This window comes from Methylobacterium carpenticola, from assembly GCF_042748905.1.
Lineage (GTDB): Bacteria > Pseudomonadota > Alphaproteobacteria > Rhizobiales > Beijerinckiaceae > Methylobacterium > Methylobacterium carpenticola.
On the sequence record NZ_JBHZEO010000001.1, the window covers coordinates 5,231,128 to 5,288,798 of the forward strand.

The window sequence follows — 57,671 nt, forward strand, 5'->3', positions numbered from 1 at the left end:
GCGCCACGCCTTGGTGCGGCCGGAGCCGAAATCCATCCGGGTCTTGTCGGCATGCGGCAGGGCGTCGGGATCGAGCCCCGCCGCGGCGACGCTCGGCTTCAGGTAGTTGCCGGGCACGCCCGTGAAGAAGGGCGTGTAGATCACGTCCGCCGCGCTCGTCCCGACGATCATCGCCTTGTAGGCCGGGGCCGCGTTCGCCTCCGCGGTGGCGATGAAGCGGGTGCCCATATAGGCGAGGTCGGCGCCCATCGCCTGCGCGGCCAGGATCGCCGCGCCCGTGGTGATGGCGCCCGAGAGGATCAGCGGCCCGTCGTAGAAGCGGCGCACCTCGCCGACGAGGGCGAAGGGGCTCAGCGTCCCCGCATGGCCCCCGGCCCCGGCGCAGACCAGGATCAGCCCGTCGACCCCGGCCTCGAGCGCCTTCTCGGCGTGGCGCACGGTGGTGACGTCGTGAAAGACCAGCCCGCCCCAGCCGTGCACCGCCGCCACCACCGCGTCCGGCGCCCGGAGCGAGGTGATGATGATCGGCACCCGGTGCGCGGCGCAGACCGCGAGGTCGTGCTCCAGCCGGTCGTTCGAGGCGTGGACGATCTGGTTGACCGCGTAGGGCGCCACGATCCGGCCGGGATCGGCGGCGCGGGCCGCCGCGAGGGCCCCGTCGATCTGGGTGAGCCAGCCGTCCAGGGCCTCCTTCGGGCGGGCGTTGAGGGCCGGGAAGGAGCCGACGATGCCGCCGAGACACTGCGCGATGACGAGTTCCGGCCCCGAGACGATGAACATCGGCGAGGCGACCACGGGCAGCGACAGGGCGCCGGCGAGGCTGTCGGGCAGGGGCATCGGCGGCGTGTCTCCCGGGTCTCGTGACGCACCGGCATCGCATCGGCCTCGCATCCGGTCAATCGGCCGGTGACGGCCCCGCCCGCGGCGGGCTAGAACCCGCCGGGCGGGCGCGAAGCCCGCCAAGCATCATCCAGAGGAGCCGCCCTTGCCCGAGACCTCCACTCCCCCCGAGGCGGTCGGCCTCTCCGCGGAGCGCCTGGAGCGCATCGACGGCTGGATGCGCCGCTACGTCGACGAGGGGCGGCTCGCCGGCCTGTCGGTGATGGTGGCCCGCCACGGGCAGGTGGCATTCTCGCGCGCCCACGGCCTCTGCGACCTCGCCCGCGGCCTGCCGATGGCCGACGACACCATCGTGCGCATCTACTCGATGACGAAGCCGCTGACCTCGGTGGCGGTGATGATGCTCTACGAGGAGGGCCGCTTCCAGCTCGACGATCCCGTCACCCGCTTCCTGCCGGAGTTCCGCGACATGCGGGTGCTCACCGGGGGCAGCCGCCGCAAGTGGGAGAGCGTGCCGGCCGAGCGCGACATCACCATCCGCGACCTCCTCACCCACACCGCGGGCCTCACCTACGGCTTCATGGAATCGACGCTGATCGACGCCATGTACCGGGACGAGGGCGTCGACTTCCAGACCGCCGAGACCTCGCTGGCCGAGGTGGTGGCCAGGGCCGCCGCCCTGCCCCTGCTCTCGCAGCCGGGGGCGGAGTGGAACTACAGCATCGCCACCGACGTGCTCGGGCACCTCGTGGCGGTGGTCTCGGGGCTGCCCTTCGACGTCTTCCTGCGCGAGCGCATCATCCGCCCGCTCGGCATGGTCGATACCGACTTCCACGTGCCGGCGGACAAGCTCTCCCGCTTCGCCGCGAACTACGCCTACGGCGAGGGCGGCCGCCTCACGCTGATCGACGATGCGGTCGAGGGCCGCTACGCGCGCCCGCGCCGCGTCGCCTCGGGCGGGGGCGGGCTCGTCTCGACGGCGGCGGATTACGCGCGCTTCTGCCGCTTCATCCTCAACCGCGGCGAACTCGACGGCGTGCGCCTCCTCGGCCGCAAGACCGTGGCGCTGATGACCGCGAACCACCTGCGCGGCGACCTCGCCGACATGGGCCAGCCGCGCTTCTCGGAATCGAGCTACAGCGGCATCGGGTTCGGGCTCGGCTTCTCGGTGATGCTCGATCCGGCCAAGGCCCAGATCGTGGGCACGCCGGGCGAGGTCGCCTGGGGCGGCGCCGCCTCGACGGCCTTCTGGATCGATCCGGCCGAGGATCTGTTCGTGATCCTGCTCACGCAGCTCATGCCGTCCTCGGCCCTGCCGCTGCGGCGCGAGCTGCGCGTGCTGACCTACGCGGCGCTGGTGGATTAGCGCGCCTGCCGCCGAAGGGGATCCCGCATCGGCGCAGGATGCTCAGGGTCCCACCGCCCGCCGGTAGAGGTGCCAGGTGGCATGGCCGAGCACCGGCAGCACGATGGCGAGCCCGACGAACAGGGTCGCCATCCCGACGACGAGCAGCGCCGCCACCATCAGGCCCCACAGCACCATCGTGACCGGATTGGCCCGCATCAGGGCGACCGAGGTCTCGATGGCGGTGCCGGCATCCATGTCGCGGTCGACGATGAGCGGGATCGACACCGCGCTCACCGCGAGCGCCAGGAGCGAGAAGGCGGCCCCCGCGAGGTTGCCGACCGCGATCAGCGCCCAGCCCCGGGGCGTGGTGACCACGTCGGCGAGGAAGGCGCCCACCGAACCGTAGACGGAGCCGTCGAACAGGGCGTGGTAGATCGCCAGCGCCACCGTGATCCAGGCGGCGAAGAGCGCCGCCAGCACGAGGCCGACCGCGAGGAGGGGCCGGGGCGAGCGATGGGTGAGGGGCTCGTAGGCCTGCACCCAGTCGGTCTCCTGACCGCGCTCGCGCCGCCGGCTCATCTCGTAGAGGCCGATCGCCGCGAAGGGCCCGATCAGCGCGAAGCCCGAGGCGAGGGGGAACAGCAGCGGAACGAGGTTGTTCTCGAAGGTCGCGGCCGCGATGATCACCCCGGCGATCGGATAGATCATCACGATGAAGAGGACGTGGGTCGGGTTGTCGAGGAAGTCCGCCCAGCCCTTGGCGAGCGCGATCTGGAGATCGGCCGGGCCGATCCGATGCACGGCGGGATGATGCGCCGCGTAGTCGGGCGAGAAAACTGACACCGTCATCGCAGATCCTCCGCACAGGTGATGCGGGCGCGACGGCCGACAGGCCGAGCCGGGAAGCGGGGTCGTCAGGTCATCGCGTGCGCAGGTTCATCCTTCGTGGGCGCCCGCCCTCGTCGCGGCGGGCCGGAACGGCGGGAGCGTAATCCATGCCGTGGGATTGGACCAAGGGGGGAGGCCGCGCGCGGCCTCCTGCGGGAGCCGATCACGTTGTCTCGATCGGGGCGGCGGAGCGGAGCCGGGCCTGCTCAAACGCTCGCGAGCCCCGCCGCCGCGACGAGCGCCCGCGTGTAGGCCGCGCGCGGATGCGCCAGCACCGAGGCCGTCTCGCCCCGCTCCACCTCGGCCCCGTCGCGCAGCACCAGCACCGTGTCGGCGAGCGCCCGCACCACCGCGAGGTCGTGGCTGATGAACAGGTAGGCGAGGCCGTGCGCCGCCTGGAGGTCGCGCAGGAGCGCGATGATGTCCCGCTGCACGGTGCGGTCGAGGGCCGAGGTCGGCTCGTCGAGCACCACCACCCTCGGCCGCAGGATCATCGCCCGGGCGATGGCGATGCGCTGGCGCTGGCCGCCCGAGAAGGCGTGCGGGAAGCGGTGGCGCCACGCCGGATCGAGCCGCACCGCGGCGAAGGCCTCCGCCGCCCGCGCGTCGCGCTCGCGGGCGCTCAGGGCGGGCGCGTGGACCCGCAACCCCTCCGCCACGATCTCGCCGGCGGTGAGCCGGGGCGAGAGCGAGCCGTTGGGATCCTGGAACACCGGCTGGAAGCCGCGCCGCAGGGGGCGCAGGGCGGCCCGGTCGAGCCGGGTCAGGTCGCGGTCCTCGAAGCGCACGATCCCGGTCGCCGCCGGCTCCAGCCGTAGCAGCGCCCGCCCGAGGCTCGACTTGCCCGAGCCCGATTCGCCCACCACCCCGAGCGTCTGTCCGGCCCGCAGGGTGAGGTCGATGCCCCGCACGGCCAGCCGCGGCGCGCCCCGGCGCCACCAGCCGCCGCGGCCCGGATAGGACACGCCGAGCCCGCGCCCCTCCAGCACCACCGGGGCCGTCGCGGGCACCGGCGCCTTGCGGCCCTGCGGCTCGGCGGCGAGGAGGTCGCGGGTTTCGGGCGCCGCGGGATGCGCGAAGAGCCGATCGGTCGGGCCCTCCTCCACGAGGCGCCCGGCCCGCAGCACCGCCATGCGCTCGGCCATGCGCCGCACGAGGCGCAGGTCGTGGGTGATGAACAGGAGCGCGAGGCCGAGCCGGGCCTTGAGGTCGGCGAGCAGCGCCAGAACCTGCGCCTGCACCGTCACGTCGAGGGCGGTGGTCGGCTCGTCGGCGATGAGGAGATCGGGCTCGCAGGCGAGCGCCATCGCGATCATCACCCGCTGGCGCTCGCCCCCCGAGAGTTCGTGCGGATAGGCCGGGAGCCGCGACGCGGCATCGCGCAGGCCGACCAGACCGAGGAGATCGCGGGCCCGGTCGCGGGCTTGGCCGCGCGTCAGGCCGCGATGGGCGCGCAGGGGCAGGGCGATCTGGTGGCCGATCGGGAAGAGCGGGGAGAGCGCGCTCATCGGCTCCTGGAACACCATGCCGATCCGCGCGCCGCGGATACGGTCGAGGGCCGGGCGGGGCAGGCCGATCAGCTCGGTGCCGTCGAACCGGGCCGAGCCGGCGACGCGGGCCGCCTCCGGCAACAGGCCCATGACGGCGAGCGCCGCCTGGCTCTTGCCCGAGCCCGATTCGCCGACGAGGGCCAGGGTCTCGCCGCGGGCGATCGCGAGGTCGAGCCCCGACAGGGCCGCCACCCCGCCATAGGCGACCGAGAGCCCGCGCAGCGTGAGGAGGGGCGCCATCGGTTCAGCCACCATCGGCTCTAGCCTCGCGGATCGAGGGCGGCGCGCAGGCGCTCGGCCAGGGCGGTGAGGGCGAGCAGCGTCGCCACCAGCGCGAGGGCCGGCGCGAGGAGCATCCAGGGCGCGGATTCGATGCTGCGCGCGCCCTCGGCGATCAGCACGCCCCAGCTCGTCATCGGCTCCTGCACGCCGAGGCCGAGGAACGACAGGAAGCTCTCCAGCAGGATCACCCGCGGGACGAGCAGGGCCCCGTAGGCCAGGACCGGGCCGAGCGCGTTCGGGATCACGTGGCGGCGCAGGATCGCGCCGGTGCCGACGCCGAGAGCCTCCGCCGCCCGCACGTAGTCCTGGCGGCGGATCGCCAGGGCCTCGCCCCGCACGATGCGCGCCATGTCGAGCCATTCCACGGCCCCCACCGCCACGAAGACCAGGGCGAGGGAGCGGCCGAACACCACCACCAGCAGGATCACGAAGAACACGAAGGGCAGGGCGTAGAGGATGTCGACGAGCCGCATCATCGCGGCATCCGCCGCCCCGCCGAGCGTGCCCGCCGCCGCCCCGTAGGCGACGCCGATGAGGAGGGCGACGCCGGTGGCGAGCACGCCCAGGGCGAGCGAGACCCGCCCGGCCACGAGCACGCGGGTGAGGAGGTCGCGCCCGATCGCGTCGGTGCCGAGCAGGAAGCGGGTCTCGCGCAGCGGCACGCGCACCGTGAGCCGGCGCCCGTCCTCCGCGCGGCCGAGCACGGCGGCCGGCCCGAACAGGTCGGAGCGCGCGAAGAAGGTCAGCACGCGGTCGTCCACCGGCCCGTCGGCGGCGAGGGTCAGCCGCAGGGCATCGGCCCCGACCGTCACGTCCTCGATCCGCACCCGCATGCGCAGGGCCAGGCGCTCCAGCGCCGGGCCGATCGTCTCGGGCCGCGGATAGACCTGCAGCGAGGGCGGCGTGCGCGGATAATCGTAGGAGATCCGCTCGTAGGAATGCCCGGTGAGGACGGGCCCGACGAGGCAGGCGAGCGCGATCAGCGCCAGCACCGCGAGGCTGAGCCGCGCCCCCCGGTCGCCCCACAGGCGCCGCCGCGCCGCCGCCCACAGGGAGAGGTCGGGCGCCGTCATGCCTGCCGCACCCGCGGATCGACGAGGGCGGTGGCGAGATCGACCAGGAGGTTGAACACGATCACGAAGACCGCGACCAGCACCACCGTGCCCATCACCAGCGGGTAGTCGCGGTTGAGGGCTCCGTCCACGAAGGCGCGCCCGACGCCCGGCAGGCCGAAGATCGTCTCCACCACCACCGAACCGGTGAGGAGCCCCGCCGCGGTCGGGCCCAGATAGGCGATCACCGGCAGGGCCGCCCCGCGCAAGGCATGGAGCGCGATCACCCGGGGCGGCAGGCCCAGGGAGCGCAGGGTGCGCATCGGCAGGGTGGCGAGCACGTCGAGGAGGGCGGCGCGGGTGAGCCGCGCGATCACGGCCGCCTGCGGCAGGGCGAGGGTGACGACGGGAAGGACGAGGTGGCGCGGCGCCCCGTCCTCCCAGCCGCCCACCGGCAGCCAGCGCAGCGAGAGGCCGAAGGCGATCTGCAGGAGCGGCGCCACCACGAAGGCCGGCACGGCGAGCCCGAGGGTGCCGAGCGTCGTCGCCGCGTGGTCGAGGAGGCCGCCCCGGCGCGCGGCGGCCACGCCGCCGAGCCCGACGCCCGCCACGAGGGCGACGAGCAGGGCGAGCCCGCCGAGCCGCATCGAGACCGGCAGCCCGCGGGCGAGGAGTTCCGCCACGCTCATGTCCCGCACCGAGAAGGAGGGCCCGAGATCCCCGGTGAGGAGCGCGGCGAGATAGCGCCCGTACTGGACGGGGAGCGGCTGATCGAGCCCGTAGACCCGGCGCAGGTTCTCCATCGCGGAGGGCGCGAGCGGCCGCTCCAGATCGAAGGGGCCGCCGGGCGCGAGCCGCACGAGGAAGAACGACAGGGTCACGACCAGGAACAGGGTCGGGATCGCCTGGAGCAGCCGGCGCAGCACGAAGCCGGTCATCGGGGCATCGCCTCAAGCCCCGGCACGGGCTCCGCCCTGGACCCGCCGGGGCCACAGGCCCCGGACTCCGGAAGCATCCTCATCCGTCGAGCCACAGGTAGCGGGTCGGTGCGACGCCGCGGATGTTGGGCTGCATCCCCTTCAGGCGCGGCGACACCATGTGCTTGTGCCGGTAATGCAGCAGCGGGATCCAGGGCAGGTCGGCGAGGAACAGCGCCTCGGCGCGGTGGAGGATGCCCGCGCGCCGCTCCAGGTCGATCGTGCCGGCCGCCTCGCGCATCAGCGCGTCGTAGGCCGGGTTGGCGTAATGCCCCGAGTTGAAGCCGTCATTGCCGCTCTCCACCAGGAACAGGAAGTTCTGCGGGTCCGAGTAATCCGCGATCCAGCTGTAGCGCGCGAGATCGAACGGGCCGCCGTCGCGCAGATAGGCGAAGTGGGTCTTGGCGTCGGTGTTGACGAAGGAAGTGGCGACGTTGAGCGCCCGCCACATGTCGGCGATCGCCACCATCATGTTCCGGTTGTTGTCGGTGGTGTTGTAGCGGATCTCCACCGCGAGGGGCTTCGCGCCGGGTCCGAACCCGGCCTCGCGCAGGAGCGCCACCGCCCGGTCCTCGCGCTCCAGCGGCGACAGCGCGCGGCCCGGCATCTCCGGCGGCGGCAGCGCGTTGTCGAGGCCCGGCGGCGTCAGCGAATAGGCCGGCAGCATGGTCTCGCCCCACACCGCCTCGGCCAGGAACTCCCGGTCGACGGCGAGCGAGAGGGCGTGGCGCAGCCGGGCATCGCCGAAGGGCGGCTTGCGCAGGTTGACCATCAGCGCCAGCACGCCGAGGGCGGGGGTGAGCGAGACCTGCGCGCCGAACCGCGCCTTCAGGGTCTTGATCTGATCCGCCGGCAGGTCGTCGAGGGAATCGATCTCGCCCGCCGCGAAGCGCCGCACCGCCGCCGCGAGGTCCGGGGTGGGGATGTACTCGACCTGCGGGATCCGCACGCCGCCCGCCGCCCGGTAATGCGGGTTGCGCAGGGCGGTGATCCGGTCGTTGGGCGAGAAGTCCCCGAGGAGGTAGGCGCCGTTCGAGACGAGGTTGCCGGGCCGGCTGAAAGCCTCGCCGTGGCGGGCCAGCGAGGGGCGGTGCACCGGCGTGCTCGCCTGATGGGTCATCAGTTCGAGGAGATAGGGCGTCGGCTGCTCCAGCTCGATCACCACCGTGCGCGGGTCGGGCGCCCGCACGCCGAGTTCCTCCGGGGGCGCCGCGCCGCGGTTCACCGCCTCCGCCCGGCGGATCGGGAAGAGCACGCTCGCGTATTTCGCGCCCGTGGCCGGGTTCAGCATCCGGCGCAGGCCGGCGGCGAAATCCTCGGCCACGACGGGGTCGCCGTTCGACCAGCGCCCGTCCGGCCGCAGGGTGAAGGTCCAGGCGAGCCCGTCCGGCGCGGTCGTCCAGCTCTCCGCCGCCCCGGCGACGAGATTGCCCCCGGCGTCGTAGCAGGTCAGCCCCTCGAACAGGTCGAGGAGGATGGTGGCCTCCGCGACGGTCGAGGTCTTGTGCGGATCGAGGGTCTCCGGATCCGCGCCGTTGCCCCGCCGGTAGACCGCCGGCCCCGCCGCGCGGGCGCGGCCCGCCAGCGCCGCGGCGCCCAGGGATGCGGCACCCAAGCCCGCCAGGAGGTCGCGGCGGCGCATGCCGCGCTCAGGCGCCGGTCTCGGCCTGGAACCCGGCGGCCTCGATCCCGGCGACCGCCGCGGTCTCGTCGTTGTCCGAGGTGTCGCCCGAGATGCCGACCGCCCCGAGGACGCGCCCCTCGCGCTTGATCAGCACGCCGCCCGGCACCGGCACCAGGCCGGCCGGCCCGGCGAGATGCGTCACCGCCGCCACGAAATAGGCCTGCGCCTCGGCCCGCGCGCCGATCGCCCGCGAGCCGATGCCGAGGGCGAGCGCCCCGTTGGCCTTGGCGGCGGCGATCTCCGCGCGCTTGAGGCTGGTCCCGTCCTCGACCCCGGCCGCCTTCAGCGCCCCGCGCGCGTCGAGCACCACGACCGCGAGCGGCTTGAGATTCAGCCCGCGTGCCGTATTCAGCGCGGTCGCCACGATGGTCTGGGCGGAATCGAGGGTGAGGTCGGACATGAAGCCTCCGCGTGTCGCCGGAGGCGGGCATAGCACAACTCCGCCGCCGCGAAATCGCCCGGGATCACGCCCCCGATCGCATCGCCGCCAGCCTTCATCGTAGAGTCACAAACTTGGCCGCAAACCGGCACAGGCCTCGCCGCCAGCCCCCTTCGATCCGGTTTCCGGACGTGATCGTCCGGAAACCGGATCACCAGCCCGTGCGGCATGTGAGCGGAGCCGGTTTCCGCATCGCGAAAGCGATTGCGCAGCAATCGCCAAGCGATCAATCGGAAACCGTAAGAGAGACTGATGAACAGGCCCCCTGACCTTCTGGCCGAAGCCCGCGCGGCAGCCGGTGATCACGACCGCCTCCGCGCCATCGCGCGGGAGAGCCTGACGGCGCGCCTGCCGTCCCTCGACGGCGTGAATATCGGCATCGTCCTGCGGGAGGCGGGCCTGCGCGCGGAGGCCCTGTCGGTCTTCGACCATCTCGGCGCCGCGGATGCGCGCGATATCCTGTCGCGCTACGAGAAGGCCATCCTCTACCTGCACGAGGGCAGCCACGCCGAGGCGCTGGGCAGCTTGCAGGAGATCCTGGCGCATCACCCGCACGAGGACCGCACCAACCTCGTCGCGGCGCGGCTCCTCCACGCGATGGGCGACCACGCGGCGGGCGACGCCGCCCTCGACCGGATCCCGATGCTCGGGCATCCGGAGCGGCAGGAGATCGAGGCCTTGGCGCGGGTGCTGCGGGAATTCGGGCGCTTCGTGGCGGAGTATCCGCGCGCGCGCGCCCTCGCCATGGCGAACGCGGTGAGCGCATCGCCCCGCTACCTCCCGGTCGGCGACGTCGCCGCCGCGGCCGCGGCCGCGCTCGAAGCCCGCAGGGGGTTCAGCCTGATCCGGGTCGGCGACGGGGAAGGGGCCTTCGCGCATCTCGGCGCGGCGGACGAGGCCCGCTTCCCGCACCTCTACCGGCACAACCGCCGTGACCGGGCGCATGTCTGGTTCGCCGGCACCATCGACGCCCAGGATCGCGGCTTCCTCGACACGGCGTTCGGGATCACGGATGCGATGCGGGAGGCCGACATCGTCGGCATGCCCTACCCGAACTGGATCCGGCACGAATACACGATCCTCAGCGTCACCGGCATCTCGACCCTGGTCAACCTGCTGCGGGTCGCACGGCCGCCCCAGGCCACGTCCTGCACGCAGTTGATCCACCTCGAGCTGCACCAGTCCGGGCTGCTCTACCGCCTGATGCGCCAGCAGGAGGCCATCGGCCTGATCGCCTGCCACCGCGACCTGCCGGCCCTGCTGACGGCCGCGTTCGGGTTCTCGGAGATCGACTACCATCCCGTGCCCGGCGAGAAGGGGCACAGCCACCTCGTGGCCGCCTCCTCGGTGGAGGGCACCCACTGGCCGGACCGGTTCCACGCCGTCATGGAGAGCCTGTCGCGGCCGCTCCACGGCCGGCTCTACCTCGTCGCCGCGGGCCTGCTCGGAAAGCTCTATTGCCGGCGCATCCGGGACAGCGGCGGCGTCGCCCTCGACATCGGCTCGCTGGCGGACGGGTGGATGGGCTTCGGCACCCGCCCGGGCCTCGGCAGGCTCGCCCTCGCGTGAGGAGGAGGCCGCCGGGCGGCCCCTATCCGCAGCACAACCTCCGCAGCCATCCCGCCTGCCGGACGTGAGTGGCCGCCCTTGGATAGCTGACCTTGGGCGGCCGACCTTGGGCGGCCGTTATCCCGCCGTCAGGCCTTCCTCCCAAACGGCCACCATCGACGCCGTCGCTTCTCCCGCCGCGCCTTCGCGTGCATGAGATCGAGCAGTTCCACGGCAACCTGCCTGGCATCCGGCAGATGGCGGACGGTTATGAAGCCGTCGGCCTTATCCATGACTTCGATACTACGCGGAAAGTAATAATTAGAACTATTGCCAGCGAGATCGTCGATGATCTTGAAATTCGAGTTGATATTATGCGTCACGTTCAGGCAGGTGATATTTCGATTTTGGCAGAATATACTTGTATGCAGGAAGGATCCCGATGATCCCATGATCGAGGTCCGACTCGCCATCAAGCCGATCTGATCATCCAAGGTGAGGGATTCGGGATGAACGATATCGACACCCTTGGATGCCAAAACGTCTTCGATCTCACGCTCGTTGACGATGACTCCGACTGCCGACTTGAGATTTGCCTTGGAATAGTAGACCGGACGGTCGCTTTGTTCGACGGAGCTCGAAGCGAGGACGCGGGCACCGATGGCCCTGCCGAGCCGACCATAGGCTTGGTAGCCGGCCTGCTGCTCTTCCAAACTCGTCCCAGGAACGATGACGGCATCCAGCCGGGTCGGGCGATCGAACGACACGAAGTCCCGCACCGACAGGCCGAGCAATGCGAAAGCCCGGGCGATGAACGGAATGCTGAACCAGAGCTCCGGCGATCCAATGCCGTGACACAGAATCTTCGTATCCGCAGTCATATTCCGGGACATATCCCAGAAGCGCGGCAGCGTATTGATGATGAAATGGCCAAAATGCAAATTGACATGACCGCCATAGACATATCTCCTGGGCGGGGCATGGTCGTCGATTTGATCGATCCTCAAGGGCGACAGCAGCAGCTGGCCGTGCGTCTCCTTGCTCACATCCCGGAAGTCCACGGCCGCCTCGATGATACGGCCATCCTGCTCGAACAATCCCCAAGCCTGACCATGGGCGTAAGGCAGATAAAAGATATCAGAAGCCGTTATCGTCAGAGGGTCCGCCTCGATGATGCGGCTCGCCCCCCACAATTCGTGACATTCATCAAGGAGCAACAAAACAACCTCTCCGATACGGGCAAAACACTCAGTATTCGAAATTCAAAAACATACGATATCTCAATATGTCACGCACAGCAACCGGCGCGCCTCTCCACTTTGGAGAAGGCTCGAATGCCACGCACTCTTAGATATCGATCCGACAGTCGCCGCGCACGGTGTCGCAGCGATGTCCCTCGAAACCGAATGGGAGAACCTTCAGCGGCCTGCGAGAACGACGGACGCTTCTCCCCCGGGCTCTTGCCGCGCGTCCGGCTGGGCGTCGGGAATTCGACAGGAGCTAACGAGCCGATGCTTCGGCATCTCGGTCCGTCGACACGAGATCCGTGCCACCCACCCGAACCCGACCGATCCGCATGCCTCAACCGCCGGAAGCGGGATTTTCTGCAATTTTCGGGGAGACTTTGCGAGATCGAAGACTTTGCGGGATCTCTGAACCCGATAGAGCGGGTCTCGCTGCGGATCTCGCTCATCGCAAGATCAATTCGGAGGATCACTCTGCGTCAGCGATCAACCCCATTGCCACTGTCTGGCACCATCCTGTCCCTCGTGAGGGAATGAGGAATGGTGCGGCCGAGAGGACTCGAACCTCCACTGGTTGCCCAACTAGCACCTCAAGCTAGCGCGTCTACCAATTCCGCCACGGCCGCGGAGCACTTCCTCGCCGGCGGGGCCGGCGGTGCGGGGTTGCGACCCGCTCTCGAAGCGTGGCGCAGCCTATAGCAGGTCGATTCCGGGGTCACAAGCGCCGAGTTCGGAAAATTTTGCGGGCTCAGGTCAGGGCAGGTCGGGGGCCTCGCTGAGGGCGGCGGCGGCGCCCTCGCCCACCTTCACGCCCGGCTCGCGCACCACCTCCGCCTTGCGGATCAGCTCGGTCACCTCGACGGAGATGCGGTTGCCCGTCACCACGATCTGCCCGCGGGCGATCGGGTGGTCGTTGGCGAGGATTTCGACCATATCGGAGTCGGTCGCCTCGAGTTCGATCACGGCGCCGCGGCCCATGCGCAACAGCATGTGGATCGGCATCCGGCTCCGGCCGAGGACGACCGTCAGATCCACCTTGAGCTCTTCGAGAACCGCCACGTGCCCCGCCTTTCCCCGCGCCGCCGCGTCGTGCGGCCTCTCGCCCGACTTTTCGTCGTCATGGTGAAGCCTTGGTAAACGACCGCCTCGCCGTCGCCCCCGAGACGATGCTGCCGCGCCCCGGCTCGCCCCCCGTCGAGTGGGCGGTGTCGGAGGGCCTGACCGACTACCGCGCGGCCGAGGCCGCCATGGAGGCCCGGGTCGCCGCCATCGCCCGGGGCGAGGCGCGCGAGCGGGTCTGGCTCGTGGAGCATCCGCCGCTCTACACCGCGGGCACCTCGGCCCGGGAGGCGGATCTGGTGGCGCCGGAGCGCTTCCCGGTCCACCGCACGGGGCGGGGCGGGCAGTTCACCTATCACGGCCCCGGCCAGCGCGTGGCCTACGTGATGCTGGACCTCAACCGGCGCCGGCCCGACCTGCGGCTCTACGTCTCCGCCCTCGAAGCGTGGCTGATCGCCGCCCTGGAGGAATTCACGGTCCGGGGCGAGCGGCGGGAGGACCGGGTCGGGGTCTGGGTGCGCCGTCCCGAGAAGGGGGAGGGGGTCGAGGACAAGATCGCGGCGATCGGCATCCGGGTCCGGCGCTGGGTGACCTTCCACGGCATCAGCCTCAACGTCGAGCCGGACCTGACGCATTTCGACGGCATCGTGCCCTGCGGGGTGCGCGGGCACGGGGTGACGAGCCTCGTCGATCTCGGCCGCCTCGTGAGCTTGCCGGAAGTCGATGCGGTGCTGCGCGCCCGCTTCGAGGAGGTGTTCGGGGAGACGGTGCCGGTTTCGGCGCCGGGCTAAAGCCGGGCGCCCCCGCCGGAGGGGATCCCGGTCCGGCAAAGGGCAGCGCGTCAGGTCGGGAGCGGAGACCGGCGCACCCGTGCGGCGGCGATCGTCCGCAGGCGCCGGAAGGTCGGGCATTCGGCGTGACTGGGAGCGGGACAGGCGGCCGCGTGGCGAAGACCGTCCCGCAGGGCGCTCAGCCGCCGGATCGTCCGGTCCAGCTCGTCGGCCTTCGCGGCGAGCCGCGCCCGATCGATCCGCGGCTGATCCTCGTGGCCGAGCATCCCGCCGATCTCGTCGAGGGAGAACCCCGCCGACCGGCCCAGCGCGACGAGCGACAGGCGATCGAGCACGTCGCGGTCGAAGACCCGCCGCAGCCCGCGCCGGCCCGACGACGCGATCAGGCCCTTCTCCTCGTAGAAGCGGAGCGTGGAGGCCGGCAGGCCGGACAGCCGCGCGACCTCGGCGATATCGATGAGACGCACGCTTGACCTCAAGTTCACTTGAGGTCGTAGCCTGCCGGCATCGCTCCAGCGACGCAAGGGAAACGCGATGGCTCAGCCGGACGGACAGGCCCAGCAGGGGCAGGCCGCCTCATGGAACGCGCGCAACGGCGAGGTCTGGGCCGAGCAGCAGGCGCTGCTCGATCGCCTGTTCCTGCCATTCGAGCAGCGCTTGGCGGGGATCGTCCGGGCCAGCGGGGCCCGGACCGTCCTCGATATCGGCTGTGGAGCCGGCGCCACGACGCTCGCGGTGGCGAGGGATCTCGCGCGGCAGGGCACCTGCTTGGCAAGTCCTTGCCCGGAGGGTCCTTGCCCGGACGGCACTTGCACCGGGCTCGACATCTCCGCCCCCCTCGTCGCGGCGGCCCGCCGCCGGGCGGCGGCGGAGGGCGCCGGGAATGCCCGTTTCATCCTCGGCGACGCGCAGCGCCATTCCTTCGCGCCGGCCGGCTTCGACGCGGTCATCTCGCGCTTCGGCGTGATGTTCTTCGACGCCCCGGAATCCGCCTTCGCCAATATCCGCCGCGCGGTCGGCCCCGGTGCCGGCCTCGCCTTCGTCGCGTGGCGCCGTGCGGCGGAGAACCCCTTCATGATCGCGGCCGAGACGGCGGCCGCGCCCATCCTGCCCGCGCTGACGCGGCGCGATCCGGCCGCCCCGGGCCAGTTCGCCTTCGGCGATGCGGATCGGGTGCAGCGGATCCTCGCGGGCAGCGGATGGCGTGACATCGACATCGCGCCGCTCGACGTCCCCTGCTCCCTCCCGGAGACCGACCTCGCCATCTATGCCACGCGCATGGGCCGGGTCGGCCTCCTGCTGCCCGACCTTGATGCCGCGACGCGGGCATCGGTCACCGCCGCCGTCGGGCGGGCCTTCGCGCCCTACCTGTCGGCTGGGGCCGCGCGATTCACGGCCGCCTGCTGGCTCGTCCGCGCCCGCGCCGGCTGATCCCCCTCACAGGACCGGCACGCCGCGCTGCTTGGCGTGGTCGCCGGGCTCGACGTGGATCGTCACCACCGCGCCCGGCAGCGCCTCCTCGATCACCCCCTCCAGCCGGTCGCAGATCTCGTGGGATTCCGCCACCGTCATCTCGCCCGGCACCACGAGGTGGAAATCGATGAAGGTCGCCTGACCCGCGTGGCGGGTGCGCACGTCGTGCGCCTCGAGGGCGCCGACCCCGTGCTCGGAGATCAGGCCGCGGATCTGCTCCAGCAGCTCGGGGGCGGCCGCCTGGTCCATCAGGCCGTTGACCGATTCGCGCACCATGCCCCAGCCCGACCACAGGATGTTGAGGGCGACGAGGGCGGCGATGGCCGGATCGAGCAGGAGCCAGCCCGTGGCGGTGGTGAGGCCGACCCCCGCCAGCACGCCCATCGAGGTGACGACGTCGGCCATCACGTGCCGCCCGTCCGCGATCAGCGCCGGCGAGCGCCACGCCCGGCCGCGCTTCAGGAGCATCCAGCCCCAGATCCCGTTGATCACCGTGGCGAGGCCGTTCACCGCCACGCCGAGGAGCGGGAGGTCGATGGGCTTCGGGTCGAGGACGGCCTCGTAGGCATCCCGCAGGATCATCACCGCCGCCACGACGATGAGCGCCCCCTCGATCACCGCCGAGAAATACTCCGCCTTGTGGTGGCCGTAGGGGTGGTCCTGATCGGCGGGCTGCGCGGCGACGCGCAGGGCCACGAAGGCGGTCGCCGCTGCCACCACGTTGACGATGCTCTCGAGCGCATCCGAGTAGAGCGCGAGGCTCCCGGTGAGCCACCACGCGCCGAACTTCAGGCCGAGCACCACCAGCCCGAGGCCGGCGCTGACCAGCGCCGCGGCTTGCGCACGTTCCATCGCAGATTGTCCGTCAAGGCGCCCCGGCCCTCGCGGGGCGCCGGCTCCATACGCGGAGCCGGCGCCGCAAGGCCACAGCACACCTCTTAGCCACGGCTAAGACGGCGCCTCACGAGAGGGCCGCCTCGCCCCGGCGCGCGGCCTCGCGCACCCGGCTGAGCTGCGCGCGGGACCGCGCCTCCGCGGCCTTGCGGGTGTAGCGGCGCTGCATGAAGCCGAAGCGGGCGGACGCCGCGAGGGCCTCCAGGCGCGCCGCCTCGGCCTCCCACCACGCCGCCAGCTCCGCATCGAGCGTCGGATGATGCGTCATCGTCATCGGCCTCCCTGGCCGCTTCCCGAGGGCCCCCTCTCGGACCAAGATGGCGTCGCCGGCTCCGCGCCGCCACGGGCCATTGATCCGCGGGCCGGATCCGTGCTGATGGCGCGCATGCGCGTGGACCTGTTCGATTTCGATCTCCCGGAGGCGCTGATCGCGCTCCGCCCGGCCGTGCCCCGGGATGCCGCCCGCCTGCTGCGGGTGCATCCCGGCGCCCCTCCGGCGGAGGCCCGCGTGCGCGACCTGCCCGACCTGCTGCGGCCGGGGGATTGCCTCGTCTTCAACGACACCCGGGTGATTCCCGCCCGCCTGCGCGGCCTGCGCACCCGGCCGGACGGCAGCACCGTCCGGGTCGAGGCGATGCTGCATCTGCGCGAGGCGCCGGACCGCTGGCGCGCCTTCGCGCGGCCGGGCAAGCGCCTGCGCGAGGGCGACCGCATCCGCTTCGCGGCCGGCGAGGCGGGCGCCGGGCCGGAGGGCACGGCCTGCGACCTCGCCCATCTCGACGCGACGGTCGCGGCGCGCGGGGAGGGGGGCGAGGTCACCCTCGCCTTCGACCTGTCGGGCGCCTACCTGGACGAGGCAGTAGCGCGGCTCGGGGAGCTGCCCCTGCCGCCCTACATCGCCGGCCGCCGCCCCGCCGACGCGCAGGACGCCGCCGATTACCAGACCGTCTACGCCCGCGAGCCCGGCGCGGTGGCGGCCCCGACCGCGGGGCTGCACTTCACCCCCGACCTCCTCGCCCGCCTCGACGCGGCCGGGATCGGACAGGCCCGCGTCACCCTGCATGTGGGCGCGGGCACCTTCCTGCCGGTGAAGGCGGACGACACCGCCGAGCACCGCATGCATGCCGAGATCGGCACGGTGACGGCCGAGACGGCGGAGCGGCTCAACCGCGTGCGCGCGGGAGGCGGGCGCCTCGTGGCGGTGGGCACGACCTCCCTGCGCCTCCTCGAGGCCGCGGCCGATCCGGACGGCACCATCCGGCCCTTCGCGGGCGAAACCGACATCTTCATCACGCCCGGCTACCGCTTCCGGGCGGTGGACGTGCTGATGACCAACTTCCACCTGCCGCGCTCGACGCTGTTCATGCTGGTGAGCGCGTTCTCGGGCCTCGACACCATGCGGGCGGCCTACGCGCATGCCATCGCGCAGGGCTACCGCTTCTATTCCTACGGCGATTCGAGCCTTCTCTTCCGGGCCGGGACCTGATGACCGACACCTTCCGCTTCACCGTCGCGGCCACGGACGGCGCCGCCCGCACGGGCGAGATCCGCATGCCGCGGGGCGTCATCCGCACCCCCGCCTTCATGCCGGTGGGCACGGCCGGCACCGTCAAGGCGATGTATCCCGAGCAGGTGAAGGCGCTCGGCGCCGACGTGGTGCTCGGCAACACCTACCACCTGATGCTGCGCCCCGGTGCCGAGCGGGTGGCGCGGCTGGGGGGCCTGCACGCCTTCATGCAGTGGCCCTACCCGATCCTCACGGATTCGGGGGGCTTCCAGGTCATGTCCCTGTCGGGCCTGCGCAAGCTCGACGAGACCGGGGTGACCTTCCAGTCGCACATCGACGGCACCGCCCACGTGCTGACGCCCGAGCGCTCGATCGAGATCCAGGGGCTGCTCGGCTCCGACATCCAGATGCAGCTCGACGAGTGCGTGCGCCTGCCGGCGGACGAGGCCGCCATCGCGAAGGCCATGCGCCTGTCCCTGCGCTGGGCGGAGCGCTGCCGCATCGCCTTCGGCGAACAGCCCGGCAAGGCGCTGTTCGGCATCGTGCAGGGCGGCGACATCCCGGCCCTGCGGATCGAGAGCGCGAAGGCCCTCGTGGACCTCGACCTCAAGGGCTACGCGGTGGGCGGGCTCGCGGTGGGCGAGCCGCAGGCCACCATGCTGGCGATGATCGAGACCGTCGAGCCCCACCTGCCGATGACGAAGCCGCGCTACCTGATGGGGGTCGGCACGCCCGACGACATCATCGAGGCGGTGCGCCGCGGCATCGACATGTTCGACTGCGTGATGCCGACCCGGGCCGGCCGCCACGGCATGGTCTATACCCGCCACGGCCGCCTGAACCTGCGCAACGCCCGCTTCGCCGAGGACAACACGCCCCTCGACCCGGAATCGACCTGCCCGGCCGCGAATCTCTACACCAAGGCCTACCTGCACCACCTCGTGCGGGCGGGCGAGATCCTCGGCATGATGCTGCTGACCTGGAACAACCTGTCCTACTACCAGGACCTGATGGCGGGCCTGCGCCGGGCGATCGCCGAGGGGCGGCTGGCGGACTTCATCGGCGAGACCCGCGAGGGCTGGGCCCGGGCCGAGCGCGACCGCGCCGGGCGCTGACGCCGCCCGCTCAGCCCGCGGCCGGGTGGGCGAGCACGCGGTAGACCCCGTCCGGATCGTCGGCGCCCGTATCGACGGCGCGCCGCAGGCCCTGGAGCACGCGGTCCGCGATGGGCAGCCGGTAATGCAGGGCGTCCCAGTAATGGACGTCCTGCGTCGTGACCGGGGAGGCGATGCGGAAATCCACCACCGTCGCCCCGCGCCGCCGGCCGATCGCCGCGACCTGCGCCTTGCAGGCGGCCTCCTGGGCGGCTTCGGGGCTGCCCGGCCGCGGCTGGATGGCGACGTGGGCGGGCATGAAGGCCACGAGCCGCAGCGCCGCCGCGGGCGGAGCCGCCAGGAGCCCGTCGAGCCATTCGAGCGCCGGGAAGGCGGTGCCGCCCGGGAGGGGCGCCTGCGCCTCGGCCATCGCCCGGATGTGGGCGGAGGCGCGCGCCGGGTCGTAGCTGGCTTCCGGCGGGGTGAAGACCTCGTAGCCGTCGCCGCGGATGCGCTCGCGCATGCGCCCGAGCCGGTGCAGCAGGACCCGCCCGGCGATCTGCACGCTCTGCAGGTTCCATTGCGCGACCAGGCCCCGCCACGCCGCATCCGCCCGGTAGAGCCAGGGCGGGAAGGACCGGAAGGTCAGCCGCTTGGCATCGGCCTGCGGGTCGCACCAGCTCGCGTCGATCCCGAGGATCATCGCGCTCGCCCGCCCGCGGGCGAGGAACAGGCGGGCGAGCTGCGTCTGCTCCCAGGGCGTCGCGGCGTTCATGGCGAGGTTGGCGAAGCGCCCCCCGAACACCCGGTCGAGGGCCCGCGGATCGAGGAGCCGCGCCGTGGAGGTGCCGAACACCGCCGCGTCGTAGGAACCGCCGCGCACGATCTGCGGGTACATGTAGCGCTGGTTGAGATCCATGATCGGCCCCGGCGCCCGGCCGGGCGCCGCCCGCAGGCCGTACGGGTCCATGGCCGCCACGAAGGCGAAGACCGCGAGGCCGGCCGCGACGGCGGTGCCGAGGACGATCCACGCGAACCGGCGCCAGGCCGCGCTCGCGACCGCCGTGCTCGCGGCCACCGCGACCGGGACCGCTGCGGAAATGGGGACGGGACGGATCACGCGCCCTCGTTCGGCGGTTGACCCCGCGGCGTCAACCCCCTACATCCGCGCCTGCTTCGTTCACGGACCGCCGGGTTGCCCGCGCCGGACCCACGCGGAAGCGGGCGCGTAGCTCAGCTGGTAGAGCAACGGACTTTTAATCTGTAGGTCCTGGGTTCGAGTCCCAGCGCGCTCACCACAGATCTCGCCCGCAAGGCCAGCGACCTGGCGGGCCCCCCACTCCCGGACCCGACTGAACTCGCGCTGTGCAGCGCGAGTCCGGGAATGCACGCGCGGATCAGGCCCTCGCGACCAGCCGCAACGAGCGCGGCGCTTCACGGACGGACGGCGCGGTGGCTTGTCCCCGATTTCGATCGGGAAGCGGGTAGCCGAGGAACCAATCGGCCTGGACCGTCAGCCGCCGGCCCACGGGCAGCACGGCGTTGCCGTCCGTCCAGCGCTTCGTCCCGCAGGGCTCGACCGGATGCCAGCCCGCGGTCAGGCCCGCATCGTCCAGGCGCAGGGAGGCGCCGTCCAGCTGGATGTCCGCGATGCAGACCCCGAGCCGGCGGGGATCCTCGTTGTCGGCGATCCAATGCGCCGGCACGGACGAGCGCGAAACGAGGCGGAGCGCCTGAACGCCATCCGGCACGTCGAAATCGAACCGGCGATCGCGGATCGCCGTGGGCGTCAGGACGCATCCATCCGCCATCACCTGCAAACCGGGATCATCCGTGCGAGGCGCGCCCCGGTGCTTCGCGCGTCCGATCAGCCATGCTTTCACGGCGTGCAGGCGCGGGCCGCCGACGACGTGAGGCGCATGGAGCGGTGCCTCGTTCCCGCCCGGGTCCCTGTGATCGCCCCAGGTCTCGCCGCCGACGAAGAACCGATGCAGGCCGCAATCCCGGTAGCTTTCCGCCGGCATGCCGTTGGCGATCAGGACATCGTGATCGTCGAGCTCGACGTGCCAGTAATCGACGGAGCCGACGTCTTCGCGCACGATCGTCGCGTCGTTGACCAAATGCTTCGCCGGGATGAGAACATCATCGAAGAACAAGCAATGATCGGGGGAGACGACGAGATCGGCGTCGGGGAGGCCCGGGGCCATGGCGCCCGCCCGAATGCGGACCGGCAGCACGGTATCGGCTGCCGGGTAGCCGGCACAGTCGACCGTCCTGCGGCCGATCCAGCGCACGGGCCGCAGCGCGCCGGCCGCCGTGAGCGCGAGATCTCCCACGGCGAGCTGCTCGATGGCAAGGTCGCCCCGCGCCGTGCGGATCCGCGTTCCGCGGCCGAAGCACACGGGCGGCGACGCGTTGAGCACGAGATCGCCCGTCGTGGCCGCGCCTCCCGCCAGGGAGCCCCCGGCCTGGACGTAATAGGTCTGCCCCGCCGTGGCCGTGAAGTTGACCTGGGAGGTTCCGCCCGGCGGAAGCGGCCCCTGGCCGATGTCGTCACTGACATCGAGTTCGGTCAGATTCCCGTAGGACACGGGCTGCGACGGATCCGTGACCCGGAAGACCTGAAGGGTCGTATCGTAACTCGAGCCGAGCGTCGTCAGGGTGACCGGACCGTCGGTCTGCGCCGCATAGGAGAACCAGACCGTGCTGCCGACGTCGAGAGGCACTTCCGCGCTCACGTCTTCACCGGCCGCCACCGTCGCGCCAGCCGTGTTCTGACTGGTCACCGCGGCGGTGATCGGGACGGCGTTGGCGAGCTCATCGTTGGGTGGAAGGGGGCCTGACGCCATCGGAAATCCTCCCTCGCAGCATTGTTACGGCGATCGTATCACCCGCGAGCCGGAAGGATGTATCCCATCTACATCACCGGTCGTCTAAATGCGGGACCGATCAGAAAATCGGGCACGAACACGCATCATCATATGATAATCTGAGCCGGCAACCCGCGGATTTATCGAGAAGTTTTTCAAGACCCGATTGCACATCTGTCGATGTTCGAGGCGAGGGCAGCGGGGGGCGGGGCCCGCCCCCGGCGCGGCGCTTCCTCGCCGGAATACGGGAAAGGCCGGGGCCTGCGCCCCCGACGTGCGTCAGCCGGCCCGACACGCGAGGGTTGCGACCCTGGCGCGTCATCCGCTAAGCATCCTTCGCCGACATCGTCGCCCGTTCAGTGGCGGCACTGATTCAGGAACAAGAAGCTGAAGCAGAACTGCCCAGGCATGTCTGCTGAAGTCTGGCGCTCGACCAGACCAGCCAAGTCGCGAGGAGGTGCGCTGTGACGACGCGTCAGTGGGTCCTTGATCGGCTCTGGAACGGGGCCGATCCCATCGCTGCCTTTCCCCGTCGCGTCTACGGCGTCGACCACCAGGGCTGGAACAGCGACCACGGCTATCTCGCCGAGGCGGTCGACGCGGTGCGGCCGCGCATCGTGGTCGAGGTCGGGGTCTGGAAGGGCGGCTCGGCCTCCATGATGGCCGCGCGGATGAAGGAACTTGCGCTCGACGGCGTCGTGGTCGCCATCGACACTTGGCTCGGCGCCTCGGATCACTGGCTCAACCCCAGCTTCCACCAGGAACTCCGCTTCCGCGAAGGCTATCCGAGCCTGTACCACTGCTTCCTGGCGAACATGCTCGACAAGGGGCTGGAGGACTACATCGTTCCGCTGCCGCTCGACAGCATCAACGCCTTGGTCGTGCTGAAGGAGCGCGGCATCACGCTCGACGTGCTGCACATCGATGCCGGGCACGACTACCGGTCCGTGACGAACGACCTTCATGCGTGGTGGCCCCTGCTTCGCCCCGGCGGCGTGCTGATCGGGGATGACTATCACCGCGACCGGGCGCACTGGCCGGAAGTGGCGGCGGCCGTCGACGATTTCTTCGCCGAGACGCCGCACGAGGGCTTCCGCGCCGATTGGGGCAAGTGCTACGTGCGCAAGCCCGCCGCCGGCACCGCGTCGTGAGCGCAAGGGGGGCGCATCGGCTCCTCGGCGCGCTGGTCCTGAGCACGGCCTCCTGCCTGGCTCCTTCGGCCGGCCGCGCCCAGGCGATCAATCCCCTCCATCTGGACCAGCTGACCGTTGCCGGAGGCCGGGTCCCGAACGCCGCGAACGACGCGGTCGATCTCTCGGCCGCGAAGCCTCCGGGGACCTTCACGGCGCCGTTCGCGCTCTACTCCTTCTGCTCCGATGTCGGCTGCCTGCCGGGCGACCGGCATCGGGCCCAGTTCCTCAACCGCTGGGTCTCCCGCTACGGGGCCGACCGGCTCGAATACGGCGCCGTGTTCGACGGCCGCATGGATACCGGCCGCGCCGACCCCTGGGCGCCGAACACGGCCTATCGCGTCGGCCAGCAGATCGACACGAACGGACAGGGCGACGCGGCCATCTTCGAGGTCGTGGCGGCGGGGACCTCCGGGCCGACATCCGCGTCCATGCCCCGCGGCACGGGCCAGAGCATCCCCGACGGCAGCGTGCGCTGGCGCCAGCTCGGCTTTGCCGGCACCAACGCCAAGGCGGTGCTCGGCGTCTCCGGAATCGTCGGCCCGAACGGCGGACGGAGCTGGGGGATCGTCAACGATCTCATCCTCAAGCCGGACGCCCAGCGCGCCTTCGCCGCCGCGATCGAGAGCGACTTCGGGAACGAGAGCGGTCCCTGCGACCTCGGCCGTCATTCCTGCTACAACATCTTCCTGTACGGGCTGTCCTCCTTCACCTCGACCGCCCTGATCGCCGCCGGAACGCCGAACACGGGGCCCGGCAAGGATTACCATTTCGGCCTCTGGCTGAAGGGCGCCCACCTCGTTCAGGACGTGTCGATCCTCGACGAGACCGAATCGGCCATCGGCCTGCGCTTCGCGAACGGGTCGCACGCCGTCGGCACGATCGTGGACGAGACGGTCAGCCCCGCCTCGGTGCATGTGCAGGGCAGCCACTCCACCGCGGCCTTCGTCGACACCTCGCACAGCGCGAGCGCGCTCCTGGCCAAGGGGCAGTACGGTTATGCCGTCCTCAACACGCAGGGCGCGACGGGTCCCGGCGGACGCTATGCCCTGACCCTGCAGCCCGGGCAGCTCGTCTGCTTCGCCGGGCAGGAGGCCTGCGTCGGATTCGACGCCCGCAGCGGCAAGCTCGCCTTTCAGGTCGGCGGGCAGACCGTGTTCAGCGTCGACAAGGCCGGAAACGTCCGGGCCAGGGGCACGATCGCGCAGGGCGTCGCGCCGTGACTCACAGCAGGGCATGGACCCGGTCGATGCCCCGCCGCGCCAGGACGAGATGATCCTCGCGGGCGCAGCAGAGATAGTTCAGGGCACCTCGGTTCGCGCCGTGCTGCGCGAACCATCCGGGAATGCCCTCGGCCTCCACGGGCGGGGTCATCGTCAGGCCCTCGTCGTCGATGCCCCACATCCGATAGCCGTGCGGGGCGAGGAGCGCGTGGCAGCGCTGAAGCAGCTCGGCGGAGGCGACCTCCAGAAACAAGGTCGGCCGCGCGCGCAGGCAGAGCGACATCCCGCGCAGGGCCTCCTCCTCCAGGCCCTCGACGTCGATCTTCATCAGATCCGGCTCGGTGACGCCGGCCTGCGCCATGATCGCGTCGACCGGGGCGCAGGCGACGATCTCGGTCCGGCTCACCGCGCCACTGCGGTTGAGCGAGGCGCCGGTGTCGAGCAGGTCCGCGCCCATCGGCACGAAGAGGGGCAGCGTCCCGATCTCGGCCGAGACCGCGTAGGGCACCACGCGGCTGCGGTCGCAGCCGTTCCACACCATGTTGTTGTAGAGGCGCGCCCGGCTGGCCGAGTTCGGCTCGACCGTGACCACCCGCGCCTCGCCGGACGCCTTGTGGGCGAGGAGCGTATAGAGACCGGTGAACGCCCCGATATCGGCGATCTGCCGGCACTCGCGCGCGAGCGCCACCCAAGCCGCGACGCTCGCCGCCTCGTAACTGTCGGGTCCGAATGCGTTGTAGATCAGCGCGACACCATCGTCGTTCGCCATGAACATGGCGACCACGACATCGTCGACTTGGACGTGCACCCATCCGGCGTAGGGATACTGGGACCAGAACTGAGCGCAGGCCCGATCGTGGATGGACATCGGACGGTAGCGGTAGCCGGGCTGCCGCCACGGCCTCGCCGCCAGCGCCCGCTCGCTCATGGCCATGATCTCGCCCGCCCGCGTTCCAACGAGGTCACTCATGCCCTAATCCTTCTCACTCGCGCCGCCGCCCCCGATTGCGCCCGCAAAGCGCGGAGGTCAGTCCTCCCGGCGCAACACCTTGAGCCCGACACCTTGGCAGCGCTTGTTCGGAATTGACAGTCCTGCTATCAGCTCAGGGGAGGGACGCCTAAACATAGGTTGATAACAAATTATTCATTGATGGATTGAGGTATTTTCGTGGCGAAACCAGTACTCTACACGATCAAGAGAACTGGAAAGCGCTGCTGTTCGACTTAAATCCGCGAGTCCCGCCCTCATGCGCCCAAATCGGCGCGGGCGGTCAGGAAAGCCGATCGCGACGGTCCGAATGGTGGTGCTGCGCTTCGAGAGCGACAGAGGTGTCTATGCCCGTTGACGCGCGCAAATGCGTTCCTTCTTTGGCCGCTTTGAAGGGCGAGGAGATCGGCACGCCCGTCGTGTCGCTCGATCTGTTCGACACGGTGATCAAGCGCAAATACCTCGCGGTGAACGAGGTCCACGACACGGTCAGCGCCTACCTCCTGGCTCGTCTGGGGCAGTACGGGACGCAATCCCCCGGACACCTGACGCTCACGCGCTACAACATCGGCAACTTCCTGAAGATGTCGCCCCACGCGGCGATGGAGGAGCCGAGCCTGGGCGCCGTGTGGGCGCACGTCCTCGCCTCGCTCCGGGGCCGCTCGGCGGGCGATGCGACGATCATCGACGACGTCATCGCGTTCGAGTTCGACCTCGAGCTTCAGAACCTGGACCTCGTCCCGGGCGCTCACGATCTGCTGACGCGACTGCGGGCGGCCGGCAAGCGCGTGGTCGCCGTCTCGGACATGTATTTCAGCCAAGTGCAGATCGAGACGATCCTCGATCGGCTCGGCATCCTGCCGCTCTTCGAGAAGGTCTACGTCTCGGTCGATGTCGGGCTGACCAAGCAGACGGGCCGTCTGTTCCGCCACGTGCTGGCGGATCTCGGCCTCTCGCCCGCCGACCTGCATCACGTCGGCGACAATCCCCATTCCGACATCGCCATGGCGCGCGAGATCGGGCTGTCCGTCACGCAGGTCGAGCAGCACGAGCTGCTGCACATCGAGCGTCCGGTCTACGGCCGTAGGCCGGACATCCACGACGAGATCTCCGACCTCATCAAGATCTTCCTGCTGCAGGTGCTGTTCAGGGCCCTGAACAACGGCACGGACCGGATCTATTTCATGAGCCGGGACGGGCTGCTGCTCCACGAGGTGCTCCGACGCTGGGACTGGCCGCTGGTCGGTCGCCACCTCGACCGGTTCCCGAAATCCGACCTGTTCCTGAGCCGCGCGATGTCCTGCTGGCTCGCCCTGAACTTCCAGGGCGACTGGCTGACCCAGGCGGTGGGCTTCGCGTTCTGGCTCTGCCACGGCAGCGCGACGCCGGGGCAGCTCTCCACGCTGCTCGGCATCGAGGAGGTGCCGCCGGGCCTGGAGGACAAGGTCTACGATTCGGCGAGCGACACCGTCGTGGTGGTCCACGCCTACCGGGCCGCCGGCCTCGCCGAGCGGATCCGCGCGGCGGTGCTGGAGAAGCGCCGGCTCGCGGAGGGATACCTCACGGAGGCCGGCCTCTTCTCGGGCCGCCACATCACGCTGTGCGACATCGGCTACTCGGGCACCGTCGCGCGCGACCTGAACAGCTTCTTCCTTCAGGAGAGCCTCCGCCCGGAGGCGCCGAGCCCGCCGAAGGTCGAACTCAACCTGATCTCGACCAACGGGAATTACGGGCGGAACGCCGTCCTGGCGCAGCCCTACATCCATTTCGGCAGCAAGGTGATCCTGCCTGCCGACCGGCTGCCGGACGCCCTCGCCGACAGCTTCGCGTGGCTCGAGATGTTCTTCAAGCACCCGAGCTACGGCCCGCTGCGCGGCTACGTGCGGCGGGGCGGGCGGGTCGAGCCGGATTACGACGCCGCGCCGCCCGCAGGTGGATTCCATCCCGGCACGGCCGTCCTCGCTGCGAGCGCGCCCAAGCCGGAGGACATCGTCCTGCTCTGGATGGCGAGCCAGGAGTTCTGGGGCCAGTTCGTCGATCCCCTCGTGGCGCGCTTCACCGCTCCGGACCTGGACACGGTGAGCCAGATGCAGGCGGAGATCTACGAGGAGGACGCGGTCAGCGGGCGCAAGCGCTCGGTGATCCTGGTCAGGCCCGACCTCTCCGCCGCGGAGATCTACCAGCTCGCCAAGCGCAAGGATTACTGGATCCCGGGATCGATCCTGGCGAGCGCGCAGCAGCGGACGCAGGCGCCGGCCGAAGCCGGCCCGGGCGAGGCCCCCGCCGCGGTGAGCGGGACGCCCGCCGTGGTGACGGCGGCCGCGCGGCCCCGACGCACCTTCGCCCTGCGCTCGCTCGAAGGCCTTCTCAGGACCCGCACGATCCGGCGCTCGATCAGCAACCGGTTCCGGCCCGGCCGCCGCGAGATCGGCCGGCCCGCGATCGACCATGCGTTCTACCGGACGCACCACCCGGACCTCGGCTCCTTCGACGACGCGGCCCTGGAGCGGCACTACACCGAGTACGGTCGCGAGGAAGGCCGGTTTGCCAATCCCGAAGCGCTGATCGCCCATCTCGAGCGGGAGCACGGGGCGCTGCCGGCGGATTTCGACGCCCAGACCTACGAAACGCTCTACAGCGACCTGGCCTTCGCGCATGAGTGGCAGCTGAAGGTCCATTACCTGGTCTTCGGCCGCCGCGAGGGGCGGACCTACCATCCCGGCTACGGGCTGATCGATCGGGAGTTCGAGGATCTCGTCCGGGCCGGCGACGTTCCGCTGTCGGCGGAGGAGCGGGCGGCCTGGGAGCGCGGGATCCCCGCCCGGCAGCTGATCTTCCGCCGCGCCGGCCTCAAGCCGGGCCCGTGGCTCGACCTCCTGCATGTCGGCGAGTTCCAGGCGCTCAACCACGCCTGGGCGGGCCGCCTGCGGTCGCGCATGCACGCGATCGCGACCTTCCTCGACCGCGGGGTGGCGCGGCTCGCCCCCCTGTCGCTCGGGGCCCGGTTCGATCCGGCCTACTACGCGAAGCGGCATCCGGACCTCGCCGAGGCCACGCCGGAGCAGGCTTACCGGCACTGGCTGCAGCACGGGGCCGGGCAGGGGGAGGTGGCCTGCGAGGACGACCGGCTGTTCCAGCTCGTCGGCGAGCGCGTGTTCCCGGCCGCCTTCCGGCCCGACCGCTTCGCCGAGCGCCATCTCGCGCCGGGCGAGGCGGGCGAGACCGTCGACCGGGTCGAGCTGCTCGCCCGCTTCCTCGACGGCGCCTACACCGCCTATACCGACCTCGCCGAGGGGCCCGGCGCCGCGCGGCTGTGGGAGATCGCCGGGCGCCGGGCGCTCGTCGGCGGGCGGCTCGACGAGGCGCGGCGGGCCTTCGAGAACGCCCTGGAGAGCGGCGGCGCGCCCGGCCGGATCTGGCACCAGCTCGGCGACGTCGCGGCCGGCCAGCATCGTCTCCACGATGCGCTCGCCTGCTACGAGCGGGGAGTCGCGGCTCCCACCCCCGACCGCTGGTCCTTCGTCAACGGCGCCCGCATCGCCGCCGACCTCACCTATTTCCCGCAAGCCCTCGACCTCGTCCGGGCCGGCGCCGCGCCCTGGGCCGGCAAGGAGCCGTGGCGGCGCGTCCGCGACCACGTCTACGAGGCTTGGTTCGAGCACACCGTCCGCACGCATCGCGGGGACGACGCGCTCCTCGCCGTGGTGGCGGAACTGACGCGCCTGATCGGGGCTGAGCTGCCGTCGACCTTCCGTCTCGCTGCGGCGGACGGCCCCGCGCTGATCCTGAGCGGGCGGGAGCGGAGGGAGCTTCCGCCCGAGGCCGTCGCGCGCGCCGAGGCGGCTTTCGGGGCGGAGATGGGCAGGACCGCCCGGCTGTTCCCGCTCGACGAGGCCGCGGGCTTCACCGGCGCCCTTCCGGGCGCGGGGCTCGCGGTCTTCCACGAGACGCGCCCGCGTCCGGCGACGCTCCGCGCCGTGCAGGCCGCGCGGGCGCTCGGCATCCCGACCGTCTACTGGGCGGGCCCCCTCGACGGGGCGGACGTGCCGGCCTTCCGCGACGCGGAGGCCGCGCGCCTCGCGGAGCTGCTGGGGAGCCGGCTCGCCCGCGCCTTCATGGCCTTGTGCGACCAGGGCATGGCGACGCTGCCCGCGGCGGCGGCGGTGCTGGAGCGCGCGACCGCGGGCGGCACGGCACGGCTGGTCGGCCGGCTCGCCCGGTCGTTCCGGCGCCCGCGGCTCCCGGCGGAGGCCCTCACCCTGGCGGTCCGGCTCCCGCCGCACGGACACGACGAGGCCCTCGCGCGCGCCTGGGCGGCGGTGGAGGCCCTCCTGTCGCAGCGCGCGACGGTGTCGGTCCTGCTCGACCGCAGCGCGGTGCCGCCGCAGGATCTCGCGCGCTTCGGGGCGCGGCTGAGGACGGCGCAGCTGCGAGCGACCGACGCCACATCCGTCTGGCTCCTGCAGGAAGCGGACGGCTTCATCGATTTCGGCCCCGAGGCGCCGGAGGGGAGGGGCGAGCCGCTCGCCGGGCGGCTCGACGCGGCCGCCTGGGGCCTGCCGGTGCTGGCGGTCGGCGAGGCCGCGGCGGGCGACGGGGGCCCGACGATCCCCTGGCAGGATGCCGTGCCGGCGCTGCTGCGCTTCGCCGACGATCCGGCTTGGCGCGAGGCGGCCAGCCGGGCGGCGCGGACCGGCTTCGCGTCCCGCTTCCTCGCCCCGCCCGCGCCCGCCCGCGCGCCGCAGCCGGGCCCGGCGCGGCCCCGCATCCTCTACGCCAACGTGTTCTTTCCGCCTCAGACCGTGGGCGGCGCGACGCGGGTCCTCAAGGACAACATCGACTACATCCTCGACCATCATCACGAGGCGTTCGACCTCGCGGTCCTGACCTCCGACGACGAGAACGACCGGGCCGGCGCGGCGCGGGTCGACGATTACCGGGGCATCCCGGTGCTGCGCATCGCCACGCCGCAAGAGATAGACATGGACTGGCGGCCCTACAACGCGCAGGTCTACCGCCACGCGCTCACCGCACTGGAGACCGTCCGGCCCGACCTCGTCCACATCCATTGCCTGCAGAGGCTCTCGGTCGCGGTCGCCGAGGCCTGCCGGACCCTCGGCATTCCCTACGTCGTGACGCTCCACGACGCGTGGTGGCTGTCCGATTTCAGCTTCCTCATCGACGAGGACGGCCGGCTCGCGACACCCGCCCCCGATCTCCTGGCGCAGCCGCACTCGGCCCGCATCGGCCTCACCGAAAGCGCGTCGCGCGGGGCGCAGCTGCGCGATGCGCTCGGTGCGGCGGCGGCGCGGCTCGCCGTCTCCGCGCCCTTCGCGGAGATCTACCGGGCCTGCGGCTTCGACGTCGCGGTCGTGGCGAACGGCGTGTCGCGGCTCGAGCCCGCACCGCGCGCGCCGGCCGGGCCACGCGTCCGGCTGGCGCATCTCGGCGGCACGCAGCACCACAAGGGCGCCTACCTGATCGAGGCCGCCCTGCGGCAGAACGCGTTCCGCAACCTGAGCCTGACCCTCGTCGACCTGTTCCGCGACGACGGCGACGTCTCCCACACGATCTGGGGCACGACGCCCGTCACCATCGTGGGCAAGATCCCCTCCGGCCGGATCGAGGAGACCTATGCGCGCAGCGACGTGGTCCTCGCCCCGTCGATCTGGCCCGAGAGCTTCGGGCTCGTCTCGCGCGAGGCGCTGAGCGCCGGGTGCTGGGTGGTGGCGAGCCGCCTCGGCGCCATGGGCGAGGCGGTGGTCGAGGGCGAGAACGGCTTCCTCGTCGACGTGACGCGCCCGGACGACCTCGCACGCGTGCTGCACCTGATCGACTCCGACCCGGAGACCTACACGCGCAGCCCCGCGCGCCGGCCCGACCTGCGGACGGCGGACGACCAGTCGCGGGATCTCGTCGCGCTCTACAGGAGGATGCTGGCGGGAGAGCCGTGAGCCAGGACCATCGCTCGAGCGATCGTCCCGGCTGCCCGCAGGGCGGCGCCGTCGAGCGGGCGCGAACAGCGCCCCGCGGAGCGGGTTCGAGGGGACGCATGTCCTCTCGAACGCAGAGCGGAGCGAAAGCCAAGGTCGTGGCGACGCAAGCATCGCGGCGACGCTTGCGTCGCGGAGGCGAGCGCCGGCGTATGAGGCTAGAGCAGTGTCCGACGAAGCGGATGCCCGTTCGTCGCGGACAATGGGCAAAAACAAGGATCCCGAGCAGCGCCCGATTGCAACCTGATCGGGCGCTGCTCTAGGCAGAGAACCAGGGCAATCGCTTGAGAGCGCTTGCCCTGGGCCGTGAGGCGCCCCGCCTGGCCCGCCATGCGGGATTGTGCTCGGCCCCGCGCGAGCGGGTCGGGCCCGGCCGGAGGGGAACCGCGTCCAGCGGACCGGGTCCTCCCAACGAAGCGGACAGGAGAGTCGCGATGCCCCGATCGGCCTTGGAAGAGGTGGTCTCCCTGGTGAAGTCGCGCACCGGCGATCCGCTGTCCTTCGCGGATACGATCGATTACGGGGCCCACGACGATTTCCAGATCCTCGTCGCGGCGATCGAGTGCAAGGAATCCGGCTGGGAAACCGGCGGACTCGAGGTCGCCGAGCGGATGCTGAAGCGGCTCCTGGCCAAGTCCCCGGACTACGCCGCCGGCTTCTACGAACTCGCCGTCGTCCACCGCTTCCAGCGGCGCCTGAGCGACGCGCTGAACTGCGCGGTCCAGGCCGCCCGCAAGGCGCCCGGCAACCTCGGCTACGGGGTGTTCCAGGCCCACATGTTCTACGCGAACGGCTGCTGGGACGAGGGCGATGCGGCCCTCGACGGGATCGTGGCCGCCCATCCCGGGGAGCGCGCCCAGATCGCCGCCATGCGCGGCTTCGGCGCCTACCTCAAGGAGTTCCCCCGCGAGCGGGCGCGCTACATCACCGACGAGATCCGGCGGCGGCACTACTGGATGAGCGTCGAGGAAGTGGCCGCGGCGATCACATCCGCCATCCGCAGCCGGCGCGGCTTCGCCCTGGTCCGTCTCGGCGACGGCGAGGGCACCTTCGCGCGGGTCAATCCGGCGGACGAGCAGCGCTTCGCCGACCTCTACGACCATTGCCGGCGCTTCTGGGTGACATTCCTCCTCGGGGAGAGCTTCGATCCGAGCTGGACCGGGTACGAGGCCCTGACCGCGCACCTGATGCCCACCGTCGAGCAGGCCGACATCCTCGGCGTCGCCTACTGGGACTGGATCGACTACGAGTATTCGATCGCCGCCGAGCGCACCATTCCCTGCCTGCTGAACATCAACCGCTACGTCCTGGAGAACGTGAGATACAGCACGCTCTGCAACCAGGACATCCATCTGCAACTCTACAGGACCGGCCTGCTGGCCGAGGTGATGCGGGAGGTGCCGAGCGCCACCGTCATCTCCTGTCTCGACGGGCTCGACGCCAAGATCCGGGAGATGTTCGGCATCGCCGACGTCGACCTGATCCGGATCCCGAGCGAGAGCCACGCTCCGCACCTGGCGCACGTCGCCCACCGGACGGACAAGCCGCATTTCCCCCAGGTGTTCTGGGACCTCATGCATGCGCTGGCCCGCCCGCATCACGGCCGTGTCTTCCTCATCGCGGCCGGCACCTTCGGGAAGTATTATGCCTGCGTGATCAAGCAGCATGGCGGCATCGCCCTCGACCTCGGCTCGATCGTGGACGGCTGGATGAAGCTGGCGAGCCGCCCGGGATACGGGTCGGTCTTCGGGATCGGCGGCGCGGACCCGTCCGGGGCTTGAGGCCGGCCGGCGCGTGCGGCGCCGCTCAGATCAGGCGCCGCAGCGCGAGTTCGTTCTTGAGGTAGGCGTAGAAGATCGGCGCCGCCACCAGGCCGGGGATGCCGAAGACGGTCTCCATCACCAGCATGGCGGTGAGGAGTTCCCAGGCCCGCGCCTGGATCTGGCCGCCCATGACCCGGGCGTTCACGAAATATTCGAGCTTGTGGATGGCGACGAGGAACGCGAGCGAACTCACCGCCAGCGCCGGGGAGACGCTCAGGGAGACCAGCACGATCACGGTGTTGGAGATCAGGTTGCCGATCACCGGCAGCAGCCCGACCACGAAGGTGACCACCACCATGGTCTTGGTGAAGGGGAGGGGGATGCCGAGCCAGGGCACCGCCACCAGGAGGTAGAGCGCGGTGAGCCCGGTATTCAGGGCCGAGATCCGCACCTGGGCGAAGACCACGCGGCGGAACGCGTCCGCGAGCAGGCGCGCCCGCTCCATCAGCGCGTGGACCAGGGGGCCGCGCTCGTCCATCCCGCTCTCGCGGCTCACCGCGACCATGCCGCCGATCACGAGCCCGAACACGATGTGGAGGAGGGCCCGCCAGACGTCCTGGCCAAGGGCGCGCAGCTGCCCGGCATGGTCGCGCAGCCACGCGACGGCGGCCGCCCTCAGCTCGGTCGATTCCTCCGGCAGGAAGCCGACCGCCCAGGCGGGCAGGCGGGAGCGGGCGGTCTCGATCACCTCGGCCATCTTGCGCAGGAGGACCGCGAGGTTGTCCGATCCGCCCGACAGAAGGGCGATGAGGCCGAGGATCGCGGCCGTTACCCCGGCGACGACCAGCGCCGCCAGGACGGTGACCACGATCACCTTGGCGGTGTGGTGGTGGACGAGCCGGCCGGCCCAGCGCGGCGCCAGCAGGTGGACGAGTTCGTGGACGAGCAATCCCGCGAGCAGCGCCCCGAGCAGGTGGACCTGCAGCGTGGCGAGCAGGGCGAGGCCGGCCAGGATCTGCGCCGCGGTCTCGAGCCGATGCGAGACGGCCGGTGCGGCGGTGGCGGGGAGCGGGGGAGCCGGATCGAGCATGGCGGGAGCGTTGCGCCTGCGGTTGGAGCGGCGATCATTCTACAACCCGGCCGCCCGCGCATCATGCACCGAAGCGGTCGCCGGTTCGGCGGGCGAAGCCGCAGCGTCGGGGCGGGGCTCCCCGGTCCGCGCGCCGATCCGCAACGCCGCCCTCCGGGACGGTTGCGAGCACCTCCGGGCCGCGGGGTGCGGCGGGCCGGGCCTGTCGCCGGGCGAAGCGGTGCCGTATGGTCGCGGCGATGCCGAACGCCCCCGCTTCCCCGATCCTCGACCGCCTGCTCGCCTTCGCCGAGGAGGCCGGCGCCCTCGCCCTGGCCCACCGCGAGGCGGGCCTGTCCGTCACCTACAAGGATGCCGGGCTCGGCCAGGCGCTCACCGAGGCCGACCTCGCCGTCAGCCGTCTGCTCCACGCGCATTTCGCGCCGCGCCTCATCGAGGAGGAAACCGCCGGGGCCCTGAGCCACGCCGCCGCCCGGGACCTCCTCGCGGAGGAGGCATGGAGCTTCGTGGCCGATCCCATCGACGGAACCAAGCCCTATGCGGGCGGCCTGTCGAGCTGGGGGACGATGGCGGCCGCCTGCCGCGGGGGCTGGCCGCGCGCCGGGCTGCTGAGCCTGCCCGCCTTCGCGGACGACAACGCGGATCCGTTCCACCCGCTCCCCGCCGCGGAGCAGCGCGGCCTCCTGCTCGCGGCGGTCGACGGGGTGGCCTACTGGGCGCCGACGCGCGGGGGGCGCCGCAGCGCGCCCCTGCGGGAGATCCGGCGGCCGGAGCGGCGCACGCACCATGTGGGCTGGCTGCCGGTGGCCGCGCAGCGCTACACGCTCGACTACGACCAGGGCTTCTTTCCCTGGAGCGAGAGCAGCGCGGTGTCCGACGCGGCGCTCCTCGCCCTCGGCCGGCTCGACGCCACCTGCCTCAACCACATGCTCTGGGACGCCGCCGCCTCGCTGGCGGTGCTGGGAGCGCTGGGCTTCCGGCTCTATCGCTGGCCCGATCTGGCGCCGCCGCCGGCCAACCTGGTCGATCTCTACGACGAGAGCCTGTCCGCCCACGACGTGCTGTGGCTCATCTGCCGCGACCGCGACCAGGCGGAGCGGCTCGCCCGCGCCATCCGGCCGGCGCGTCCCGCGCCCTGAGGCCTGACCGGCGGAGGAAGATCCGGAATCCGTCCGGCGGTGGTTAACCTGCGTTGCCGCGGCCGGGCCGGCCCGCGGGTACGATCGACACTCCGTCATGATGTCAGGGTGTTATCATGAAGGTGAGACGACCCGATCTTCTCGACCAGGATACCGTCGCGGAAATCAAGGATCTGGTGGCCGACGACAGCACCGCGGTGACCGCCGCGAAGCGCCGCATGGTGGAGAAGCTGCGACGCCTGGAGGATATGTCCCGCCTGCAGATGAACAGCCGCCAGGAGCTTCAGGTGATCATGTCGGCCCGGCGGCTGCTGGGTGACCGGGAGAGCCTGGGGATGGTGCACGGTCTCTTCGCGGACGGCCCGGCCCGGCTGTGACGGCCGCGGGGCCTCCTGCCCGCCATCCGCTCATGCGAGGTCTGCCGCGTCCGCATGACGGGCGCGCGAACCCCTTCGCCCGATGGGCGTTCTTCCCCCGAGGGAGCACCTGACCGCGTTCGGCGCGTCGGGCCGAACGCCGTGACCTCCGGGGAGCGGTGCCATGGCGGCTCTCGTCGAGCGGGTGTTCGATCGGGCCCTGCGGGCGATCCCGCTCGCGGGCACGCTCACGGTGGCGCTGCCGAGCGGCCGGATCGTCACCGCCGGCGACCGGGACGGGCCGGCGGCGGCGATCCGGCTGCGGGACGATGCGGCGCTCCGCAGCCTCCTCCTCGATCCCGAACTGAAGTTCGGCGAACTCTACACCGACGGCCGGATCGTTCTGGAGCACGGCACGCTGCCGGATCTGCTGCGGATCCTGCTCGCCCGCTCGCACGGGGAGGCGGCGCTTCCCTCGATGGCCGCCATGGCCGCCCTGCGCCGCCTCGCCCGGAGGATCGGCCTGCGCAACACGCCCGGGCGGGCCCGCCGCAACGTCGCGCATCACTACGACCACGACGAGACCCTCTACGGTCTCTTCCTCGATCCGGCCTGGCAGTATTCCTGCGCCTATTACGAGACCGAGGCCGACGATCTCGACGCCGCCCAGCGCGCCAAGATGCGCCACATCGCCGCCAAGCTGCTCGCCGGGCCCGGCCAGCGCGTGCTCGACATCGGCTGCGGCTGGGGCGGGCTCGCCCTCTACCTCGCGGGCGTGGCGGGCTGCGACGCGGTGCAGGGCATCACCCTCTCGGGCCGGCAGCGCGCCCGGGCCGAAGCGGCGGCCGAGGCGCAGGGCCTCGCCGGCCGGGCGCGCTTCGCGCTGGAGGATTTCCGCAGCACGCGGGGGCGCTTCGACCGGATCGTCTCGGTCGGCATGTTCGAGCATGTCGGGCCGGCGGATTACGAGCGCTTCTTCCGCATCGCCCGCGCGCGCCTCGCCGAGGACGGGGTGATGCTGCTGCACACGATCGGCCGCACCGGTCCGCCCTATCCGACCAATGCCTGGATCACCCGGCACATCTTCCCCGGAGGCCAGTTGCCGACCCTGTCCCAGATGATGCCGGCGATCGAGCGCGCGGGCCTGATGGTGACGGATATCGAGGTGCTGCGGCTGCACTACGCCCACACCCTCGCCGCGTGGCGGGCGCGGTTCCAGACCCGGCGGGAGGAGGCGCGAACGCTCGCCGGCGAGCGCTTCTGCCGGATGTGGGACTGGTATCTCGCGAGCTGCGAGGCTGCCTTCCGGTACGAGGACGTGGTGGTGTTCCAGCTCCAGATCGCCCGGCGCAACGACGTCGTGCCGCTCACCCGGGACTACATCGCCGCGGCCGAGGCGCGCCTGCGCGAGCGGGAGGCGGTGCTGGCCGCACCGGTTCCGGCGGTGGCATGACTCCGCACGGGCCGGGTCCCCGCCCTCCCGTGCGCGGCCAGAGACCCGCATGACACCGCCGGACTCGACCGTCCTCCCGCTCGCCGACATCCTGCTCCGGCTCGGAGCGGCGACGCTGTGCGGGCTGCTGCTCGGCCTGGAGCGGGAGCTGCGCGGCAAGGATGCGGGCCTGCGCACGCCCCGGTGAGCCTCGGCTCGGCCCTGATCACGACCTCGGCGGTCAGCCTCTCCGCGACGGTGCGCGAGCAGGGCGGCGACGCGGATCCGCTGCGGGTGATCCAGGGGCTGGCGCCGGCGATCGGCTTCATCGCGGCGGGCATGATCTTCGTGGCGCGGCGCAGCGTGAAGAACCTGACCACGGCGGCGAGCATCTGGTTCTCGGCCCCGGCGGGGATCGTGGCCGGGGCCGCCCAGTACCGGCTGCTCGCCGTCGCCATGGGGATGAGCCTGACCGTGCTGGTGCTGCTGGGGCTGCTCGGCCGGTTCGGCCTCTCGCGATCGGACGGAGGCAGCCCCTGACGCCCGCCTCAGCGGGCCGGATCGACCAGCGTAAGCTTGCCCTCGAACGGCTTGCTCTGCGCGGTCACGCCGGTGCAGCCGTAGGTGTACTGGCCCGGCGCGATGGTGCGGATCCGGATCTCGCCCGTTCCCCTGGCCTTGACCAGGTAGGCATCGTTGCTGGCGACGTGGACGACGTCGCCGTCGTGATGCAGCACGTTCTTGTTCTGGAAGATCTGCGGCGCGGTGATGGTCACGCGCTCATCCGACTGGTTCGAGACCTGGAGCGCGACGTCGCTGTTGGCCGGCAGGCGAAGCTCCGCCGGCTCGCATGTGGCCGCACCGTTCTGGGCCGTGATGGTCACCTGCACGGGCGGCATCGCGTCGCCGCCGGCCTTCGGGGGCGGCAGGTCGTTGGCGGCGAGAACCGGCCAGGCCGCGCCCGCGGCGAGCAGCGCGACCGCGGCGGCGAGACGGCGCGGCGAGGTCAGGAGGGCATTCGATCGCATGACGGCTCCGTTCGGCTGGAGAGGATCTCGCAGGCCAGAACGTGGGAGCCGGGCCGATGTTGCCGGGTGCGCGGTGTGGCCGGGTGCGGCAGGGCGCGCGGGCGGCGGCCCTGGCCCGGTGCGCTCCTCCCGACCACGACGATGCCTGCGCACCTAGCGCGCCGCAGAGGCCTCGTAGCTCTCGATGGTCGCCCTGATGCCGTCCCTCAAGGAAATCCTGGCCTTCCAGCCGAGCGCGTTCAGTCGTGAGACATCGACGAGCTTCCGGGGCGTCCCATCGGGCTTCGACGTGTCGAAATCGAATTCGCCCGTCCAACCGGCGGCCTCGGCGATCAGCTCGGCGAGTTCGCGGATCGATATGTCCTTGCCGACACCGATGTTGAGCGGCACATCCCCGTCGTAGTTCTCGAGCAGAAAAACGATGGCGTCGGCCAAGTCGTCGGCGTGAAGGAACTCGCGACGCGGCGTGCCGGTCCCCCAGATGCTCACACGCGTCTCACCAAGCTTCTTCGCAGCGATGATCTTTGCGATGAGAGCCGCCATCACGTGGCTCGACTTCGGATCGTAATTGTCGTTCGGACCGTACAGATTCGTCGGCTGCGCCGATATGAAACTGGAGCCATGCTGCCTGCGATACGCCTGACACAGCTTGATGCCGGCGATCTTGGCGATCGCATACCACTCGTTCGTCGGCTCCAGCGGGCCCGTGAGCAGCGCATCCTCGTTCAGCGGCTGAGGCGCCAGTTTCGGATAGATGCAGGTCGAGCCGAGGAACAAGAGCTTGCGCACCCCGATGGCCTGCGCAGCGTGGATGACGTTCAGAGCGATCGCGAGATTCTGCGCGATGAAATCGGCCGGCTGAGCGCTGTTGGCCAGAATGCCGCCCACCTTGGCGGCTGCCAGAACAACCACGTCCGGGCGCTGATCCGCCATCCAGCGCTCCGTGTCGGCCTGACGCGTCAGGTCCGCCTCGCGCCGCGACGCCGTGAGCACGGTGCAGCGCTCTCTCTCCAGCCTGCGCGTCACGGCCGAGCCGACCATCCCGCGATGGCCCGCAACCCAGACCCGGGCTCCCTCCAGCGTGACGCGCGCCCTCCCCGCGGAGAGGCCGTCGGACGGGCCGGTGACACCCTCAGACGTCATGGAACAGCCTCTTGCGCTCTTCGACGACCTCGACCAGATCGCCCTGGATCATCTCTTTCACGAGATCCTCGAACGACGTGCGGTGCTGCCAGCCTAGCTTCGTGCGCGCCTTGGTGGGATCCCCCAGAAGCAGATCGACTTCCGTCGGCCGGAAGTAGCGCGGATCGATCTCGACCAGCACGTCGCCCGTCCGCTCGTCGAGTCCCTGCTCCTCGGCATCCCGGCCGCGCCAGACGATCTGCCGCCCGATCTGCTGGAAGGCGAGTTCGACGAATTCGCGCACGCTGTGCATCTCGCCCGTGGCGAGGACATAATCGTCGCCCTGCTCCTGCTGCATGATCATCCACATGCCCTCGACGTAGTCGCGCGCATGCCCCCAATCCCGCAGGGAATTGAGATTGCCCAGCAGCAGCTTCTTCTGGTGGCCGTGATGAATGTTGGCGACCGCCCGCGTGATCTTGCGGGTCACGAAGGTCTCGCCCCGGATCGGGCTCTCGTGATTGAACAGGATGCCGTTCGACGCGTGGATGCCGTAGGCCTCGCGGTAGTTGACGGTGATCCAGTAGGCGTAGAGCTTCGCGGCGCCGTACGGGCTGCGCGGATAGAAGGGTGTCGTCTCCCGCTGTGGCGTTTCCTGCACCTTGCCGTACAGTTCGGAGGTGGACGCCTGATAGAACCGTGTCTTGTCCGTCAGGCCGAGAATACGCAGCGCCTCGAGGAGACGAAGGGTGCCGACCGCATCGGCATTGGCCGTGTATTCGGGTGTCTCGAAGCTGACGGCGACGTGGCTCTGCGCCGCGAGATTGTAGATTTCGTCCGGCTGGACCGACTGGATGAGACGGATGAGGTTGGTGCTGTCGGTGAGATCGCCGTAATGCAGATGGAACGGAGTGCCATTCTCCGCCGCATCATGGAGCAGACGATCGACCCGCGACGTGTTGAAGGAACTGGAGCGCCGCTTGACCCCGTGGACGGCGTAACCCTTCCGGAGCAGGAATTCCGTCAGATAGAAGCCATCCTGACCTGTCGAACCGGTTACCAACGCTGTCTTCATGCTAATCTCCACATATTCTGCTCAGATAACGTCCTAATGCCGGCAGGGCGTTAAGATTCGTGCTAGGGCCTGTTGTCGCTTGAACCCTCTGGGCTGATGAGCGTTTCCCCACTTTGAGTGAGGAGACGCGATGCTGACGGACGCCCAGTGGGCCGAGTTGGAGCCGCTGGTGGAAGCCTGCCGGCCCAAAGGCAAGACGCCGCCCCTTGAACTGCGCCGCACGATCTCAGCCATCCTTTGGCGGCATCACAACGGCGCCTCCTGGCGCGCCATCCCGGCCGAGCTGGGTCCCTGGTGGCAAGCCGCCCAGGTCTTCATCCGCTGGGCGCGCGCCGGTGTCTGGGAGCGGCTGCTCGACCTCGTGCAGACCCGCGGCGTCGCGCTCGGCATGGTGTTTCTCGACGCCACGAGCATTCGGGCTCACCAGAAGGCGGCGGGCGCGGCCAAAGGGGGGATCTGGAGCCGAGCGAGACCATCGTGAAGCTCTTGGCCGTTCGCGTGGCGGCTATGGCACCAAGGCCTGCGTGATCGCCGACGGGCGAGGACGCGCGATCGCGTTCCGCCTCGCGCCCGGCCAGGCGCATGAACTGCCGCACGCTCTCCCGTTGCTCGATCGACTGCCCGGCGTGCCGCAGTGGGTGGTGGGTGACCGCGGCTACTCCAGCCACCGTTTTCGCGAGGCGATCTGGACCGCCGGTGCACGGCCAGCGATCCCGACCAAGGGCAACGAGGCCCCGCTCGCCTGTCCTGAGTGGATCTACAGCAACCGCAACATTGTCGAGCGGCTCTGGGCCCGGCTCAAGGAGTGGCGGGCCATCGCCACCCGCTACGAAAAGACCGCCGTCAGCTTCATGGGCATCCTTTGTCTGGCCGCCACTCTCGATTGGCTCAAGTGACGACAGGCCCTAGCATTACAGTTGCATGCGGCGTTTCAGATATGCTTCTCGGGCTGCCGCTTGATGAGCGCGTCTCCAGGCTGACCATGCAATGACGACAGCGGGCTCAATGCGTCGCTGTGCCAGCCGCATCGCCACGCGCCGGATCTCCTGGACCGACCAGGGCACCGGCGAGCGTGGCGATGAGCGCGGTTTTTGGGGGCGCGCCGTTCGCCAATCGGCGCACCCGCGCCAGCATCGCAAAGGCCAGCATCACCAGCGAGACGTGCCGGTGCCAGCCATGCCAGGAGCGGCTCTCGTTGTGGGCCAAGCCGAGTTCCGTCTTGGCGGTCTCGAAGGCGTCCTCGATCGCCCAGCGCCGGCCCTCCACCGCCACCAGCGTCGAGACGGGTGTCCCGGCCGGGCACCAGGTCGTGAAGTAGGCCAGAGCCCCGTCCGAGAGGCTGCGCCGGACCAGCAAGCCGCGCGTCCACTCGCTCTCATCGAGGGCCGGATCCACGGCGCTGGCCGGCAGGGTGGCCAGGGGCAGGTAGGCCCAGTCGAACAGGCGTGCGCCCTTCGTGCCCGCCCCAGCTGATAAGCGGACCCAGTCCGTCTCCGAGAGAGCCTTGGCGATCTCCTCGGCCGTGCCGGCAATGGGACGTTCGGTGATCCAGGACCAGAAGCTGTGTTGGCCGGTGACGCCCAGCACGTAGCCTTTGGAGGCGCGCCGCAGCGCCATCTCGATCTCGCTCACCCCGTAGACGCTGTCCGCCGCCACCCAGGCAAACGGCACCCCCGCGGCGATCGCGCGCTGGATCATCCCCCGCGCCAGCTGTGGCTTGGTCGAAAAGGCGATCTCGTCGGGAACATGCGCCGCCCGCCTACGCGCTGGATCACCGCTCCACGCTTTGGGTAGATACAGCTGACGGTCGATGAAGGCGTGCCCCTGATCCGAGACGTAGGCCGCGAACACGCCGATCTGGCAGTTCGTGATCTTGCCGGCCGAGCCCGTGTACTGACGGCCGACGCCGCACGAGGCTTTGCCCTGCTTGAGAAAGCCGGTTTCGTCGAGCACGAGGGTCGCATCTGGTGAGGCAAGCGTCTCGATCACGAGGTCGCGTACCACGTCGCGCAGAGCGTCCGCGTCCCAGTGACTGCGGCCCAGGATCGCCTGCTGACGCCAGGGCCCAGGATCCCCGGCTGCTTCCGCGCGCATCCAGCCAGTCTTGCGCCGCTCGCCCCCGAGCAGCCCATCCAGGAAGGCGTTCGCGGAGGCGGCGACACTGGGAGCGGCAAACAGCGGTCGCATGCGCTGCTTGGCCTCGCGCAGCGACGTCGACCAGAGCTCCAACGTGGTCTCCAACGAGGCTGAGGGCATCGGGCTCTCCGTCCAAAACCTTCAGATAGGCGCAACACCATGCAACTGTAATGCTAGACTCCGCTTCATAATGCTCCGGCGAGCCGCCCGACGAGGATCATGCCAGCGGGTAGGACGAAAAGGACAAGCTCCTGGGCTGGGCATAGTAGCTCGCCTCTGCTCTGGAGGTGACACGTTTCCAACCGGCTCAAGCAGTCGGCGATAGTTGAACCGACTCACTCGGGAGCGGTACGGGCTGGAAGCTGCGCCCTGGCACACGCCGGTGGATCACTGTGGCCTTGGGCAGGTCATTGATCGTTTCAGTGAGAGCATCGTCATCGCTGCCACCAACGCGACCGACCGAGGGCCGGACATCAACCTGGGGCGGTTCATCTCGCTCCGCCGGAGCGCTGGCATCGCGGCTCGCGCGCCCTGGACCAGCGTCTTGCGCGGGCGTTCGCTGCCCTCATTTGGTGACCCCAACGAGCTTCAGGCGCCCGCCTTCGTGGCCTGACGGGGAACAGCTAAGGCCATACGGGCGCGCTCTTGAGCAAGGACAGATGGCCGCGGCCATGCTACAGACAGCTATCCCATCAACGCAACCGTGAGGGGGAGCGTGCTCAAGATCATGATGGCCGGCGCCGTGCTCAAGTCTGGCGTACTGTCGAACATGAGAAACTATCGTTGCCGCCGGGGCACTGATTGCAAATCCAAATCCGAGACTTCAGTCAATCGGTGCCGACTGTCAGACTAACCTTTCAACCACCCTAAAATCGCACATTACTCCGCATCTGGTGTTTCATGCCCCTCGAAAGAGCACCGCTTATCGGCGGCGTGCATGCCAGTCCTTCCGAGCGCAGTTGAAGTAGTAAGCCTTCTCGCGCAGTGATCGGATTAAGCGCAAGAGTCACTCTGCAATGGGCATTTGCCAAGCACCGTCGGTTTCCGATCAAAATTCCCAAAAATAGACTACAACGAGCACATAAGCCTTGACAACGGAAATTCAATCCGCTCACTACCTCCGCCATTTTCCAATCACGCAGCTTGAGGGCACAAAGATGGATCATAAAGTTGTTTCAAGTTTTGATAGTATCTATCGCGCTCTATTAAAAAGATCGCTTAATGAGATGGAGAAAGATGAAATTAGCAAGCAATACAAGAGCGATGATTCACAATCTTTTGATTTAGAAAATGCCTTACGCTCGATTATTGATAGCGACGAGTTCTTCGCGGCCAACCGAGAGTGGTTGTTCCAAAAATTCATACCTGAGCCTTGCGTCGTTAGAGCAAAAGGCCCGCTTGGCGATGATCTTTTCGTAGATCTTCGTCAGTTTCATCTTGGATTTGCCATAGCAGTTGGCCATTTCGAGCCCGCCGAAGTGGCGTTCGTGCGTAGCTACATAAAACCTGGATTCAACATTCTCGACATAGGAGCGAATGTTGGATTCTTTACGAATATGTTTGCTCGCCTCACGGGTCTGAGCGGGTCTGTCCATGCATTCGAACCGGTTGGCGAAAGCTACCGCAAACTCGTCGCTTCGATTCGAGCGAACGGATGGGAACAAAACGTCCAGACTTATCAACTTGCGCTAGCTGATCGCTCCGGCACCATGGATATAGCTTATGCCGAGCGCTCGTTGAATATGGGCGGAGCGCATCTTGCCAGCGAGGGGGAACCAAAGACCGGCGAGCGGCGCGAGCGTGTGCAGATTGCCCGTCTCGATGAGGTGGTGCCGCTTGGTCGATATGATTTTATCAAGATCGACGTAGAAGGCGCAGAGTGGCTGGTACTACAAGGCGCAGGGTCGATTCTGCAGACGTATCGTCCGACTATTATGATCGAGTTCAATCCGAATCAGCTCAAATTGGTCTCGAATATAGACCATGAGTTTCTCGCGAAGCACCTTCTAAGCTATGGATACAGATTTCATGAAATTGAAGAGAGTGGAATACTACGCGAGATGAGACAGCCAGTTGATGATATCAATACAGCCCTTCAGCGCGCTGAAATAGTGAATGTTGTGTTAATGCCGTGAGGCGCAGCCTCAACAAAAACCCCGCGCGGTCGATTATCCACGCGGTGCATTTGAACATGGTATGACCCCGGCGGCCCCAAGGGGCCCGCCGTGCTCCTTGACCACAACTGGCGCTCACAAAACGACCTTGCGTGGTCTGAGGGCTTGCTGAGACAGGGCAGGCAGTTCAAGCCTCCTGCCTTGAGGACGCAGTGGACGGTATTCCGGTTCAGATGCAGCATGAATTGACCGGCGACCTCGGCCGGTAAACTTCGAGCCAGGGCACCGCAGCATCAGAGGAACTGACCCGGGCGATGGGCAATAACCTCGCCGGGACTGGGATGATCGTCCGGCGCGCCCTTCATGACCCGGCTTGGCCTGCGCGCTGCTCCTTGCGGTCGCTGGAGGGCGGCTTGCAGGAGGTGCGCGAGATCTTCTCGGCCCGCTGCAGCCGGAGCACCAGCTCGATCAGCTTCTGCTTGCTCAGGCGCTCCAGCTCGCCGCGGCTCTCATCTCCCAAGGGCGTCAGCGAAATCGCTACCGGAGGCTGGCGCGAGCGCAACCACATCAGCCCCTCGCCAGCATCACCCTGTGACTGAGCGCCCCCCCTAGGCAACTACGATTTTAGTCACCTACTCCGCGCAGAATCAGATGAGTCAACTTTGCTCGGTTTTGCTCTCTGCCATATCCAGATATTCGAATCTCGAATAGATCCATCGCCGAAGCAACGGAAAATCCGATTTCTCCTCGCAGGCGTCCACGTACCGGACAGCTAAATAGGCTGATCCTGCCAGCAAAAGCCGACGCCTCCAAAAAGAAGGCACCATCAATAACCTCAATATCAATATCTATGTAATAATTCCCCTTCTCAATAAGACATTTCGGACCAAATAATAAAAATTCACCGCGCTCTCCAGTGATATTGTTGTCCTTATCAATCTTCAAGTGCACGTGAAACCCAGGAATACACACGTCATTCTGGGTAACAACCAACGGCAAGGCGCTATTGTTCTCTACCGTTTCCGAGCTAGAGTTCTGGTCATTCGAAGCAAGGTGGCCGTCATACACAACAACAGCCCGACGTTGGCCTTCCTCGGAATGCCAAATCTCAGACACTATTTGCCGTCGAGTTAAATACCCACCGTGCAGCATGTACATGTAGTGGTCAAATCCAGGTTCATCCGGCTCCCGTCCAAAAATTCTTCTGTAGCAAGCAGACACGAACTCCCTGTCATCTGCCAAATTCGTCAAATCCTCGGCGCTGATAAATTCGACATCGGACGAATTTTGAATAATAAGATGCCGCATTTTGCGCATTCCTTTTCCAGAAAGATTATCTATATTAATCTGATACTCTTCCACAATTTCGTGCGCGAGCTTTCTTTTGTCTCTTCCCTGAAATTGAAGCGAAGGAGATAAGTAGTCCGTTTGGGCGGGCGAAAAATAGCGCTGGACGCATTTCAAATCAATCGATTGTTTAGGTGATATAAGGGTTTGCCGTCGTAGAGTTACAACGTTGCCTCGGGCGATTTCCAGGTGTCGTTTTGTAATGAATTTTCCTCTATGCTTTAAAAGTATCTCAAACATCATGTCATTTGCATCGCGGTCAAACATTCTATTTTCCCTCATAAAATTCTTGAGGAGCGAGCCATGTTCTGGTCCCATTCTGTTAAGTTAAAATACCCAATCTTGGATTTATATCTGATTAATCCGTAAAGTTCGGGAACGAGAGCGTCCCAGGATCGATGTTTGGCGATAGAGGCGGAAATTTGGGACATTTGCTCACGCCGATACTTGTTCTTTACGCAATCTATAACCTTCTCGGCGAGATCTATGGGGTCCGCGCCTCTGAAACGTGGAAGCTCCGAGGGAGCACTACTAAAGATTTCAGAGTTGGATATCAATAGTGGCACGCCTGCTGTAATACAGGTGCGGAGGGCGCCACTAGCCCCCTCGCTGGACTCTTGATATGGCAGCAGCGTTAGATCGCTAGCTTTGAGAATCGCAGTCACCTGACTCGTTTCTAAGAACGCCGTATCAATACGGACATCTTTCTCAAGTCCATAGTACGAGATCAAATCCATCAGATTGAAATATGTAACTTCCGATTTTATATTGTTCTGCGAAGCAGAAAGCAAGGTGAGTCGACATTTCGGAAAAAATCTCTTTATGATTGGCATCGCATGGATTATATCTTGAAATCCCTTGTGTGGCATAATGAAGCCGAAACTAGTCAGGTGCGGGTCATCTTTAATATGTCTTGCTTGATGTGTTTTATCAAGGCTATCCACAACCGGATGTTCGAAGAGATGAACATCCTTGAAGCCCATTGATGTAAGATGCTCTTGATCTCTTTCGTCGTGAACGACGATAGTAACGTTTTGCGAGGCATTTTTTACGTCTTCGGGAAACGGCGCCGGCCAATCCCGTGCGTTATGAGCAATGATAATCGATCCGATATTCAGGGCAGAACAGTATCGAATAAAGCTGATCGTTGTCTCTTTAGAAAAATATGCCAAATGATGCTGAAGAATTACAACCTTCGATCTATTTTCTATCAGTAAGCTCTTGTAAATAGAGGCAGATGAGGCGTCTACTGACCATTTTCTTTCGACATAATCCTCATCTTTGCGGATCAACTCAGTTTTGGAAATCACCGGCGCAATGACATTGATCCCAACCTGGCGAGCCGACAACGCCCGCACGAGATTTCTTGAATACTCGGCCAATCCGCAGCGCTGATTCCAAGTTGTGATAAGAACGATATCAACGCTCTCCTTCTTCTTTCTTGCAAGTGCTGCGCTATAAAGTGTCCTCCTAACCGCCCTGTTCCAGTTAAAAATCTTTCTTATGTAATTCTGCTCAGAAAATGATGGATGGATATAAGCTCCATGCGCAACTCTAAGAAGCTTGTCTGCCAGATCTGCTCTATCTGGATCCGCAATCAATGCTCCAGCGCAAGCAACATGCGTGCGTGATTTTATCGGCTTGTAATCTACCAGTAAGCTGTTTCTATCGTTGCAGAAGTCCAAAGCACCAGAAAATCGCGTTGTTATCAGCGGCTTTCCCATAGCCAACGCCTCGGCCGACGGAAGCGAAAAACCTTCACCTCGGGAAGGCAACACTATGCATGTAGCAATATTGTAAAGCTGCCGTAAATCCTCTTTTGTGATATCATTGTCAATCACAAAGATATTACTCTTAAATTCCTCGGGTATTTTTTCCAGCTCCTTAACCACAATGCTGTCGGGATTTGAGAATGTTTTGATAATAAGACAAGCTTCACGCGATCCTTTGAAATTATCAAGGAACGCATTTATCAAGACGTCCACACCTTTTCGCCAAAACCCAGATGAAACGTGCAGGAAACGTGTATCGAAGTTGAAGATGTTACTTGGCAGCCAAGCAAGGCTGCTTGTCGTTTCACCTGCAAGAAATTCTTCGATGCCGTTTCCAGTATTCATTACAGGTATTGTGACTCCACTGCTTAACAAAGATTTTGCCGTGAAGTCAGAAGTTACTGTTATAAAATCCAAGTTCCGATTGAATCCGTCAACAAATGTTTTTGGAAAGCGCGTTTCTTCCCAGGCAAAATTCACATAGGCGTTCACTCGTCCCACCATTCCCTCCGTCGTGGGAGGCCATGTGTTTTTGAGATGCATATCATACTGCCGCAATGCATCCTTGCCTAAGAAATCGACCAAGCCGTCATCCTTGAAATAGGTATCGTCCTTGCAATCCAATTCATCAGGAAGAAGATAAAGGTCGCAAAATCTATGCAATCTCTTTGCTATATTTCTATTCACTATAGCTAGGCTGTACGTCCCTTTCATCGGACCTTGTAGTAGTACTTTGAGCATCGTAGGTTCCCATGACTGATTGGAAGATTGGGCCGTTAAGACATCAAACCATGTAGTTAATCTGAATCTGCCTGAAGATTTGCGCCCTCAATTCCAGGAATGGGTTTTCTGCTAGCGCGCTCAATACTATACTTCTTATCGTGAAATTTGGCTTACTGATCGACATCCAGTGCACGCTCGAGATCGCAGAGAGCATGAGGGGGTTCGTGACCGTGGTGAGGTATCTGGCAGCCTGCCTTTATAGCACGCAGCGATACGGCTTGAGCGGCCACATCAGCCGCTCGCCTTTCCTGCCTCCTGGTAAGCGGCCTTGCCGCTCGCCTGTCCCTGAGACCCTTTGCAGAGACACCCCGATCCGTCTCCAGATGCCTTCGCGGCAGAGCCCGCAATCTACATAGCGCTCAACCGGACATAATCTCGGACCTATCTACTTCCTCGGGCTCCAGCAGGAGCCTGATTCCTGTGACGCGGAACGACAGAAGCCGGGCGTCGGACGGTGCCCTGTCGATTTCGCTGGAACGCAAGGCGCGGCCCGCGATCAATCTCGCCACGCCGAAATGCTTCGGGGTCGGGAGGGTGAAGCGGATGGTGTAACTGCGCCCGTCGATCAGACCCAGCGGCTCGCCTGACAGCGCCTCCCCGTCGTCAAGCGCCAGGAAGAGGTCGGGCGGCGTGTCGCCGATATAGGAGAGCACGCTGACCAGCAGGCCGGTCGCGCGCCGGTCCGCGGCCGGATTGAACAGCGTGGCAGCCTTCGACATCCAGCGGCAGGGTACGCCGTCATCGGTCTCCAACGGGTACCAGTCGTCGCCATAGGCCGCGTGCGCCGGCGCGAGGCACAGGATGTCCCGGGCCAGCGGGGCGGCCCGCCCGCCGCGCGGCTGCCGGATGATCTCGTAGAAGGCCTGGACCGTCTGATCGATCTCGGCCGCGGCGCGCGGGTCGCCCGGCGCCTGCGAGCCTCGGTCGTGGACGAGGGCCGCGAAATACTCGATGACGTCATCGAGGCGCGTCTGCTGGCGCGCGACCGCCTCTTCCAGAATGCGGCGGCTGCCGGCCGCATCGATCCGCGCCCTGGCGCTGAGTTGCGCGACCTTCGCCTCCAGGCGCGTCACCGCTTCCACCAAGGCGTCCCGGTCGGTGCGGGCGAAATGGAGATGGGCGATCGGTTCGAAGCTCGGCAGGGTGTGGATGCCGATCACCGCGCCCGTCTCGGTCAGGTCGCCGGCGTCGAGGTTGAGCGAGATCCGGCAGGTGCTGCCGCCCTCGTCACGCAGGCGCAAGGGGCCGACATGGACCTGGCGCACGACCTCGTTGACCGTCGCGACCAGCACCGGCGCCGCAAGCCCGTTGAGCGCATTGGTGACGGTACCGGTCACGATCCCGTTCTCGATCCGCAGCCCGTCGCACGTCACCTCGCCAGGGCCGGCCAGCCGCACCGCCTCGGCCGCCGACGCGACCGGGAGCGAGGGTGCCAGATCAACGCCGTCCTCGCCGGAGAAGCGGATCTCGCACGGCAGCGCGACGAACGGGAAACGCCGGATCGGGATCGCCACCTCATCGCCCGCCGCGCAGGCGCTCAGCGGGCGGCTGCGGCCGATCTCGATCCCCTCGACGAGGGCGAGCAGGGGCCCGGACACGCGGACCTCCTCCCGGGCGGTCAGGGCGATCTCGCCGGACACGATGCGCCCCCGGACGAACGGGAACCGGTCGGTGGTCGAGGCGCCCGGCAGGGGCTCAGACGGGCTCTTGGCGGCCCTGGCTTCGGCGATCATGGGAGACATCCTCGATGGAACCGATCAACGTGTCGAATTGCCCGGCGACCTCGCCCGCATAGGCGACGGCGAGGCGGCGGCTCGCCCCGGCCACTTCTTCTGCCAGCGAAGGGCTCGCCGCGTAGTCCTGCATGCCGTCCGCGAGCGCCTCGGCGGTCGCGAAGCCGTGGAACGGGTGGGTGGGCCGCAGGCCCTCGAACGCCGCCGTCGTGCCGATGATCGGCCTGCCGTGGGACAAGGCTTCGATCGTCTTGATCTTGAGCCCCGTGCCGCCGATCATCGGGTTCACCACGCAGGCGACGTGGTCGTAGAAGTCTCGCGGGTGGTCGAGGCGGCCGAGTTCGAGCGGGGCGGTCTTCAGAGGCAGCCGGCTCTCGCAGATCGTCCCGGCGATGGCCCAGTTCCGGTAGGGACGAGCGGCGAGGGCCGCATCGAGCGCCAGAGCCGAGCGCTTGTTCCACGGATTCCCGCTCGCGAAATAGCCGAATGGCAGCGGCCGATCCGGATCGGATTCCGCGAGCAGGAAGCCGAGGTCGAGGGGATGGCCGACGGTCAGGACCCGGCCCGCGAACCGCTCGGCGATCAGGGCGCTCTCCGTGTCCTGAATGCCGATCACGATGTCCGCCCGGGCGAAGGCCTTGCGCTCCTCGGCCACCGAGGTGAAGAACCAGCGCGGGTCGAGACCGGCCTCCGCCATCTTGTCGCGCCGGTCGGCGAACATGTCGTGGGTGTCGACGACCTTGACCGGAACGTCGCAGAACTCCAGCACCCGCGACATCCAGGTGTAGTTCACGATGATCGCGTCGTAGCTCCGTTCGGCGGCGAGCCGGTCGACGACGTCGCAGAGCGCGTCGGAGCACCAATCGTCGATGCCCCAGTCGGTCGCGTAGGATTGCCGGCCGAGCGGTCGGCTCGGCACGAAGACGAAGTCGTTCCAAGCCATCCGCATCGCCGCCTCGGCATCCGGCGTCAGCCCCTCCATGCCGTAATACACGAGGTCGATGCGTGCCCCGCGCGCCATCAATTCGCGATTGAATGCCAGGAGGCGGAGCGAATTGCCCTGGTTGGGCGGGTGGGACGCCATCGGCGAGACGACCAGGATCCGGGGTCCTGCCCCAAGGGTCGCGGTGCGGCTCATCGGGCTTCGGTCTCCTGGGGCGAGGGGCGCGCACCGGTGGGCGCCAAGGTCACGGCCTTGATGTGCATCGTGAGCAGGCGCCCGTCACCCGGCAGCCGGACGCCCTCGCGGCAGCCGATCGACAGCACCAGCGGCTCGTCCTCCTCGCCCGGCGGCAGCGTGAGGAGCACCGCCCCGTCCTGACCCGCGACGGCCGTGGCCGCCTCGACCGTCCGGCCGTTGATCTGGAAGCGCAGCAGATCACGGCAGCGGGAGCCGATGCCCGCGTCGATGGCGTGGAATGCGATCCCGAGGGTCGTCCGGACGAAGGGCTTGCGTCCGAGCGCAACGCGCAGGATCCGGTCCGGCCCGCACCAGATCCAGGAATGCCCCCCGGACATCTCGGCCGTGCCGGAGGCGCAGACGAGGTTCCGGGGCAGGAGGAGGATGCGGTCGAGGGCGGGCGCCGCGTCCGCGGGGTCGAGGGGCGGCATCCACCGTCCCGGCTCGACCAGGGCGGCGACCTGCAGGCCGTCCGCGCCGACCGGACCGAGGTCGATCCGCGCGGCCCCGGCCAATTCGGCAGTTGCGAGGGCCTCGGCGATGCGGTCGGGCTCGTCCCGCACCAGGAAGGAGCGCAGCGCCAGGGCCGGCCCGAGCCGGCGGGGCAACCCGTCGCACCTGCCGGCATAGGCCCATTCGTGCGCCTCGGGCCTGTGGGGCAGGCCGCCGACGAAGATCGGCTGGTGCCCGCCCTGCTGGCGGAACGCGGCGTAGAAGCGCGCCCGATCGTCCCGGGCGAGCAGCGCCGCGGGCGCGGCGACCGCGGCTTGCGGCACGAGGCTCGGGAGGATGTGGTCCGGATAGGTGGCGTCGATGAAGCGAGCCTCCGGATCGAGGCGCCTCACTGCCGCGACCGCGCCGGCGAGAGCGCTCAGAGCCGGGTCGATCGCGCACGGGGCGGCCTCCCGCACCCGCTGCATCATCTCCAGGCGGATGATCGGCTCGATCAGGTGGACGGCCGTCCGGTCGCCCGCATGGAGCGGCGCCGCGAGACGCCCCTCCCGCATTCCGAAATGCAGGTAATGGACGAGGGGGTGCTCGCCGGCCGCCCGGACGTCCGGATTCTGCTCCAGGTACCAGAGGGTGCTGAAGTCGGGGCTCGGATCCCGCCCGTCCTGCACTCCGTGCCGCAGATAGTGGATCAGGGGGTGCTGGCCGAAATTCAGCACGTCCGGGTAGCGCTCGGTATACCACCGCGTGTCGAAAACCGGGTTCGGCCGCCGGCCGGCGGCGAGCCCGTCGCGCAGGTACGAGAGGATGGCCAGCGTGCCGTCCTTCACGGCCTCCGGGTAGGTCGCCGCGTACCAGACGGGATCGAACAACGGATTGGGCCAGCGGCCCTCCGCGGCTCCGGCGGCGAGGTAGTGGGCGATGGGACCGCGGCGAGCGGCCCGGACATCGGGGTAGCGCCTCTGGTACCACGTGGCGTCGAACAGGCCCGACTCCACCAGGCTGCGAGCCTCGTCGGATCGGAACGCCCGCTTGATCGACAGGATGTTGCGCAGGGAAACCACTTCAGCCTCGATGCGAAGGGGGCGTGGCGCGTCCGTCAGGCCGCCGGCGCATGGCGCAGATCGGCCTTGCGGCAGAGATGCAGCCGGATCTCGTAGGCTGCCTCCCCGGTGGAGCTCTCGGGCGAGACGGGTGCGGCGCGGACGTGACGGGCATCCGCCCGCTCGGGCACCAGGGCGGCGAGGAGCGGGCGCGCGTCGGTCGCGGCGTCGATCGGACCGATCACGACCTCGATTCCGGCCGGATGTGCCGCGAGCGCCTCCGCGAGGCGCGGGCGTGCCACGATCGGATCGGGGGCGAGGTGCAGCGCGGCACGGGCGGGCGAGACCTGCACGGCGGGGGCGGGGGCGTCGAGACCGTCGATGACCTCGCAGAAGCGCGCGATGTAGCGGTCCATCGACAGGTCCGTGGCGGCATAGCGGGCGGCACGCCGCCCGAAGGCGTCGCGAAGGGCGGGATCGGCCGATAGCGCGGTCAGGGCCGCGGCGATCACCCCGGGCGCGCCGATCGTCGGGATCTTGACCGCGACGTCGGCCGGGATCTCCTTGAACGCCGCCGTATCGGACACGAGGCAGCAGGTTCCGTTCCCGAATGCCCGTGCCAGCGAGCCCGAACTCTCGCCCTCCGAGGGGAAGCGGAGGTTCACCAGCACGTCGGCCGCCGCGATGGTGGTATCGAGGTCGCTCTCCGAGAGATAGCCGGTGACGCGCGATATCGCCTTCACCGCCGGGAATCGATCGAGGAGGGCGGACAGGGGCACCTCCTCCTCCCGCAATTCGCCCGCCTGGATCCAGATCACCGGGCGGGCGCTGGTCTGCGCCACCTGGTCGAGGGCCTCGATCAGCCACTCGTAGCGTTTGCGGCGATGAACGAAGCCCGCCGTGACCACCACGAAGGCGTTCCGGTCGAGGTTGAGGGCGGCCCGCGCGGCCTCGCGCGACGGATTCGCGGGGGTGTAGGCGAAATGCGGAATGACCGACACCTTCGCGGCGGCCGCCTCGCCGTGGTGGCGCCGGATGAGCTGGCGGGCATGGTCGGAATGCACCACGATGGCGCGGGAAGCCTGCAGAACCTCCGCCAGCGCGTCGAACAGCACGTGGTCGACCCGGGTCGGCCCGCGGCCGTCCTCACGCGCGGCGCGGGCGAACTCGGCCGCGCGGGGGTTCGACGCGATCATCAGGTCGTAGAGATCCTGGGTTCCGGTGCCGGCGACCTGATACAGGTACAGGATGCGCGGATCGTGCAGCACAACCACGCCGGGATAACGCAGGGCGGCGCGCAGCACGAAGACATGCCCGGGATTGTTGCCGAGCTGATACACGATCTTCGCGTTCGGCGGCAGATGCTGGAACGCGAAAGCCTCGTCGACGAGCGAGACCCCGTCCGGTACCTCGGCGAACAGCGAATCCGAGCACGCGCTGACCCGGTACCGCGAGGATAATCCCGCCAGGACGCGAACCGCATAATCTGCGATGCCGTTCCGAGATGGAGGCAGAGGGCTGAAGAAAAAAATCTCCTCCCGATCCTGACGCCGCAGTTTGACTGGCTGGGCATCCATCAGCATCGTTCCTGTAATGAGGCGGGCAGCGTGTATAACTCCGGGAGCTGAGGCGCAAGACGCGCCGCTGAATTTCCGGACCGCCGGCCAAGCCGTGGATGCATGTCTGGCGATCTTTGGACGATTGCCTCGAGCAGCGCCCGAACGCCGTGCAATCGGCCGCAGCTCTAAGCCCTTGATCGAACGCGCCTCCTTGTGCCGAACCGGAATCCGCTCCGCCGGGAAGCGCTCTGAAGGGCAGCCGCAGCGGGTGATGCCGAGACCAGCCGCTCGGGATGGCACGGCCGCCGCCCCGGAGTGCCGCAAGCGATGATCCGGGGTCCCATCAGGCCGGTTCGCCCACGATCGCGAGCCGTGTCGGCCGAAGCAGATACATGCACGATTCCGACCAGCCCTCATACAGGGCGAACCCAACGCCCGAGCGCGCGAACAGCGCTTCCGTCTCGTCGGTCGGATCGACGATGATCAGCACGGCATGTGCGCGGGACAGGGCGAGCAGCTCCGACGAGGCGGCGCCGGGGGACGACATGTCCATGAGGCAGATCGACCTCGCCCCAGGCTTGCCGCCGCCGTCCAGTCGCGCCCGCAACTTGTCCTCGATGAGTCCTCCGCGCTCCGCCTCGACGGCAACGGCAGTGAAACCGCGCGACAGCATCTGCCTGCACGCGTGAATGCCGAGCCGGGCCGGGACGTCGAACCCGCACGCGCTGCAGACGAGCCCCTGCCGGCCTCCGGATTCGGCCTCGCCGCTCGCGCGGAAACGGTTCCTGCTCTCGCAGACGATGCAGTATCCGGTCAGCGGCTCGTGCTGCAGCAGGGCCTGTCTCACCCTGCCTTCCGCCTCCTCCCGGATGGCCCTCACGCGGGGAGGCAGCCCTCGGCCGGCGTGAAGGCTGCGCAGCGGCAGGTGAGGGGGGGCTTCGCCCTTCGGGCGGCTTGCGAAGATTTCCAGCAACGTGTGCTCGTTCTTTCCCGAGGCACCCGACCAATTGAAGCCATAGTCGATGCTCGAGTAGAAATCATGACCGTTCTTATAAACCAGCTCTCTATACTCCGAAAGCAAGTCACCAACACATCCAAATGTATTTATGTTAAATTCGTGGCTATGCCTTGAGAAGACACTGGCATCTTCGATCAAGTTACCGCTGAAATGGAAGAACCTCAATGGCATGTCGTTGACGTGCCACTGCGTTCCGCGCTTGGCCAAGCGTCGCTGGCTCAGGTTCCAGTACGCGGCGTTGTAGCCGGGATGCCGCAATATGACCGTGTCCCCGATCATCGCGGGCAGGAGGTCGGCCCACTTCTGATCGACGAACCGCCCGCGCGGCAGGTCGATGATGCACTCGGTCTCCAGCCGCCGCGACCACCACGCCACGATCCGGCGCACCTCCGGCGTATCGGCAAAGCAGCAGAACCCGAGATTGTAGATGCCGTAGATCAGGAACATGCCGTCGTTCATGTCCGCGAACTCGGCGGGCTCCGTGATGTGCGGAGTCAGGATGCAGGGTGCCCCCTCGCGGATCAGCTCCTTGAGCTCGCGCAGAGGAGAGCAAACCATGATGTCCGGATCGAAATACGCGGCATGCTTGCCGGGGTGCCGGTCGAACAAATACAGAAACATGAACGGCTTGAGCGATGTATTCAGCTCCGTGATGCTGTAATTATCCTTCATGAAATCGAGATTTGGCACTCCGAGATCTTCTATGTAAATGATCTCGAAATCGAATCCGCTCGGATCCAGGGAATTTTTTTCGTCACAGAGAAGAAGATAGAATGTGACATCCGGCTCGTGCTTCGCCATGGATTCATACAGTGCCAAGGCGTAGCTCATGAAATTGGCAGAGCAAATCGTGAAGAATATCATTTCATGATCCCGACGCAACTACACTGCCGACCATCGCCCAACAGTGGCGCGATGGCCATCCTGCGCGAGGAGATGACCCGGGTGCTCCGCTCGCATGTTCCCGCGGCCCTATCCGATACGACTGCCGCCGGCACCTTCCGGGCCTTGCTCACCCGGTCCGGCCGGACCTGCCGCTCGGCGCTTCATGACAGCCCGGCCCGGCACCATCAAGTCGACGCCTCCAACATCGTCGCTGCCGGAAGCCCTGCGCCGCAACGGGAGGGATCATCCTTATCCGCCGCACCGACGAAGGGTCGGCCGGGACGGCGCCCAACCATGATGTCCAGCTCCCGGTGCGTCCGCCGATGGAGCGACCTTGACCCTCGCCGGCTGCACCGGCGGGATGCCGATCGGCCTGCGACGCTGCTTGGGCCGCCCGCGACACTCGGAACGGCGAGTCTCCGGTGATGCCGGCACCCCATGCCGACGCCTGTGAGGGACCAACACCTCTGTCTCTGGTTCGGCCCACACCGTGTTCCCACGGCGCGAAGGGCCGCTTAGGCTCTCACGATGAGCGCTCCGATCCGATTTGCCGATTACTGGTCCATGCAAGACCGCGATGTGAAGCTACCGAGCGGCGGGATCGCGGACCTGAAGGCCGCCACGGATCGCCTCGGAATCCATTGGATCGATCATTTCCTGAGGGGCGGCCACTTGGTCGTTCCGAGCCCGCGCGGGAGCGGGAACCTGACGATCACCCGCGTCCGGGCGGTGTCGTGGAACACGATGATCCTGTTCTCCGACGATCTGGCCGCCGGAGTCCTCGTCTCGTCCGTGCTCGGGATCGGCTTTCCGATCGTGGGCGTCGTGTTTCTGGGCGACGCCGTGTTCGTGAATTGGGGACCGGGCGAGTTCGGGGTCTCCGCTCAGGATCTGGAGACCTTCGCGCGATGGGCCGCTTCCGGGCTCCTTCCGGGCGAGCGGGTATCGGCCGTCTCCGTGCTGATCGGCCACGAGAACTTCGCTCACGTCCTGCACAACGAGGTGGCCGGGCTCGAAAGGTCTCACCGCGACAGGGCGGGGGCGGCCATCCGGATCGCCGAGGTGATCGTGACGCGCGAGCCGCTCGGTCCCCTGCGCGAGGCGCTCCCCTTCATCCGCGAGATCCCGACCCGCCACATCGCGCCCGCGGCGATCGGCGCCGAGTGCGAGCAGCGCCCGATCCTGATGATCGGCGCCACGCAACTGAGCGCCCGCGCGCGTCAGGACGTGATCGCCTTCATCGACCGCACCCAGCCGGAACAGCACCCCGAGCTGTGCGCCGCCCTGCGGGAGGCGCCGCGCCCGATCCTGGTGCTGGGCTTCCGCTCGCATTCCCGGGTGATGGGCAATCTCTCCGAGGCGTATCTCGGTGTGGTCCGGCGCCTGCGCGAGCGATACGGCGCCGTCACGCTGATCCTCGACGGGTTCAGCCTCCCGGCCGATTACGACCGACCCGACGCCTATCCGGGATGGTTCGCCTGGATCGCCGGACAGTGCGGGGCGGTGATCGAGGCATTCATCCCGGCGGCCCGCGAGGCGGGAGCCTCGGCCATCTTCTCCACCGCCGACATCGCCGTGCCGACCGCACTCTGGATGACGCGCCAAGCCGACTTCTACTTCACGAACCAGGGCACGCAGCAGCACAAGGCCGGCTGGTTCTCGGACGCCTACGGCGTCGTCCACGGCCCGCCGGACCGCCTTACGCCGCGCGA

45 protein-coding genes, 2 tRNA genes and 2 pseudogenes (2 of these 49 only partly in view) are annotated in these 57,671 nt (G+C 68.2%); 19 read left to right on the plus strand and 30 right to left on the minus strand.

The window, feature by feature from the left end; all coding sequences use genetic code 11:
* Positions 1-837, minus strand: partial view of an NAD(P)H-dependent flavin oxidoreductase gene (locus ACE101_RS24325; protein WP_379135183.1) — the 5' portion only. It extends 132 nt beyond the left edge of the window; the window shows 837 of its 969 coding nt (coding positions 1-837); it begins with the start codon at positions 835-837; its stop codon lies beyond the left edge, outside the window.
* Positions 838-985: 148 nt separating this feature from the next.
* Here ACE101_RS24325 and ACE101_RS24330 point away from each other — a divergent pair, with 148 nt between their 5' ends.
* Positions 986-2,206: a serine hydrolase domain-containing protein gene (locus tag ACE101_RS24330; RefSeq protein ID WP_379135186.1), complete on the plus strand. Its 1,221-nt coding sequence runs from the start codon at positions 986-988 to the stop codon at positions 2,204-2,206.
* Between the two features lie 42 nt (positions 2,207-2,248).
* On the opposite strand, the gene ACE101_RS24335 is transcribed toward ACE101_RS24330, so the two are convergent.
* The 6 genes from ACE101_RS24335 to ACE101_RS24360 form a co-directional block, all read right to left on the minus strand.
* On the minus strand, positions 2,249-3,037 hold the full coding sequence (locus ACE101_RS24335) for a DUF2189 domain-containing protein (protein WP_379135188.1): 789 nt from the start codon (positions 3,035-3,037) through the stop codon (positions 2,249-2,251).
* Positions 3,038-3,282: 245 nt separating this feature from the next.
* Positions 3,283-4,866, minus strand: a complete 1,584-nt coding sequence (locus ACE101_RS24340; protein WP_379138897.1) for an ABC transporter ATP-binding protein — start codon at positions 4,864-4,866, stop codon at positions 3,283-3,285.
* Positions 4,867-4,886: 20 nt separating this feature from the next.
* Positions 4,887-5,981 (minus strand): ABC transporter permease, encoded by a 1,095-nt coding sequence (locus ACE101_RS24345; RefSeq protein ID WP_379135191.1) that lies wholly within the window; start codon positions 5,979-5,981, stop codon positions 4,887-4,889.
* Positions 5,978-6,898, minus strand: coding sequence for an ABC transporter permease (locus tag ACE101_RS24350; protein ID WP_379135193.1), 921 nt, complete (start codon positions 6,896-6,898; stop codon positions 5,978-5,980). The genes ACE101_RS24345 and ACE101_RS24350 overlap by 4 nt, the downstream gene beginning before the upstream one ends.
* A 79-nt stretch (positions 6,899-6,977) precedes the next feature.
* Positions 6,978-8,579, minus strand: coding sequence for a peptide ABC transporter substrate-binding protein (locus ACE101_RS24355; RefSeq protein ID WP_379135196.1), 1,602 nt, complete (start codon positions 8,577-8,579; stop codon positions 6,978-6,980).
* Positions 8,580-8,586: 7 nt separating this feature from the next.
* Positions 8,587-9,021: a GlcG/HbpS family heme-binding protein gene (locus ACE101_RS24360; RefSeq protein WP_379135199.1), complete on the minus strand. Its 435-nt coding sequence runs from the start codon at positions 9,019-9,021 to the stop codon at positions 8,587-8,589.
* Positions 9,022-9,312: 291 nt separating this feature from the next.
* Here ACE101_RS24360 and ACE101_RS24365 point away from each other — a divergent pair, with 291 nt between their 5' ends.
* Positions 9,313-10,629: a GT-D fold domain-containing protein gene (locus ACE101_RS24365; protein ID WP_379135202.1), complete on the plus strand. Its 1,317-nt coding sequence runs from the start codon at positions 9,313-9,315 to the stop codon at positions 10,627-10,629.
* Positions 10,630-10,757: 128 nt separating this feature from the next.
* Here the strand turns inward: ACE101_RS24365 and ACE101_RS24370 are convergent, their stop codons facing one another.
* The 3 genes from ACE101_RS24370 to ACE101_RS24380 form a co-directional block, all read right to left on the minus strand.
* Entirely contained in the window at positions 10,758-11,825 is a 1,068-nt protein-coding gene (locus tag ACE101_RS24370) for a glycosyltransferase family 61 protein (protein WP_379135204.1), read from the minus strand.
* 568 nt (positions 11,826-12,393) lie between these two features.
* Positions 12,394-12,478, minus strand: a tRNA-Leu gene (locus ACE101_RS24375).
* 127 nt (positions 12,479-12,605) lie between these two features.
* On the minus strand, positions 12,606-12,911 hold the full coding sequence (locus tag ACE101_RS24380) for a FliM/FliN family flagellar motor switch protein (RefSeq protein WP_379135207.1): 306 nt from the start codon (positions 12,909-12,911) through the stop codon (positions 12,606-12,608).
* 107 nt (positions 12,912-13,018) lie between these two features.
* Here ACE101_RS24380 and lipB point away from each other — a divergent pair, with 107 nt between their 5' ends.
* Positions 13,019-13,702: a lipoyl(octanoyl) transferase LipB gene (gene lipB / locus ACE101_RS24385; protein WP_379138900.1), complete on the plus strand. Its 684-nt coding sequence runs from the start codon at positions 13,019-13,021 to the stop codon at positions 13,700-13,702.
* Positions 13,703-13,752: 50 nt separating this feature from the next.
* On the opposite strand, the gene ACE101_RS24390 is transcribed toward lipB, so the two are convergent.
* Positions 13,753-14,169 carry a helix-turn-helix domain-containing protein gene (locus tag ACE101_RS24390; RefSeq protein ID WP_379135209.1) on the minus strand — a complete coding sequence of 139 codons (417 nt, stop codon included), beginning with the start codon at positions 14,167-14,169 and terminating at the stop codon, positions 13,753-13,755.
* Between the two features lie 67 nt (positions 14,170-14,236).
* Here ACE101_RS24390 and ACE101_RS24395 point away from each other — a divergent pair, with 67 nt between their 5' ends.
* The gene (locus tag ACE101_RS24395; protein ID WP_379135212.1) at positions 14,237-15,133 is read left to right on the plus strand and encodes a class I SAM-dependent methyltransferase; all 897 of its coding nucleotides are present in this window, start codon (positions 14,237-14,239) and stop codon (positions 15,131-15,133) included.
* A gap of 6 nt (positions 15,134-15,139) precedes the next feature.
* Here ACE101_RS24395 and ACE101_RS24400 read toward each other — a convergent pair whose 3' ends face one another.
* Both ACE101_RS24400 and ACE101_RS24405 read right to left on the minus strand, forming a co-directional pair.
* Positions 15,140-16,027, minus strand: coding sequence for a cation diffusion facilitator family transporter (locus ACE101_RS24400; protein WP_379135215.1), 888 nt, complete (start codon positions 16,025-16,027; stop codon positions 15,140-15,142).
* Positions 16,028-16,136: 109 nt separating this feature from the next.
* Entirely contained in the window at positions 16,137-16,337 is a 201-nt protein-coding gene (locus ACE101_RS24405) for a hypothetical protein (protein ID WP_379135217.1), read from the minus strand.
* A gap of 117 nt (positions 16,338-16,454) precedes the next feature.
* On the opposite strand from ACE101_RS24405, the gene queA reads away from it, so the two are divergent.
* Together queA and tgt are read left to right on the plus strand one after the other, a co-directional pair.
* Positions 16,455-17,555: a tRNA preQ1(34) S-adenosylmethionine ribosyltransferase-isomerase QueA gene (gene queA, locus ACE101_RS24410; RefSeq protein ID WP_379138903.1), complete on the plus strand. Its 1,101-nt coding sequence runs from the start codon at positions 16,455-16,457 to the stop codon at positions 17,553-17,555.
* Entirely contained in the window at positions 17,555-18,691 is a 1,137-nt protein-coding gene (gene tgt / locus ACE101_RS24415; RefSeq protein ID WP_379135220.1) for a tRNA guanosine(34) transglycosylase Tgt, read from the plus strand. Before queA ends, tgt begins: the two co-directional genes overlap by 1 nt.
* 10 nt (positions 18,692-18,701) lie before the next feature.
* Here tgt and ACE101_RS24420 read toward each other — a convergent pair whose 3' ends face one another.
* Positions 18,702-19,790: a hypothetical protein gene (locus tag ACE101_RS24420; protein WP_379135222.1), complete on the minus strand. Its 1,089-nt coding sequence runs from the start codon at positions 19,788-19,790 to the stop codon at positions 18,702-18,704.
* A gap of 102 nt (positions 19,791-19,892) precedes the next feature.
* Here ACE101_RS24420 and ACE101_RS24425 point away from each other — a divergent pair.
* Positions 19,893-19,968: transfer RNA gene (locus tag ACE101_RS24425), tRNA-Lys, on the plus strand.
* Between the two features lie 99 nt (positions 19,969-20,067).
* On the opposite strand, the gene ACE101_RS24430 is transcribed toward ACE101_RS24425, so the two are convergent.
* Complete coding sequence (locus ACE101_RS24430; protein ID WP_379135224.1) at positions 20,068-21,519, minus strand: Hint domain-containing protein; 1,452 nt, start codon at positions 21,517-21,519, stop codon at positions 20,068-20,070.
* A gap of 485 nt (positions 21,520-22,004) precedes the next feature.
* On the opposite strand from ACE101_RS24430, the gene ACE101_RS24435 reads away from it, so the two are divergent.
* Together ACE101_RS24435 and ACE101_RS24440 are read left to right on the plus strand one after the other, a co-directional pair.
* Complete coding sequence (locus ACE101_RS24435; protein WP_379135226.1) at positions 22,005-22,691, plus strand: class I SAM-dependent methyltransferase; 687 nt, start codon at positions 22,005-22,007, stop codon at positions 22,689-22,691.
* Positions 22,688-23,953, plus strand: coding sequence for a hypothetical protein (locus ACE101_RS24440; RefSeq protein WP_379135229.1), 1,266 nt, complete (start codon positions 22,688-22,690; stop codon positions 23,951-23,953). Before ACE101_RS24435 ends, ACE101_RS24440 begins: the two co-directional genes overlap by 4 nt.
* 1 nt (position 23,954) lies before the next feature.
* On the opposite strand, the gene ACE101_RS24445 is transcribed toward ACE101_RS24440, so the two are convergent.
* Positions 23,955-24,923: an FkbM family methyltransferase gene (locus tag ACE101_RS24445; RefSeq protein ID WP_379135232.1), complete on the minus strand. Its 969-nt coding sequence runs from the start codon at positions 24,921-24,923 to the stop codon at positions 23,955-23,957.
* A gap of 437 nt (positions 24,924-25,360) precedes the next feature.
* Here ACE101_RS24445 and ACE101_RS24450 point away from each other — a divergent pair, with 437 nt between their 5' ends.
* Complete coding sequence (locus ACE101_RS24450) at positions 25,361-30,895, plus strand: glycosyltransferase (protein ID WP_379135235.1); 5,535 nt, start codon at positions 25,361-25,363, stop codon at positions 30,893-30,895.
* 473 nt (positions 30,896-31,368) lie between these two features.
* Positions 31,369-32,715, plus strand: a complete 1,347-nt coding sequence (locus tag ACE101_RS24455) for a tetratricopeptide repeat protein (protein WP_379135238.1) — start codon at positions 31,369-31,371, stop codon at positions 32,713-32,715.
* A gap of 25 nt (positions 32,716-32,740) precedes the next feature.
* On the opposite strand, the gene ACE101_RS24460 is transcribed toward ACE101_RS24455, so the two are convergent.
* Positions 32,741-33,787 (minus strand): AI-2E family transporter, encoded by a 1,047-nt coding sequence (locus ACE101_RS24460; protein ID WP_379135240.1) that lies wholly within the window; start codon positions 33,785-33,787, stop codon positions 32,741-32,743.
* A 239-nt stretch (positions 33,788-34,026) separates the two neighbouring features.
* On the opposite strand from ACE101_RS24460, the gene ACE101_RS24465 reads away from it, so the two are divergent.
* The 5 genes from ACE101_RS24465 to ACE101_RS24485 all read left to right on the plus strand — a co-directional run bounded on the left by ACE101_RS24465 (position 34,027) and on the right by ACE101_RS24485 (position 37,254).
* On the plus strand, positions 34,027-34,926 hold the full coding sequence (locus ACE101_RS24465) for an inositol monophosphatase family protein (protein WP_379135242.1): 900 nt from the start codon (positions 34,027-34,029) through the stop codon (positions 34,924-34,926).
* Between the two features lie 116 nt (positions 34,927-35,042).
* Entirely contained in the window at positions 35,043-35,303 is a 261-nt protein-coding gene (locus tag ACE101_RS24470; RefSeq protein ID WP_379135245.1) for a hypothetical protein, read from the plus strand.
* A gap of 163 nt (positions 35,304-35,466) precedes the next feature.
* Complete coding sequence (locus tag ACE101_RS24475) at positions 35,467-36,735, plus strand: class I SAM-dependent methyltransferase (RefSeq protein WP_379135248.1); 1,269 nt, start codon at positions 35,467-35,469, stop codon at positions 36,733-36,735.
* A gap of 49 nt (positions 36,736-36,784) precedes the next feature.
* Positions 36,785-36,922 carry a hypothetical protein gene (locus ACE101_RS24480; protein WP_379135250.1) on the plus strand — a complete coding sequence of 46 codons (138 nt, stop codon included), beginning with the start codon at positions 36,785-36,787 and terminating at the stop codon, positions 36,920-36,922.
* Positions 36,919-37,254 carry an MgtC/SapB family protein gene (locus ACE101_RS24485; protein ID WP_379135253.1) on the plus strand — a complete coding sequence of 112 codons (336 nt, stop codon included), beginning with the start codon at positions 36,919-36,921 and terminating at the stop codon, positions 37,252-37,254. The genes ACE101_RS24480 and ACE101_RS24485 overlap by 4 nt, the downstream gene beginning before the upstream one ends.
* 8 nt (positions 37,255-37,262) lie before the next feature.
* On the opposite strand, the gene ACE101_RS24490 is transcribed toward ACE101_RS24485, so the two are convergent.
* From ACE101_RS24490 to gmd, 3 genes are all read right to left on the minus strand, one after another.
* Entirely contained in the window at positions 37,263-37,742 is a 480-nt protein-coding gene (locus ACE101_RS24490) for a cupredoxin domain-containing protein (protein WP_379135256.1), read from the minus strand.
* A 153-nt stretch (positions 37,743-37,895) separates the two neighbouring features.
* On the minus strand, positions 37,896-38,885 hold the full coding sequence (locus ACE101_RS24495; RefSeq protein ID WP_379135257.1) for a GDP-L-fucose synthase family protein: 990 nt from the start codon (positions 38,883-38,885) through the stop codon (positions 37,896-37,898).
* Positions 38,875-39,939, minus strand: a complete 1,065-nt coding sequence (gene gmd, locus ACE101_RS24500) for a GDP-mannose 4,6-dehydratase (protein WP_379135260.1) — start codon at positions 39,937-39,939, stop codon at positions 38,875-38,877. The genes ACE101_RS24495 and gmd overlap by 11 nt, the downstream gene beginning before the upstream one ends.
* Positions 39,940-40,069: 130 nt before the next feature.
* Between gmd and ACE101_RS24505 the strand changes: the two genes are divergently transcribed.
* Positions 40,070-40,835, plus strand: a protein-coding gene (locus ACE101_RS24505) for an IS5 family transposase (protein WP_379126120.1) whose coding sequence is annotated in 2 segments (ribosomal slippage) — positions 40,070-40,386 and positions 40,385-40,835 — 768 coding nt in all. Because the reading frame shifts where the segments join, the coding sequence is not laid out codon by codon here.
* A 106-nt stretch (positions 40,836-40,941) separates the two neighbouring features.
* Here ACE101_RS24505 and ACE101_RS24510 read toward each other — a convergent pair.
* Positions 40,942-42,195, minus strand: coding sequence for an IS701 family transposase (locus tag ACE101_RS24510; protein ID WP_379132658.1), 1,254 nt, complete (start codon positions 42,193-42,195; stop codon positions 40,942-40,944).
* A 97-nt stretch (positions 42,196-42,292) separates the two neighbouring features.
* A pseudogene (locus tag ACE101_RS24515) lies at positions 42,293-42,544 on the minus strand (IS3 family transposase); the annotation flags it as partial.
* Between the two features lie 619 nt (positions 42,545-43,163).
* Here ACE101_RS24515 and ACE101_RS24520 point away from each other — a divergent pair.
* Entirely contained in the window at positions 43,164-44,210 is a 1,047-nt protein-coding gene (locus ACE101_RS24520) for an FkbM family methyltransferase (protein WP_379135263.1), read from the plus strand.
* Between the two features lie 275 nt (positions 44,211-44,485).
* Here the strand turns inward: ACE101_RS24520 and ACE101_RS24525 are convergent.
* From ACE101_RS24525 to ACE101_RS24560, 8 genes and pseudogenes are all read right to left on the minus strand, one after another.
* Positions 44,486-44,757: pseudogene (locus ACE101_RS24525) on the minus strand (hypothetical protein); the annotation flags it as partial.
* Between the two features lie 56 nt (positions 44,758-44,813).
* Complete coding sequence (locus tag ACE101_RS24530; RefSeq protein WP_379135265.1) at positions 44,814-45,803, minus strand: DUF4214 domain-containing protein; 990 nt, start codon at positions 45,801-45,803, stop codon at positions 44,814-44,816.
* Between the two features lie 11 nt (positions 45,804-45,814).
* Positions 45,815-48,049, minus strand: coding sequence for a glycosyltransferase (locus ACE101_RS24535; RefSeq protein ID WP_379135268.1), 2,235 nt, complete (start codon positions 48,047-48,049; stop codon positions 45,815-45,817).
* Positions 48,050-48,450: 401 nt separating this feature from the next.
* A complete protein-coding gene (locus tag ACE101_RS24540) occupies positions 48,451-49,824 on the minus strand; it encodes a hypothetical protein (protein WP_379135270.1) in 1,374 nt (457 codons plus the stop codon).
* Positions 49,787-50,962 (minus strand): glycosyltransferase, encoded by a 1,176-nt coding sequence (locus ACE101_RS24545; protein ID WP_379135273.1) that lies wholly within the window; start codon positions 50,960-50,962, stop codon positions 49,787-49,789. The genes ACE101_RS24540 and ACE101_RS24545 overlap by 38 nt, the downstream gene beginning before the upstream one ends.
* Positions 50,959-52,518: a hypothetical protein gene (locus tag ACE101_RS24550; protein WP_379135276.1), complete on the minus strand. Its 1,560-nt coding sequence runs from the start codon at positions 52,516-52,518 to the stop codon at positions 50,959-50,961. Before ACE101_RS24550 ends, ACE101_RS24545 begins: the two co-directional genes overlap by 4 nt.
* A 35-nt stretch (positions 52,519-52,553) precedes the next feature.
* A complete protein-coding gene (locus tag ACE101_RS24555) occupies positions 52,554-53,837 on the minus strand; it encodes a glycosyltransferase family 4 protein (protein ID WP_379135279.1) in 1,284 nt (427 codons plus the stop codon).
* 562 nt (positions 53,838-54,399) lie between these two features.
* Positions 54,400-55,938 (minus strand): hypothetical protein, encoded by a 1,539-nt coding sequence (locus ACE101_RS24560; protein ID WP_379135281.1) that lies wholly within the window; start codon positions 55,936-55,938, stop codon positions 54,400-54,402.
* A 585-nt stretch (positions 55,939-56,523) separates the two neighbouring features.
* Between ACE101_RS24560 and ACE101_RS24565 the strand changes: the two genes are divergently transcribed.
* On the plus strand, positions 56,524-57,671 hold the 5' portion of the coding sequence (locus tag ACE101_RS24565) for a hypothetical protein (protein WP_379135284.1). The gene runs 310 nt beyond the window's last position; the window shows 1,148 of its 1,458 coding nt (coding positions 1-1,148); it begins with the start codon at positions 56,524-56,526; its stop codon lies beyond the right edge, outside the window.

Excerpts from the sequence above, each read along its gene's own strand:
- ACE101_RS24335 (WP_379135188.1), bottom strand. The coding sequence starts at position 3,037 with ATGACGGTGTCAGTTTTCTCGCCCGACTACGCGGCGCATCATCCCGCC.
- ACE101_RS24340 (WP_379138897.1), bottom strand. The coding sequence starts at position 4,866 with ATGGCGCCCCTCCTCACGCTGCGCGGGCTCTCGGTCGCCTATGGCGGG.
- ACE101_RS24345 (WP_379135191.1), bottom strand. The coding sequence starts at position 5,981 with ATGACGGCGCCCGACCTCTCCCTGTGGGCGGCGGCGCGGCGGCGCCTG.
- ACE101_RS24350 (WP_379135193.1), bottom strand. The coding sequence starts at position 6,898 with ATGACCGGCTTCGTGCTGCGCCGGCTGCTCCAGGCGATCCCGACCCTG.
- ACE101_RS24355 (WP_379135196.1), bottom strand. The coding sequence starts at position 8,579 with ATGCGCCGCCGCGACCTCCTGGCGGGCTTGGGTGCCGCATCCCTGGGC.
- ACE101_RS24360 (WP_379135199.1), bottom strand. The coding sequence starts at position 9,021 with ATGTCCGACCTCACCCTCGATTCCGCCCAGACCATCGTGGCGACCGCG.
- ACE101_RS24365 (WP_379135202.1), top strand. The coding sequence starts at position 9,313 with ATGAACAGGCCCCCTGACCTTCTGGCCGAAGCCCGCGCGGCAGCCGGT.
- lipB (WP_379138900.1), top strand. The coding sequence starts at position 13,019 with ATGCTGCCGCGCCCCGGCTCGCCCCCCGTCGAGTGGGCGGTGTCGGAG.
- ACE101_RS24395 (WP_379135212.1), top strand. The coding sequence starts at position 14,237 with ATGGCTCAGCCGGACGGACAGGCCCAGCAGGGGCAGGCCGCCTCATGG.
- ACE101_RS24400 (WP_379135215.1), bottom strand. The coding sequence starts at position 16,027 with ATGGAACGTGCGCAAGCCGCGGCGCTGGTCAGCGCCGGCCTCGGGCTG.
- ACE101_RS24405 (WP_379135217.1), bottom strand. The coding sequence starts at position 16,337 with ATGACGCATCATCCGACGCTCGATGCGGAGCTGGCGGCGTGGTGGGAG.
- queA (WP_379138903.1), top strand. The coding sequence starts at position 16,455 with ATGCGCGTGGACCTGTTCGATTTCGATCTCCCGGAGGCGCTGATCGCG.
- tgt (WP_379135220.1), top strand. The coding sequence starts at position 17,555 with ATGACCGACACCTTCCGCTTCACCGTCGCGGCCACGGACGGCGCCGCC.
- ACE101_RS24430 (WP_379135224.1), bottom strand. The coding sequence starts at position 21,519 with ATGGCGTCAGGCCCCCTTCCACCCAACGATGAGCTCGCCAACGCCGTC.
- ACE101_RS24445 (WP_379135232.1), bottom strand. The coding sequence starts at position 24,923 with ATGAGTGACCTCGTTGGAACGCGGGCGGGCGAGATCATGGCCATGAGC.
- ACE101_RS24455 (WP_379135238.1), top strand. The coding sequence starts at position 31,369 with ATGCCCCGATCGGCCTTGGAAGAGGTGGTCTCCCTGGTGAAGTCGCGC.
- ACE101_RS24460 (WP_379135240.1), bottom strand. The coding sequence starts at position 33,787 with ATGCTCGATCCGGCTCCCCCGCTCCCCGCCACCGCCGCACCGGCCGTC.
- ACE101_RS24465 (WP_379135242.1), top strand. The coding sequence starts at position 34,027 with ATGCCGAACGCCCCCGCTTCCCCGATCCTCGACCGCCTGCTCGCCTTC.
- ACE101_RS24470 (WP_379135245.1), top strand. The coding sequence starts at position 35,043 with ATGAAGGTGAGACGACCCGATCTTCTCGACCAGGATACCGTCGCGGAA.
- ACE101_RS24475 (WP_379135248.1), top strand. The coding sequence starts at position 35,467 with ATGGCGGCTCTCGTCGAGCGGGTGTTCGATCGGGCCCTGCGGGCGATC.
- ACE101_RS24480 (WP_379135250.1), top strand. The coding sequence starts at position 36,785 with ATGACACCGCCGGACTCGACCGTCCTCCCGCTCGCCGACATCCTGCTC.
- ACE101_RS24490 (WP_379135256.1), bottom strand. The coding sequence starts at position 37,742 with ATGCGATCGAATGCCCTCCTGACCTCGCCGCGCCGTCTCGCCGCCGCG.
- ACE101_RS24495 (WP_379135257.1), bottom strand. The coding sequence starts at position 38,885 with ATGACGTCTGAGGGTGTCACCGGCCCGTCCGACGGCCTCTCCGCGGGG.
- gmd (WP_379135260.1), bottom strand. The coding sequence starts at position 39,939 with ATGAAGACAGCGTTGGTAACCGGTTCGACAGGTCAGGATGGCTTCTAT.
- ACE101_RS24510 (WP_379132658.1), bottom strand. The coding sequence starts at position 42,195 with ATGCCCTCAGCCTCGTTGGAGACCACGTTGGAGCTCTGGTCGACGTCG.
- ACE101_RS24530 (WP_379135265.1), bottom strand. The coding sequence starts at position 45,803 with ATGTTTGACCGCGATGCAAATGACATGATGTTTGAGATACTTTTAAAG.
- ACE101_RS24535 (WP_379135268.1), bottom strand. The coding sequence starts at position 48,049 with ATGCTCAAAGTACTACTACAAGGTCCGATGAAAGGGACGTACAGCCTA.
- ACE101_RS24540 (WP_379135270.1), bottom strand. The coding sequence starts at position 49,824 with ATGATCGCCGAAGCCAGGGCCGCCAAGAGCCCGTCTGAGCCCCTGCCG.
- ACE101_RS24545 (WP_379135273.1), bottom strand. The coding sequence starts at position 50,962 with ATGAGCCGCACCGCGACCCTTGGGGCAGGACCCCGGATCCTGGTCGTC.
- ACE101_RS24560 (WP_379135281.1), bottom strand. The coding sequence starts at position 55,938 with ATGATATTCTTCACGATTTGCTCTGCCAATTTCATGAGCTACGCCTTG.